General features: G+C 45.0%; 51 protein-coding genes, 9 tRNA genes and 1 other RNA gene (1 of these 61 only partly in view). 39 read left to right on the top strand and 22 right to left on the bottom strand.

What is annotated here, in order from left to right; all coding sequences use genetic code 11:
- Positions 1-6: 6 nt before the first annotated feature.
- The 5 genes from KXJ80_RS15705 (at position 7) to ffs (ending at position 5,076) form a co-directional block, all read left to right on the top strand.
- Positions 7-1,464, top strand: coding sequence for a YcjX family GTP-binding protein (locus tag KXJ80_RS15705; protein ID WP_218738354.1), 1,458 nt, complete (start codon positions 7-9; stop codon positions 1,462-1,464).
- On the top strand, positions 1,461-2,657 hold the full coding sequence (locus KXJ80_RS15700) for a TIGR01620 family protein (RefSeq protein WP_218738355.1): 1,197 nt from the start codon (positions 1,461-1,463) through the stop codon (positions 2,655-2,657). The genes KXJ80_RS15705 and KXJ80_RS15700 overlap by 4 nt, the downstream gene beginning before the upstream one ends.
- A 313-nt stretch (positions 2,658-2,970) precedes the next feature.
- Positions 2,971-4,164, top strand: coding sequence for a methionine gamma-lyase (megL, locus tag KXJ80_RS15695; protein ID WP_218738356.1), 1,194 nt, complete (start codon positions 2,971-2,973; stop codon positions 4,162-4,164).
- Positions 4,165-4,378: 214 nt separating this feature from the next.
- On the top strand, positions 4,379-4,744 hold the full coding sequence (locus tag KXJ80_RS15690) for a ComEA family DNA-binding protein (protein WP_037417240.1): 366 nt from the start codon (positions 4,379-4,381) through the stop codon (positions 4,742-4,744).
- Between the two features lie 234 nt (positions 4,745-4,978).
- Positions 4,979-5,076: signal recognition particle sRNA small type (gene ffs, locus KXJ80_RS15685), an RNA gene on the top strand.
- Positions 5,077-5,142: 66 nt separating this feature from the next.
- Here ffs and KXJ80_RS15680 read toward each other — a convergent pair.
- The 6 genes from KXJ80_RS15680 to dinG are packed head-to-tail and all read right to left on the bottom strand — an operon-like array spanning position 5,143 to position 10,588.
- Entirely contained in the window at positions 5,143-5,430 is a 288-nt protein-coding gene (locus KXJ80_RS15680; protein ID WP_037417243.1) for a late competence development ComFB family protein, read from the bottom strand.
- Positions 5,431-5,463: 33 nt separating this feature from the next.
- On the bottom strand, positions 5,464-6,366 hold the full coding sequence (locus KXJ80_RS15675; RefSeq protein WP_218738357.1) for a histone deacetylase family protein: 903 nt from the start codon (positions 6,364-6,366) through the stop codon (positions 5,464-5,466).
- 5 nt (positions 6,367-6,371) lie between these two features.
- Positions 6,372-7,064, bottom strand: coding sequence for a DUF2057 domain-containing protein (locus KXJ80_RS15670; protein WP_218738358.1), 693 nt, complete (start codon positions 7,062-7,064; stop codon positions 6,372-6,374).
- 9 nt (positions 7,065-7,073) lie between these two features.
- Positions 7,074-7,742, bottom strand: a complete 669-nt coding sequence (locus KXJ80_RS15665; RefSeq protein WP_170919380.1) for a primosomal replication protein — start codon at positions 7,740-7,742, stop codon at positions 7,074-7,076.
- On the bottom strand, positions 7,733-8,506 hold the full coding sequence (locus KXJ80_RS15660) for a sulfite exporter TauE/SafE family protein (protein WP_055646756.1): 774 nt from the start codon (positions 8,504-8,506) through the stop codon (positions 7,733-7,735). Before KXJ80_RS15660 ends, KXJ80_RS15665 begins: the two co-directional genes overlap by 10 nt.
- A gap of 9 nt (positions 8,507-8,515) precedes the next feature.
- Positions 8,516-10,588 carry an ATP-dependent DNA helicase DinG gene (gene dinG, locus KXJ80_RS15655; protein ID WP_037428137.1) on the bottom strand — a complete coding sequence of 691 codons (2,073 nt, stop codon included), beginning with the start codon at positions 10,586-10,588 and terminating at the stop codon, positions 8,516-8,518.
- A 128-nt stretch (positions 10,589-10,716) separates the two neighbouring features.
- Here dinG and KXJ80_RS15650 point away from each other — a divergent pair, with 128 nt between their 5' ends.
- The 9 genes from KXJ80_RS15650 (at position 10,717) to KXJ80_RS15610 (ending at position 23,169) form a co-directional block, all read left to right on the top strand.
- Positions 10,717-13,158, top strand: a complete 2,442-nt coding sequence (locus tag KXJ80_RS15650; protein WP_259474463.1) for a DNA polymerase II — start codon at positions 10,717-10,719, stop codon at positions 13,156-13,158.
- 220 nt (positions 13,159-13,378) lie between these two features.
- On the top strand, positions 13,379-14,587 hold the full coding sequence (locus tag KXJ80_RS15645; RefSeq protein ID WP_218738359.1) for a porin: 1,209 nt from the start codon (positions 13,379-13,381) through the stop codon (positions 14,585-14,587).
- A 281-nt stretch (positions 14,588-14,868) separates the two neighbouring features.
- Positions 14,869-17,700 carry a TonB-dependent receptor plug domain-containing protein gene (locus KXJ80_RS15640; protein ID WP_099457914.1) on the top strand — a complete coding sequence of 944 codons (2,832 nt, stop codon included), beginning with the start codon at positions 14,869-14,871 and terminating at the stop codon, positions 17,698-17,700.
- 511 nt (positions 17,701-18,211) lie between these two features.
- Positions 18,212-18,994, top strand: coding sequence for a DUF3450 domain-containing protein (locus KXJ80_RS15635; protein ID WP_218738360.1), 783 nt, complete (start codon positions 18,212-18,214; stop codon positions 18,992-18,994).
- Positions 18,994-20,349 carry a MotA/TolQ/ExbB proton channel family protein gene (locus KXJ80_RS15630; protein ID WP_037417269.1) on the top strand — a complete coding sequence of 452 codons (1,356 nt, stop codon included), beginning with the start codon at positions 18,994-18,996 and terminating at the stop codon, positions 20,347-20,349. Before KXJ80_RS15635 ends, KXJ80_RS15630 begins: the two co-directional genes overlap by 1 nt.
- Positions 20,349-20,876 (top strand): MotA/TolQ/ExbB proton channel family protein, encoded by a 528-nt coding sequence (locus KXJ80_RS15625; RefSeq protein ID WP_081990911.1) that lies wholly within the window; start codon positions 20,349-20,351, stop codon positions 20,874-20,876. The genes KXJ80_RS15630 and KXJ80_RS15625 overlap by 1 nt, the downstream gene beginning before the upstream one ends.
- 13 nt (positions 20,877-20,889) lie before the next feature.
- Positions 20,890-21,294: an ExbD/TolR family protein gene (locus KXJ80_RS15620; RefSeq protein ID WP_006081158.1), complete on the top strand. Its 405-nt coding sequence runs from the start codon at positions 20,890-20,892 to the stop codon at positions 21,292-21,294.
- Between the two features lies 1 nt (position 21,295).
- The gene (locus tag KXJ80_RS15615) at positions 21,296-21,919 is read left to right on the top strand and encodes an energy transducer TonB (protein ID WP_037417276.1); all 624 of its coding nucleotides are present in this window, start codon (positions 21,296-21,298) and stop codon (positions 21,917-21,919) included.
- Positions 21,920-21,921: 2 nt separating this feature from the next.
- Positions 21,922-23,169, top strand: coding sequence for a tetratricopeptide repeat protein (locus tag KXJ80_RS15610; RefSeq protein WP_037417278.1), 1,248 nt, complete (start codon positions 21,922-21,924; stop codon positions 23,167-23,169).
- A gap of 51 nt (positions 23,170-23,220) precedes the next feature.
- On the opposite strand, the gene KXJ80_RS15605 is transcribed toward KXJ80_RS15610, so the two are convergent.
- Positions 23,221-23,730 (bottom strand): diguanylate cyclase domain-containing protein, encoded by a 510-nt coding sequence (locus tag KXJ80_RS15605; RefSeq protein WP_037428125.1) that lies wholly within the window; start codon positions 23,728-23,730, stop codon positions 23,221-23,223.
- Positions 23,731-23,810: 80 nt separating this feature from the next.
- On the opposite strand from KXJ80_RS15605, the gene KXJ80_RS15600 reads away from it, so the two are divergent.
- The 6 genes from KXJ80_RS15600 (at position 23,811) to KXJ80_RS15575 (ending at position 28,001) form a co-directional block, all read left to right on the top strand.
- Complete coding sequence (locus KXJ80_RS15600; RefSeq protein WP_218738361.1) at positions 23,811-25,640, top strand: DUF885 domain-containing protein; 1,830 nt, start codon at positions 23,811-23,813, stop codon at positions 25,638-25,640.
- Positions 25,641-25,819: 179 nt separating this feature from the next.
- A complete protein-coding gene (locus tag KXJ80_RS15595; RefSeq protein WP_011623210.1) occupies positions 25,820-26,098 on the top strand; it encodes a peptidylprolyl isomerase in 279 nt (92 codons plus the stop codon).
- Positions 26,099-26,172: 74 nt separating this feature from the next.
- Positions 26,173-26,709: a GNAT family N-acetyltransferase gene (locus KXJ80_RS15590; RefSeq protein WP_218738362.1), complete on the top strand. Its 537-nt coding sequence runs from the start codon at positions 26,173-26,175 to the stop codon at positions 26,707-26,709.
- A gap of 70 nt (positions 26,710-26,779) precedes the next feature.
- Positions 26,780-27,010 carry an RNA-binding S4 domain-containing protein gene (locus KXJ80_RS15585; RefSeq protein ID WP_037417290.1) on the top strand — a complete coding sequence of 77 codons (231 nt, stop codon included), beginning with the start codon at positions 26,780-26,782 and terminating at the stop codon, positions 27,008-27,010.
- A gap of 22 nt (positions 27,011-27,032) precedes the next feature.
- Positions 27,033-27,419, top strand: a complete 387-nt coding sequence (locus tag KXJ80_RS15580; protein WP_037417296.1) for a ribonuclease E inhibitor RraB — start codon at positions 27,033-27,035, stop codon at positions 27,417-27,419.
- A gap of 195 nt (positions 27,420-27,614) precedes the next feature.
- On the top strand, positions 27,615-28,001 hold the full coding sequence (locus KXJ80_RS15575; protein WP_169546682.1) for a hypothetical protein: 387 nt from the start codon (positions 27,615-27,617) through the stop codon (positions 27,999-28,001).
- A gap of 93 nt (positions 28,002-28,094) precedes the next feature.
- On the opposite strand, the gene KXJ80_RS15570 is transcribed toward KXJ80_RS15575, so the two are convergent.
- Positions 28,095-28,919 (bottom strand): transporter substrate-binding domain-containing protein, encoded by an 825-nt coding sequence (locus KXJ80_RS15570; protein WP_037428116.1) that lies wholly within the window; start codon positions 28,917-28,919, stop codon positions 28,095-28,097.
- A 132-nt stretch (positions 28,920-29,051) separates the two neighbouring features.
- Here KXJ80_RS15570 and KXJ80_RS15565 point away from each other — a divergent pair, with 132 nt between their 5' ends.
- The 5 genes from KXJ80_RS15565 (at position 29,052) to KXJ80_RS15545 (ending at position 35,476) form a co-directional block, all read left to right on the top strand.
- Positions 29,052-30,110 carry a DUF2157 domain-containing protein gene (locus KXJ80_RS15565; RefSeq protein WP_218738363.1) on the top strand — a complete coding sequence of 353 codons (1,059 nt, stop codon included), beginning with the start codon at positions 29,052-29,054 and terminating at the stop codon, positions 30,108-30,110.
- Positions 30,103-31,227: a DUF4401 domain-containing protein gene (locus KXJ80_RS15560; RefSeq protein ID WP_259474462.1), complete on the top strand. Its 1,125-nt coding sequence runs from the start codon at positions 30,103-30,105 to the stop codon at positions 31,225-31,227. Before KXJ80_RS15565 ends, KXJ80_RS15560 begins: the two co-directional genes overlap by 8 nt.
- A complete protein-coding gene (locus KXJ80_RS15555) occupies positions 31,227-31,742 on the top strand; it encodes a GDYXXLXY domain-containing protein (protein ID WP_037417311.1) in 516 nt (171 codons plus the stop codon). Before KXJ80_RS15560 ends, KXJ80_RS15555 begins: the two co-directional genes overlap by 1 nt.
- Positions 31,743-31,978: 236 nt before the next feature.
- Positions 31,979-34,825 (top strand): ExeM/NucH family extracellular endonuclease, encoded by a 2,847-nt coding sequence (locus KXJ80_RS15550; RefSeq protein WP_218738365.1) that lies wholly within the window; start codon positions 31,979-31,981, stop codon positions 34,823-34,825.
- Positions 34,826-35,047: 222 nt separating this feature from the next.
- Positions 35,048-35,476, top strand: coding sequence for a DUF6678 family protein (locus tag KXJ80_RS15545; protein ID WP_218738366.1), 429 nt, complete (start codon positions 35,048-35,050; stop codon positions 35,474-35,476).
- 58 nt (positions 35,477-35,534) lie between these two features.
- Here KXJ80_RS15545 and atcC read toward each other — a convergent pair whose 3' ends face one another.
- The 7 genes from atcC to KXJ80_RS15510 form a co-directional block, all read right to left on the bottom strand.
- Positions 35,535-36,431 carry a cold adaptation protein AtcC gene (gene atcC, locus KXJ80_RS15540; RefSeq protein WP_218738367.1) on the bottom strand — a complete coding sequence of 299 codons (897 nt, stop codon included), beginning with the start codon at positions 36,429-36,431 and terminating at the stop codon, positions 35,535-35,537.
- A gap of 10 nt (positions 36,432-36,441) precedes the next feature.
- Positions 36,442-37,200: a cold adaptation protein AtcB gene (gene atcB, locus KXJ80_RS15535; RefSeq protein WP_037417354.1), complete on the bottom strand. Its 759-nt coding sequence runs from the start codon at positions 37,198-37,200 to the stop codon at positions 36,442-36,444.
- Complete coding sequence (atcA, locus tag KXJ80_RS15530) at positions 37,200-37,730, bottom strand: cold adaptation protein AtcA (protein ID WP_218738368.1); 531 nt, start codon at positions 37,728-37,730, stop codon at positions 37,200-37,202. The genes atcB and atcA overlap by 1 nt, the downstream gene beginning before the upstream one ends.
- A 92-nt stretch (positions 37,731-37,822) precedes the next feature.
- Positions 37,823-38,107 (bottom strand): cold adaptation protein ActJcold adaptation protein ActJ, encoded by a 285-nt coding sequence (gene atcJ, locus KXJ80_RS15525; protein WP_037417359.1) that lies wholly within the window; start codon positions 38,105-38,107, stop codon positions 37,823-37,825.
- 862 nt (positions 38,108-38,969) lie between these two features.
- A tRNA-Met gene (locus KXJ80_RS15520) sits at positions 38,970-39,046 on the bottom strand.
- A 47-nt stretch (positions 39,047-39,093) separates the two neighbouring features.
- Positions 39,094-39,170, bottom strand: a tRNA-Met gene (locus KXJ80_RS15515).
- A gap of 37 nt (positions 39,171-39,207) precedes the next feature.
- Positions 39,208-39,284 (bottom strand) — tRNA-Met (locus KXJ80_RS15510).
- Between the two features lie 257 nt (positions 39,285-39,541).
- Between KXJ80_RS15510 and rlmKL the strand changes: the two genes are divergently transcribed.
- The 5 genes from rlmKL (at position 39,542) to rmf (ending at position 46,058) form a co-directional block, all read left to right on the top strand.
- Positions 39,542-41,677, top strand: a complete 2,136-nt coding sequence (rlmKL, locus tag KXJ80_RS15505; protein WP_037417364.1) for a bifunctional 23S rRNA (guanine(2069)-N(7))-methyltransferase RlmK/23S rRNA (guanine(2445)-N(2))-methyltransferase RlmL — start codon at positions 39,542-39,544, stop codon at positions 41,675-41,677.
- Entirely contained in the window at positions 41,664-41,909 is a 246-nt protein-coding gene (locus KXJ80_RS15500) for a glutaredoxin family protein (RefSeq protein ID WP_218738369.1), read from the top strand. The genes rlmKL and KXJ80_RS15500 overlap by 14 nt, the downstream gene beginning before the upstream one ends.
- Position 41,910: 1 nt before the next feature.
- A complete protein-coding gene (locus tag KXJ80_RS15495) occupies positions 41,911-43,833 on the top strand; it encodes an ABC transporter ATP-binding protein (RefSeq protein WP_037417369.1) in 1,923 nt (640 codons plus the stop codon).
- A 28-nt stretch (positions 43,834-43,861) separates the two neighbouring features.
- Positions 43,862-45,694 carry a DUF3466 family protein gene (locus tag KXJ80_RS15490; protein ID WP_218738370.1) on the top strand — a complete coding sequence of 611 codons (1,833 nt, stop codon included), beginning with the start codon at positions 43,862-43,864 and terminating at the stop codon, positions 45,692-45,694.
- Between the two features lie 187 nt (positions 45,695-45,881).
- Entirely contained in the window at positions 45,882-46,058 is a 177-nt protein-coding gene (rmf, locus tag KXJ80_RS15485) for a ribosome modulation factor (protein WP_011071969.1), read from the top strand.
- 110 nt (positions 46,059-46,168) lie between these two features.
- Here rmf and fabA read toward each other — a convergent pair whose 3' ends face one another.
- A complete protein-coding gene (gene fabA / locus KXJ80_RS15480) occupies positions 46,169-46,684 on the bottom strand; it encodes a bifunctional 3-hydroxydecanoyl-ACP dehydratase/trans-2-decenoyl-ACP isomerase (protein ID WP_011071970.1) in 516 nt (171 codons plus the stop codon).
- A 73-nt stretch (positions 46,685-46,757) separates the two neighbouring features.
- A complete protein-coding gene (locus KXJ80_RS15475; protein ID WP_037417378.1) occupies positions 46,758-48,491 on the bottom strand; it encodes an AAA family ATPase in 1,734 nt (577 codons plus the stop codon).
- Positions 48,492-48,712: 221 nt separating this feature from the next.
- On the opposite strand from KXJ80_RS15475, the gene KXJ80_RS15470 reads away from it, so the two are divergent.
- From KXJ80_RS15470 to KXJ80_RS15430, 9 genes are all read left to right on the top strand, one after another.
- Positions 48,713-48,803 (top strand) — tRNA-Ser (locus KXJ80_RS15470).
- A gap of 473 nt (positions 48,804-49,276) precedes the next feature.
- Positions 49,277-49,367, top strand: a tRNA-Ser gene (locus tag KXJ80_RS15465).
- Between the two features lie 422 nt (positions 49,368-49,789).
- Positions 49,790-50,434 carry a UvrY/SirA/GacA family response regulator transcription factor gene (uvrY, locus tag KXJ80_RS15460; RefSeq protein ID WP_011622328.1) on the top strand — a complete coding sequence of 215 codons (645 nt, stop codon included), beginning with the start codon at positions 49,790-49,792 and terminating at the stop codon, positions 50,432-50,434.
- 109 nt (positions 50,435-50,543) lie between these two features.
- Positions 50,544-52,373 carry an excinuclease ABC subunit UvrC gene (uvrC, locus tag KXJ80_RS15455; RefSeq protein WP_218738371.1) on the top strand — a complete coding sequence of 610 codons (1,830 nt, stop codon included), beginning with the start codon at positions 50,544-50,546 and terminating at the stop codon, positions 52,371-52,373.
- A 47-nt stretch (positions 52,374-52,420) separates the two neighbouring features.
- Positions 52,421-52,969 (top strand): CDP-diacylglycerol--glycerol-3-phosphate 3-phosphatidyltransferase, encoded by a 549-nt coding sequence (gene pgsA / locus KXJ80_RS15450; RefSeq protein ID WP_037417386.1) that lies wholly within the window; start codon positions 52,421-52,423, stop codon positions 52,967-52,969.
- A 143-nt stretch (positions 52,970-53,112) separates the two neighbouring features.
- Positions 53,113-53,188 (top strand) — tRNA-Gly (locus KXJ80_RS15445).
- 21 nt (positions 53,189-53,209) lie between these two features.
- A tRNA-Cys gene (locus KXJ80_RS15440) sits at positions 53,210-53,283 on the top strand.
- A 49-nt stretch (positions 53,284-53,332) separates the two neighbouring features.
- Positions 53,333-53,419 (top strand) — tRNA-Leu (locus KXJ80_RS15435).
- 129 nt (positions 53,420-53,548) lie between these two features.
- Positions 53,549-53,635: transfer RNA gene (locus KXJ80_RS15430), tRNA-Leu, on the top strand.
- A 305-nt stretch (positions 53,636-53,940) separates the two neighbouring features.
- Here the strand turns inward: KXJ80_RS15430 and KXJ80_RS15425 are convergent.
- The 5 genes from KXJ80_RS15425 to KXJ80_RS15405 form a co-directional block, all read right to left on the bottom strand.
- Complete coding sequence (locus KXJ80_RS15425) at positions 53,941-54,216, bottom strand: HU family DNA-binding protein (RefSeq protein ID WP_218738372.1); 276 nt, start codon at positions 54,214-54,216, stop codon at positions 53,941-53,943.
- Positions 54,217-54,603: 387 nt separating this feature from the next.
- Entirely contained in the window at positions 54,604-55,512 is a 909-nt protein-coding gene (locus KXJ80_RS15420; RefSeq protein ID WP_218738373.1) for an ABC transporter ATP-binding protein, read from the bottom strand.
- On the bottom strand, positions 55,509-56,339 hold the full coding sequence (locus KXJ80_RS15415; protein ID WP_218738374.1) for an ABC transporter permease subunit: 831 nt from the start codon (positions 56,337-56,339) through the stop codon (positions 55,509-55,511). The genes KXJ80_RS15420 and KXJ80_RS15415 overlap by 4 nt, the downstream gene beginning before the upstream one ends.
- Before the next feature lie 87 nt (positions 56,340-56,426).
- A complete protein-coding gene (locus KXJ80_RS15410) occupies positions 56,427-57,092 on the bottom strand; it encodes a YceH family protein (protein ID WP_069454749.1) in 666 nt (221 codons plus the stop codon).
- A 166-nt stretch (positions 57,093-57,258) separates the two neighbouring features.
- Positions 57,259-57,671 carry the 3' end of a CvfB family protein gene (locus KXJ80_RS15405; protein ID WP_037425700.1) on the bottom strand. It continues 427 nt past the right edge of the window, so 413 of the gene's 840 nt are visible here — the last part of the coding sequence; its start codon lies off the right edge, out of view; the stop codon is at positions 57,259-57,261.

The following is a 57,671-nucleotide window of genomic DNA, read 5'->3' as shown; positions in this document are numbered from 1 at the left end:
ATCCTTATGGGAATGCTTGATGTATCGCTCCACAAAATCACGCAAAAGAGCCAATCCCTCCTCCATCGAACGGCCGATAGGCATTTGCGCCTTGCGGTAACAGGGTTATCGGGAGCGGGAAAAACGGCCTTTATTACAGGGTTAGTCAATCAATTACTTAATAGCGGCGCTGCATCATCTGCATCGCATTCTCGCCAACATGGTTTGCCTCTTTGGCAGGTGAGCCGTGAACAACGTTTGCTTGGGGTTAAGCGAGCGATGCAGCCGGATCTTGAAATCGCGAGTTTTGATTATCAGGGCGCTATGTTAGCGCTGACTTCGAATCCTCCTACTTGGCCTGAATCGACTCGCACCATTTCAGAGTTGCGTCTAGCGATTAAATATCGGCCGCAAAAGGGATTACTCGCCAAGTTTGCCGATACCGCAACGCTATATTTAGATATTGTGGATTATCCAGGGGAGTGGCTTTTAGATTTACCTATGCTGCGCCAAAACTATATTGAGTGGTGTACTGCCCAGCAGCAACGGCTTGCGGTTTTGAAGAGTTCACCTTTATATGCTGGTTTTGAAACATCGTTAAATGCACTCAATTTAGCGGCGATGGCCGATGAAGCGGAACTGAAACGACTTGCCGATCAATATCAGCAGTTATTACAGGATTTAGTGCATGTGCAGGGGTATTACCAAGCGCAACCGGGGCGTATGTTATTACCCAGTGAGTGGCAAGGTGCACCGCTGCTGGCGTTTTTCCCGCTGTTATCTGTGACTGATGCTCAGTGGAGCAACCTTAAACAAAGTGAGAAGCACAGCGCTTTTCATGTGCTGGAAAAGCGCTATCAAGAGTATGTCGCTAAGGTTGTTAAACCTTTTTATAAACAACATTTCGCAGGGTTTGATCGTCAGGTGGTGCTCGTTGATTGCTTCAGTGCGTTAAATCGTGGCAAATCACAATTTGAAGATATGGGCGCGGCGCTAAATGCCATTATGGAGAGTTTTCAATACGGACAATCCAGTTATTTACGTCGGCTTTTTGCGCCGCGGATTGACCGTTTGCTCTTTGCCGCCAGTAAGGTTGACCATGTCACGCGGGATCAACAAAGTCATGTGTTGTCGCTGTTAACGGATATGCTCAAGCACAGTCAGCACTTTGCTAGTTTTGATGGTTGTAAAGTCGAAACCATGGCCATTAGTGCGATTAAGGCCACGCGCCACGGCATGGTGACCACTCAAGATGGGGATGTGGAAGTCGTGCAGGGCACAGGATTGAATGGCCAAGCCCTGACACTGTTTCCCGGCGAAGTGCCCACTCGCTTACCTGAGTCCACTTTTTGGCGCGAACAAGGCTTTAATTTTATCGGTTTTGCACCGCCGGATAACCGTAATCTTGTTCCATCTTCGGTGCATTTTGACCATATCCGTCTTGATCACCTTCTGCAGTATCTTGTAGGGGATAAACTGGAATGAGAAAAGACCCGTTACCACATTCAACTGAGTCGCAAATAAATGAGTCGGAGCTGTCTGTTGCTTCGATTACAACTCAAGCCCTTAAAAAGCAGCAAGTATTTGATGCTGAACAGGTCAAACTACAGTCTGCAACAGATGAGTTAAAAAGTGCGCAAATGTTTGCGCCACAAACCCCGATAAAGGCGATTGATGACGTTGTTGAAGAGACGTTAGCGGCCCAACCGCAGGTGTTAGATCTGGCATCGATACGCCCTAAATTACATCAATCTCGCCGCTGGTCTTGGTTGGCACGCTTATCACTAATGGCATTAATACTACTCACGCTAGTGCAAACAGGCCTTGGTTTGCGGGATGCTTGGGTTGCCAGTCCTTGGCTATTTAGTTTTTATGGTATGGTGCTTGGTTTAGTCGGGAGCTGGGCTATAGTCGGTGCCGTTAGCGAGTATCGAAAATTAAAACGCTTAAAACAGGTTGCCGATACCCAGGATACAGGTGCAAGGCTTGCCCTGAGTATGCAAATGGGTGAGGCCGATAGCTTTATCGATAATATTGTACGGTATTACCCCGATAGCCAAGGATTACAACGGCTGCGTCACTCGTTAAAAGATGAACATAACGATGCCGAAAAAGTGCTGTTATTTGAGGACTTAGTCCTAACGGAGCGAGATGAACTCGCCAAAAAAGTCGTGCGTCGATATGCGGCTGAATCAGCAGTGTTATTGGCTGCTAGCCCGCTTGCGGCATTGGATATGGCGATCATTCTTTGGCGTAATCATCGAATGCTACGTGATGTCGCTGCCTGTTATGGGATAGAGTTAGGCTATTGGAGCCGGATTAAACTCATTCGCAGCATAGTGATTAACATTATTTATGCGGGTACCAGTGAGTTAGTCACGGACTTAGGAACTCAATTGTTGTCGGTCGAGATGACCGGTAAATTATCCGCGCGGCTTGCCCAAGGATTAGGGGGCGGTTTGTTAACGGCGCGCCTAGGATATCAGGCCATGGCACTGTGTCGGCCTATCGGTTTTAGGGAAGAGCAGCGCCCCAAATTATCGAAAGTTCATCAAGAGTTGTTGATTGAGCTTAAGCAGTTTGCTGGTAAGTTATTGACCAAAGATGGGCGTGATGCGCTTAAGAGCCAATTAGAGGCTGCTGAGCTAAAAAACAGCTCAACGGCAAAAGACAAATAACATAGCCGAATGTACAAAACCGCGAGTGCACTTTAGGCTAAATGCTAATGCGCTAATGACTCTGTCATTAGCGCATTTTTTATCGCCGATGTTCTGCCCTAAACGCTGAATGTAACAACTTAGTTACAGTGGTTCTGTTGCTATTTTCACCGTTGCACTGGTTTCAACTGTTCAGCAGGGTATGTTAGTGCTTATTCGATAGGGCTAATGTTTTATTAACTTATCTATATGGACTAAAAACACAAGCAAATCATCATTCCTCGAACAATCAATCAAGAATCGAATGATGTAATGGCATAACAAGGAGTAAGCAATGCAAGATGAATCGAGCAAGATGTGGAAAGCGGCGACCCAAGCCATCCATGCAGGACATGAGCGAGAGGCCTTCGGTTCGTTAGTCACACCACTTTATCAAACTGCAACTTTTGTATTCGAATCGGCGCAGCAAGGTGGCGAGCGTTTTGCGGGTAACGAGCCCGGTTATATTTATACCCGTCTTGGTAATCCAACTGTGGCCGAACTTGAGCGTAAAATGGCGATTTTAGAAGGGGCTGAAGCGGCGGCGGCAACGGCGTCAGGTATGGGGGCGGTGTCGGCGGCGCTGCTCACTAATTTGCAGATGGATGATCATTTAGTGGCTTCTAATGCGGTATATGGGTGCACTTTTGCACTTATGACCAGCCAATTTGCCCGTTTTGGCATCGAAGTCACCTTAGTCGACTTTACCGATTTAGCGGCAATTGAGCGGGCAATCAAACCGAACACTAGGGTGATTTTTTGTGAAACGCCGGTCAATCCTCATCTGCAGGTGTTTGATCTTAGAGCTATTGCCGATATTGCGAAGCGGCATCAATTAGTTAGCATTGTCGATAATACTTTTATGACGCCGCTACTGCAGCAACCGATTGCACTAGGCATTGATTTAGTGGTTCACAGCGCGACTAAATATCTGAATGGTCACGGTGATGTGATTGCGGGCATCGTCTGTGGCAGCGAAGAGCAACTTCACAGAGTGAAGTATGAAATCCTAAAGGATATCGGTGCAGTGATCTCACCCCATGATGCTTGGCTTATTCTACGGGGACTTAAAACTCTCGATGTGCGCTTACAGCGCCATTGCGAGAGTGCCCAGCGGGTTGCTGAGTTTTTAGAGCAACACCCTGCGGTGACGCGAGTGTACTATCCAGGGCTTAAATCCCATTCGGGTCATCAATTTATTGGTCAGCAGATGCAGCGAGCAGGAGGGGTGATCGCCTTTGAATTAGCTGCGGATTTTACTCAGGCTATGGCGTTTGTTGGCAAGCTTAAATTATTTTCAATTGCGGTTAGTTTGGGCGATGCGGAATCCCTTATTCAGCATCCGGCTTCAATGACCCACTCTCCTTATTCTCCAGAGGCGCGGGCAGCTGCGGGCATTGGGGATAATCTGCTGAGAATTTCTGTCGGTTTGGAGGATTGCGACGATATTATTGCTGATTTAAGCCAGGCATTAGCAACGATTGTTTAGCTGGTTATGGATAATTTTTATAACAAGGATGCATTAACCGCATCCTTTTTCTTCATTGTTATCTGTAAATTCATTGCTCTAAAGTTACATATTTAAGCCAGAGGTAATATTTGTACTTTGGCGTTTGGAAATTCATAAAAGCTTCGTCTATGTTTGATTGGAGGCCACGGAAGTTGGACGAAAGGCCGAATATCAAGGAGAGAGAGGAAGCATTATGAAACTAAAACCTAGTTTACCTGCGATGGTATCTGCTATTGCATTTTCTGCCCTGTTAACCTTGCCAGTAATGGCAGCTGATCCGGTAAAAGAAGCGAGTAAGGTGCAAAACCAAGCGAAAACTGAGGCCAAAAATATGGCAAGCGATGCTAAACAAGCATTGCCAGACGCAGCTCAAGTCAACATCAATACCGCTTCAACTGAGCAATTACAACTGCTAAAGGGGATTGGTGCCGCTAAAGCGCAGGCAATCATCGATTATCGCACTCAAAATGGGCAATTTAAGACTATTGATGAGTTAGCAAATGTCTCAGGGATCGGTGCTAAGCTGATTGAGCAAAATCGTCATATGATTAAGCTGTAACGCCTTGGCATTGTCTTGAGTCATTTGCGTTAGCTTGACATCTTTTAGCGAATAAAAAGCCTGCTTTGCAGGCTTTTATCATTTTCAATACTTAGGTTTGCCTATAGATTGTCCATTTAAACCGGATATTTATCAAACGGGCGGATTAGCACTTGATCCCATAGAGGTCATAGGGGATAATCCGCGTCGTTCGGTGATGATCCTTTTGGTGATCCACTTGAAGTTATGGTGACCCTAGGGTCCCCCCGCAATGATAACTTGTGAACTCGGCCAGGCCCGGAAGGGAGCAACCGCAGCAAGCGACTCGTGTGCCGGGGTGTCGGCTCTAGGGGAACCTCCAAATTTCCCCATCCTGTTCTAAGATTCTTTATTTTAATCTGAATTCCTTATGGCGAGACTTAGCTGTTGGCTTCTTCCTGCTGCATTCTTTTTTGTAAATTCTGTTTTAAAAAGGCTCGCGATTTTTCGAGTGCAGCCTGTATTTCGCGTTTAAGTTCCTGCAATTCATCATAATCTTCAAAGAAATAAGTGTCGACTAAATGGCGGATATAACGCACGGGCAGTTGATTGAGTGTCACACAGCAGAGATCGGCTAAATAATCCTCCGGCAATTCATCCATCAGGCCTTCATCGGATAACATTTCCATTAAGAGAACTTCGTAATAGTTGCGGATTTCGAGTTGCATCGCTGTGCTCCATGATGATTTTTATTGAGTTTGCTACCACAAATGGTTGGCTGCAATAAAAAGTTGGCTATGTCTTTGGCTTAATTGTAGTTCGTCTCGGCTGTAGCCGCCGCCAATTACCGCAGCAACAGGAATATTTGCCGCTTTTGCCATGGAGAGCACAGTAACATCACGTTGATAGAGCCCTTGTTGGCTGATCTGTAAATGGCCTAAATCATCGTCCTGATGAATATCAACACCAGCGTCATACAGGATTAAATCTGGTTGATGGAGCCGAATAAGCAGCTCGAGAGTCTGTTCGACGGTTTCCTGATAGGCGCTATCATCAGCACCTTTCGTTAGTTCAATATCATAGTGCGACTGCTGTTTACGGCTGGGGAAATTCTCTGTGCAGTGGATGGAACAACTGATAATGCCTTGATGCCTTTGGCTGAGGGTAGCAGTGCCGTCTCCTTGGTGCACGTCACAATCAAAAATCAATACCTTATGCAGTTGCTGCTCGACGATAAGTTTGCGAGCGGCGATAATCAAGTCATTGAAAATACAGTAACCACTGCCAAAGTCATAATGAGCATGGTGATAACCGCCGGTTAAGTGAAGGGCGATACCCGTTTGTAGTGCCAAGCTTGCGGTTAAACTCGTTCCTGACACTGAATGCAAGGTTCGCTCGACCAAGGCTTGACTCCATGGAAAGCCGATGCGTCTTAAGGCCGTGTTGGCTAAGGTACCTTGAATAAATTGTTCGACATAATCTTGCTGATGCACCTGCATTACATCTTCAGCTGTCATCGGCGAGGGAGTATGAAATTGATCCGCAACAGCCAGTTGATTATCGAGCAGATACTGATAAAGACGTGCGTATTTGGTTGTGGGAAAGCGGTGATGGGCGGGTAACGCCAGCTTGGAGTAGCTGGCGTGATAAACCAATGGGATCATCTGGATTAGAGTTGTGAAATAGCCCAGCTCATAAACTCTTTACGTGTTTTCTCATCGGCTTGTAACCACCAGTATTGCAACATCTGCTGTGGATTTGCGCCAGCCGCTTTAGAAGTATCAACCGGAGCGGTTAATGAGGTTGCCTTAACTGCTGCCTGCGCCGAAGTGGGTGCTGGCGCGGCAACCACCGCTGCTGTGCCTGCTGCGCCTGTTACTGCGGCTGCTGTGCCTGACACATCTACCGCTTGGTTACCGCTAAAGAGACGAGAGACAAAGCCTTCTTCTTCAATATCGGTGTTTGCCACTTGGTAATTAACCTGACCTTTGTCGGAGCGGGTTAACACGACTTGGGGATTTTGGGCAAACACTTTAGGCTTTTTAACGACTTTGCCTTCAGCGGTTTGTAAATAGTATTGATGATCGCCATCAACCTCTAAGGTCACAATAAAAGGAGATGACTTAACAAAGGTTTGGCTGTCACTAAAATCGTCTTCCACCATTTCGTGGTAGCGAATGGCGATTTTGTGGGTGCCGGGCGCCAATTCTAAACTGCTTTTATGGTTGAATACGCTGGACTCGACTTTTTTGCCATCGAGGGCAAGGTATTCGAAGGACATAGGGATATTCAGATCTGCGGCAAAGGCTGAGGCAGAGCCGAGTAGCATTAGCAGGCTGCTGATTGGCAAAAGTGATTTCATTGTTGCTCCTTAACGATTATGGCTCTGATGCGGACGTTCGAATGCTTGAATGCGATCTTCGATATAACTGATGGCTTGCCTGCATTTTCCCAAACGACGATGCATCAAAAGGATGTCATTTTGCAAACGGATTTTGTCAGCACTATGACAGTTTTCAAGTTTTGACTCCATTTCTGCAATTTTTTGTTCAAATTTTTTCGCCCAATTCAGATGCTTATTCAGTTCGGCATAGATTTCGTGGCTATTTTGTAACACATTGCTGGCGATCCAAGCAAACCCGCTGGCTTGATGCGATTGGTTTTGTTGCTGGGCGAAACGTGCGCGCTTACTGGCACGTTGTTGATTTTTAGACTTTATATCGATTGAGGTCGTCAGTAGCGCCCGTTTAACCGCAGTAAAACGGTCTTGAATACGTTCACAGCTTAAGGCGATGGTTTGCGGCGCGAGTTTTAGGGCGATTTGCTTCTCTAACTGACCGATACTACTTCGAATTTGTTCAATGCAGGGCATCAACTGGGCGCCATTTTGAATAAACAGCGATTGATTAAAGCGTTCAATATCTAGTAGGAGTTTGCGTTGGCTCGGCGCAAGATGACTGTCGTGTTGCAGTACTTCTTGCTCTAATGTTTTTAGCTGATTTTTCAACGTGCTGATTAGCTGCGAAGTGTTCAAAACCATGCGCTCCACGCCAGATTAGCGGCAATTGACAGGACAATTAATATAAACAAAGGCCGAATAAAAGGCATACCAAATTTTATCGCACAGCGAGCGCCGATAAAGGAGCCGAGCATCATACATAACCCCATCCACAGGCCAATTTGCCAATGGACTTGCCCAAGAAAGCCAAAGATCGCCAGCGCCGTCAAATTGCTGGTAAAAGTCATGGCTCTAGCGAGCGCGCAACTATGCAAAAGAGGTAATTTATATAATGAACCTGAACTTACTGTCCAAAAGGCGCCAATGCCGGGGCCTGCAAAACCATCGTAGATGCCTAGTAATAAACCTTGCAGGCTTTGCTTGAGCTTGGATTGGGCTTTTGTCGGCGTCTGACAATCGGTATCCGAGATGGCATTAGGGCTCAGCAAGCTGTAAATTGCAATGCCAATAATGAGCAGTGGTAAGGCTTTTTCAAGCCACTGCGCGTTTAACAAATAAACTAATACACTGCCAAAAACCGCGCCAATAAAGGTGGCGATAAACGCCATATACCAAAAACTGGGTTTGAGCAGATGCTGGCGATAATAGGTCCAAGCCGCCATGGACGAGCCAAAACTGGCGGCAAATTTATTGGTACCTAAGGCTGTATGGGGTGGGATCCCTAGGGTGAGCAGGGCAGGGATGGAAAGCAATCCGCCACCACCGACCACGGCATCGATAAAACCTGCAATTAAGCCAATGACAGCCAACAGGGCCCAGTTACTGGGCTCGAGTAACAACTCCAAATCTTAATCCTACTCAATGACTCGTCTAAAGGGGGGCAGTGCGTCTAGCAAGGATTTGCCGTAACGTTTGGTCACTAATCGTCTATCTAGGATAGTGACTCGGCCATAATCCTGCTCTTTACGCAGTAATCTACCACAACTTTGGATAAGCTTTCGCGATGCATCTGGAATGGTGAGTTGCAGAAACGGATTTCCACCCTTTATTTTCACATATTCAGCATGGGCTTGCTCAACGGGCGAGGTTGGCACAGCAAAGGGTAGCTTAGTGACGATGAGGTTGGTGAGGTAATCTCCGGGTAAGTCCAAGCCTTCAGAAAAACTGCCGGTGCCAAACAAGATGCTCGGTTCACCTTTATCACATTTGGCCTTATGGGTCTCAAGCAATTGTTGGCGTGGTGCATTACCTTGGATCAGAATTTCCTGCGTGAGCTTGCCCTCGAGCAATTCGGCCACTTTTTCCATTTGCCAGTAAGAGGCAAACAGCACTAAGGTAGCCATTTCACCTTCAATTAGCTCGATAATCTGTTCGGCAAGTTCAGCAGTATAGGCATCATCCGTTGGCTCGGTTTTCATCTTAGGTAAGTAGAGAGTGGCATTATTCGGATAATCGAAAGGGGATTGCAGGGCAAGATAACGGCTGCCGTCCTTTAATGATAACCCTACCTGATGGGCAAAATGGTCAAAGTTATTCAGCGCCCGCAGCGTAGCGCTACATAGCACGACGCCAGCTGCCTTTTGCCACAGCATAGATTCGAGCATAAAACCGACTTCAATCGGCGAGGCGCTAAACAGATAATCGACCTGTTTGCCTGTAATTAACTCGATCCAACGGGCCATTGGGGCACCTTTAGTGGAATCTTCCTTGGCCATCATTTTCCAGAGCTTTTGCAGGTTCTCGAGTCGCTGCAACATAAAGCCCATTTCGGCCTGTAGCGCTTCAGCCTGGTGCTTAGGAATATCGCCATCTTTTATCGCCTCGGCCAGCAATAACTGCATTTTATTAAATTGCTTGAGAGCAAGATTGGAAGTGGTTGCGAGATTCTCGGCAGGGATTTTTAACGCATCGGGTAATTTGCCGTGTTCGAACCGATAGCGACTCTCTGGATTGGCAAACTGCTTGGTCTGGGTATCACAATAGTGGGCGACTTGATTGAGCTGAGCGATTAAGTCGCCAATATGATCCTGCATCGCCTGTGCTGGGGCGATGATATTGTTGCTCTTTATCTGATTTTGTAACTTGGCGCTGGTCTTACCGACTTTTTCAAGCCAGTCGGCGGCGCCTCTAAGCGTTGCCTGTGCGCTAGAAAAGTCCCGTGCGACAATTGGTAAGTGGTGGGCTTCGTCAATGACGTAAAATACGTCTTCGGGATCGGGCAAAATCACCCCGCCGCCTAGCTCTAAGTCGGCAAACAGCAAACTGTGGTTGGCGATCAGTACATCCCAAGTATCCACATCCTCACGGGCCTTGTGAAACGGGCAATTACGATGGCTGGCGAGTTGCCGATGACAACTGTGTTTATCGCAGGCGATTTGTTGCCAGAGATGGTCCGGTATCGGTGTCGATAGCGTATCTATTTCACCGTTCCAGCGGCCTTCATTAAAGTCGCTGAGCAGCTCTTGCAGCATGGCAATTTGGCTGTTATCTGGCTTTGTTTGCCACATGGCCATTTGGGTACTGTTATCATCGCCGATCAGCATGGCAAGTTTGGATAAACAGACATACCGCTGGCGCCCTTTAACCAGACCGAAGCGAAAGTTTAGCCCTGATTGTTCAAGAAAAAACGGTAAGTCTTTGTGCAGCAACTGCTCCTGCAGCGCAACGGTTGCTGTGGCGATACAGACTTTTTTCTTACTCGCGAGCGCAAGCGGTATCGTGCCCAAAATATAAGACAATGATTTACCAATCCCCGTACCCGCTTCGACCACTATGATGCGTCTATCTTTGTCATAGTCGCCAGCCAGGGTCTTAGAGATTTCTGCCACCATAAAATTTTGCTCGCGGCGTGGCCTAAAATTAGGCAAAGCGGCGGCAATATCTTTATAGATAGCGCGGATCTGGTTTTTTACGTTGTCAGGTAACATGCGGCACTACTTTATCGAATTAATGCTGTACATAATAACAGTGATTGCATAGCCTAAGAAACTTTTCTGCCATTTTATGGCAATTTTATTCTGTGTCCCGAGAATCAATAAACAGCGAGAGCCTTAGAGTGAAACCGCAGTCGAATCCCCCCGAGAGTCTTGCACATGACACTGCTGCGCCTGTGAGTGTACAGGGACGCGTCCTCTCGCGCCATGCTATTACACGCGGTGCAACGCTTGTGTTGCAGTATTATCTCGCCACTGTTTCTGGCCCTGTGCTGGTGGAGTTACCTGGCTCTGAGTACATTTGTTTTTGCCATCAAAGCGATATGGCGGCATTACAGTTACAAACGCCGGGGCTGGCGCTACGCTTTGTGCCGCTAATGCTTAAAAGTTTTAAAAGACAATCCGTGGCTGCGATTTATGCTCAATCGACAAATGTATTTCGTCACTTGCAGCGGATAGCGACAGATGCGGGTATTCCTTTATTTGAGTCGGATATTCGTCCCGAGCAGCGTTTTTTAATCGAGCGTTTTGTGGCACTCGATGTGGCATTTTTAGGGCATCAAGTAAGCCATGTGGGTTTACAAGACCGCTTGCCCGTCTTTAGCGCCATACGGGCCAAAGCCGTTGCGCCGCAGCCGGAAATAAAATTGCGTTCAATCTCGCTTGATTTTGAATGCAGCTTTGACGGATTACTCTATTCCGTGGCTCTTTATGGGCGCGATGCGCAATCTCAGCCCTATGAAAAAGTCATTATGGTGGGCGAGCCGCAACCTGATGCTGCAATCTACATCGAATGGGTGAACGATGAAGCGGCGCTTATCCATCGTCTCATCGCTTGGTTTACTGAGTTTGATCCCGATGTGATCATTGGTTGGTCGGTGGTGACCTTTGATTTGGCCCTGTTATATCGGCGTGCTTTACTGCACCGGATCCCGCTGCGTATCGGTCGAGGTGGCGCGCTCCTTGAGTGGAAGGTGGAGAATAAATTTCGGCCAGAAACCTTAAGTTTGCCTGGGCGAGTGGTGCTCGATGGTATCGATTGGTTAAAGGCGGCCTTTTATCAATTCGAGCGCTTCTCCTTGGAGTTTGTCGCCCAAGCGTTGCTGGGCGAAGGCAAAGCGATTCATGATGTAGAAAATCGAGCGCAAGAGATTGATGCGCTATTTGCCGAAAATAAACAAGGTCTTGCACATTATAATCTGACCGATAGTCGCTTAGTGTGGGATATTTTTGAGCATACTCAGTTGTGGGATTTTGCCCTCGCTCGCGCCGAGTTAACGGGATTAGAACTAGGGCGGGTAGGCGCCTCGGTCGCCGCATTCAACCATTTGTATCTACCGCATTTACATAGAACGGGTTTCGTCGCGCCCGCAGAGCCTGCAAGTCAAGGGATTGAAAGCCCTGGCGGTTATGTAATGGATTCAGTCCCTGGTTTTTATCAACATATTTTAGTGTTTGACTTTAAAAGTCTTTATCCATCGATAATTCGTACTTTTTTGATCGATCCGAAAGGGCTCATTGAAGGTCTGGATAACGAGGAACATATTTTGGACGAGTCTGAAATCGTTCCCGGTTTTTTAGGGGCTCGTTTTAGTCGGCATCAACCGATCCTGCCAAAACTCATCCAAAATCTCTCAGAACAACGCGAAAAAGCCAAGCGGGAGGCAAATGCGCCTTTATCGCAAGCAATTAAAATCATTATGAATTCGCTCTATGGGGTTTTAGGCTCTCAAGGCTGCGTGTTCCATGATGCGAAACTGGCAAGCTCCATCACCATGCGCGGTCATCAGATTATGAAACAGACTCGCGCTTGGATAGAGGAAATGGGTTATCAAGTTATTTATGGGGACACGGATTCCACCTTTGTTTATTTGGGCTCTGATCCTGATCTCGGTGATATTAATGCCTTAGGTAAGCAGATTGCCGCGCGAATTAATCAGCAATGGCAGAGTAAAATCGTAAAGGAGTTTCAGCTAGAAAGCTTCCTTGAGCTACAGTTTGAGCGCCATTACGAACAGTTTTTTATGCCGACCTTGAGGGGATCGGAGGAGGGTAGTAAGAAGCGTTATGTTGGTGCTTGGCGCAATAGGAATGGAGGGCTGGAAATCACTTTTAAGGGGATGGAGCAGGTGCGAAGTGATTGGAGCCCCTTAGCGCGTAAGGTTCAAGCTGAACTTTATGAGCGAATGTTCAATCAGCGAGATATCAGCGGTTATCTCGCTGGTGTCATAAGCGAACTGCAGACAGGAAAGCGGGATGCTGAATTAGTGTTTAGTAAACGAATGCGCCGAAATCTTGAAGAGTACACCGCAAAATCTTCCCCCCATGTCAAAGTCGCACGTCAGCTATGTGAGTTAACAGGAAAGGTATCCTATGGCAAGAGAGGAGCTCAGATTGATTATGTCATCACTGTAAATGGTCCTGAACCTGTTTCACATAGATCGTCTATAATTGATTATCAATACTACGTTGATAAGCAAATTTGTCCCATTGCAGAGCCTATTTTTTCAATAATGAAATTGAATTACACAGACATTGTCTCTAAACAGTTGCTGTTAATTTAATGTTTATGTTGTTTTATTTGTGTTTGCTTAACGAGTATTTATAGTGTTTTAACCTGTTTTATAGCGGTTAATCAGTCAGTTTTTGTGATATTTATCTACAGAATACTTAGGTTTCCCTTGGAGTGTTTATTGAAAGTTTGCTACTCTCAGTGGGAAATTGTAAGGAAATATAACAACGGAATGACGTTGATAAAACATAAACGAAAAGGTTAAGCACCAAATGAACAAAACGATAGTCGCCACTGCGTTAGCAGCACTCTTTCTTGCGCCAACTGTATCTGCAATCGAAATCTACAAAGATGACAAAAATGCAGTCGAGATAGGGGGGTTTATTGATGCGCGTGTAATCAACACTCAAGGTGAAACTGAGGTTGTAAATGGTGCTTCTCGAATTAATTTTGGTTTCAGCCGTGAGTTAACCCATGGCTGGAATGCGTTTGCTAAGTTGGAATGGGGCGTTAACCCTGTTGGTAACAGCGATATTGTCTATAACAACCGCTTTGAATCCGTTCAGGATGAGTTTTTTTACAATCGGTTAGGTTACGCTGGTATCAGTCACGATATATACGGAACGATCACTATTGGTAAACAATGGGGTGCTTGGTATGACGTGGTTTATAACACCAACTACGGTTTTGTATGGGACGGAAACGCTGCCGGTGTGTACACCTTTAATAAAGACGATGGCGCAGTAAATGGCGTAGGTCGTGGCGATAAAACGGTACAATACCGCAACTCATTTGGTGACTTCAGTTTTGCGGTACAATCTCAGTTAAAAAACAATAGCTTTTACACCTGTGATATTGAAAATATCACAGAAGAAGCCTGTGAAGCAGAATGGAATGCAGGTAAAAAAGAAGCACAACAGGTTACCTATGATTACACCTATGGTGGTTCTGTCACTTACAAAGCCACAGATAAACTTAGTCTGATGGCGGGTGTAAACCGCGGTGAGTTTGATATTGCCTACGGTAATGGTGATCAAAAAACGGCTGTTGATTTAATCTATGGCGTGGGCGCTACTTGGGGTGACTTTGACAAGAATGGTTTATATGTTGCTGCCAACGTTCATAAAGAAGAGAACCATGATACCGATAACATTGGTCGCTTGATTAAAGATGCCTACGGCGTTGAAACTTTAGTTTCATATAAGTTTGACAATGGGTTACGTCCATTTGTTTCCTATAACATTCTGGATGCTGGTAAAGACTATGTTATCCAACCAAACTTTAACGCCGATCCTAACGATGTGTTTAAGCGCCAGTTTGTAGTTGTAGGCTTACACTTTGTTTGGGACCCAAGCACAGTTCTTTATGTTGAAGCACGTAAAGACTACAGCGACTTTACCAGCGCAGATCAAGCCCAAGAAGCCAGAATGTCATTGTCAGAAGATGATGGCATCGCTATTGGTATTCGCTACACTCTTTAAAATCATAACATCGCCTTAAACGGCTTTAGTTTAACAAAAACGCCAGTCAGTAATGACTGGCGTTTTTTGCTTTTAGATTTCAAAGCATACGAATCTCGCTTTCAAAATGAGCATATTGTCACCAGCTGGTTTTATTTGTTTATTTTTTGTTGATTAAAGGTTTTATATGTGATTTTATTGTTTCTGCCGAGTACAGCGTGTTTTCGACGTACTTTTGTTTGAAACTGCTTATTAAATAAGCGGATTATAATAAAGACATAATATGTCCAGGGAGATAGACAATGCATAAGAATAACTTATTAGCCAAATCTGTGCGTTTTGCATTGATTGGTGGTGTGGCAGCAACCGCGCTAAACGTGCCATTAGTAATGGCTGCTGATGAAGCTGGTGCTGATAAAAAAGTAGAACGTATTGAAGTTACTGGTTCACGTATCAAGCGTACTGATATGGAAGCGGCAAGTCCTGTTCTTGTGATGAATAGAGATGAGCTTGAAGCTACTGGTATGATCAGTATTGGTGATATCCTGCAAACGATCCCTGCAGCTGGTTCAGCATTAAACACTGCTTTTAACAATGGTGGTGATGGTTCTACTAACATGGACCTGCGTAACCTTGGCGCACAACGTCTATTGGTATTAGTTAATGGTAAGCGCTGGATATCTTCTTTAGGTTCAACCGTAGACTTAAACACCATTCCTACATCAGCAATTGAACGTATCGAAGTGCTTAAAGATGGTGCTTCAGCCGTTTACGGTTCTGATGCTATTGCTGGTGTAGTTAACATTATTACTCGCAAAAACTTTGAAGGTGTTGAAGTTTCTGTCTATGGTGGACAAAACGCTAAATATGACGATGGTCGCCAATATACTGCTGACTTTACTGCGGGTTCAGTTTCTGAAAAAGGCGGGCTATTGTTCAATATGAGTCATGTGACTCAGCAACCTATTTGGGCTGGAGATCGTGATATTTCGGATACTGGTTACAGTTCAACGGCTGATAATACGCGTCTGCAAATCAAAGGTTCGCAACTAAATCAAGCAAACCAAGATGCATTAGCCGCACTTGCAACACCAAATCCTAAAACAGGTATTTACAATCTTATGGTGAAGGAAGGGACAGGCACTAACGTTGGACCGGACCAATTCCGTCCTCGTACTGGTGCTGATGTTTATAACTATGCACCTGATAACTATTTGTCTACTCCACAGAACCGTAACTCTTTTTATGTTCAAGGTTTTTATGATATTTCAGACAACTTAAGAGTTGTTTCTGACTTTATGATGACCAATCGTAAGTCATCTCAAGAATTAGCACCTATGCCTCTGACATTAGGCGCTTCATTTGGTGAAGCAGCTAGTCGTGTAGATATTGGCGCCAATAATATCTATAACCCATTCGGCGAAACACTGTATGGTGATAATGCTCGTGCTGTTGCAAATGGCAAGCCATCAGATTATGTACCCTATGCATTACAACGTCGTATGATTGAGGCGGGTTCTCGTCAATATAATCAAAACGATACAACTTACCGCGCTATGCTTGGTTTAGAAGGTAATATTGATGATAACTGGACATGGAGTGCAAGCTACATCTACGGTCAAAATAACCAAGATGTATTAACTACTGGTTTACTTAATTTAACTCGTATTAACCAAGCTCTAGGCGATAACTGTAATGCAAGCAATGGCTGCGTAGCACTAAATCTGTTTGGTGGGCCAGGCACTGTAACCCAGGATATGGTTGATTATATTACTTTTGACAGTGTTAGCCGTTCAGGTTTAACGATGAAAGATTATACCTTTAACATCTCTGGTGATCTATTTGATTTACCCGCTGGTGCTGTTGGTTTAGCTTTAGGTCTTGAGCGCCGTGAAGAATCTGGTTTTGATACGCCAGATCCATTAACTGTAACTGGTGAGTCTTCAGGTAACCAACGCGATGCAACTTCAGGTGGCTTCCGTTTGGATGAAGCTTATGTTGAGTTAGCGATTCCTGTATTAGAAAGTTTATTAATTACCCCAGCTGTAAGGGTTTCTGACCACGATGCTTATGGTAACAACACAACTGGTAAAGTGGGGGCAGAATTCCGTCCAATGGATGATCTGTTGCTCCGTGGTACTTGGGCTCAAGGCTACCGTGCTCCTTCTATCTCTGATTTGTATGCGGGTAATGCTGATTCATATCCAACTTGGACAGATCCTTGTAATACAAGAGATGACAAAGGTAATGTGATTAATATTTCTACATTGCCCGGATGTGCTGGTGTGCCTGATGGCTATCGACAAGCCAATACTCAAATTCGTATTTCGCAAGTTTCATCGCCCGATCTTAAACCAGAAACTTCTGAGTCGTTTACCTATGGTGCGGTTTATAACCCATCTTGGTTAGAGGGTGCAGAAGTTACTTTAGACTACTATAAGATAAAAGTTGAAGATGCAATTGGCCGTTATGGTCATGTTAATATTGCTAGAGAGTGCGCAAGGGGTACTAAACCCGAATCTTGTAACTATATCGATCGTGATAGCTTAGGTAATATCGTTGACTTACGTAACTTCCTACAAAATGCTGGTGAATACAATGTAGAAGGTATTGACTTCTTTACGGCGTATCGTTTCCCTGAAACCTCGTTTGGTTCATTTAAGGCATCTTTAGATGTCGCATATGTAATGAAAAACGAATTTAATGGAACTGACCGCGTCGGTGTTCAGACTGGTGATGGTGGGTTCCCTGAGTTCAAGTCAAACTTAATGGTTGATTGGGCAATGGGTGATTGGGATGCACATTGGAAAGTACGTTTTGTAGGTCCATTAAATAACGATTATTACACTGGTTTAACCGATTCTCCAGAAGATAAGGAATATTATCAAGATCTTAAGGATGCTGGTTATAGAGAAACAATGGAAGCCTATATGGTTCATAACGTCTCTGTCGGTTATAACATTGATGCTTACAATACTAAGGTGTCTCTAGGTATTAACAACTTGTTTGCTAAGAAGCCACAAGCTGAAGGCCCAACTAATAACGAAGCCATTTCTACAAACAACTTCTCTGTTACAGAGTATGATGTGAATATGGATCGCTTTATTTATTTACGTGCGACCACCAAGTTCTAATCATAAATCAACTTAGTTGTATCAGAGCCGAACACTGCAAAGTGTTCGGCTTTTTATTACGAAAGATCCTTTGCAGTTGCTAGTTGAATATGTACAGCTTTTTCCGTTATCTATGATTCTCACTCTGACTATCAATGTGTTGAAATTTAGCTTGAATAGGTTGGGCGGCTTCTGACACATCTTATTGCATTAACAGATGTTAATGACGAATTCACGGCTCTCTTATCAACCAAATTTATGTGTTTGCTCAAAAAAACATCTTCTGTAAAAAAATTCATAACTAAGACTTCTTTACACTCGTTTTTACATGTTCTGAATGTTGACACAGGTCAACATTTTGTGAAATGATGCCAGCGGGTCTATGCCTGTAAGGGCATAGGAAAGGGAAGAAAAAACTAAGAATCACAAGAGAAAGATGAGCTTACGGTAAGCATTTCCTAAAGTAAGTCTTGCTTAAAGTGATGTTGCTGGTAAGTTAACTTTTTTATTCACTTCAAATTGGTTGGGAACTATGTCCAAGGTAAGCAATAGAACAAAAATCGCTACTGCACTTGTTGGCGTGCTGGCATTAGCGAGCAGCAACTTAGTAGTTGCAGATCCTCTTACCGACGTGCAGAAAGCGGATAGTATGATCCATGCTGATGCTGCTGCGTCGCAAAAGAACGTTGATAAGTATTTCGATCAAGCACAAGACATGCTTTTTGAGTATGGTTCAGTTGCTGATGAGCGTGAGTCACTGAAGTCCTATAACGATTACGTTGCCAGCTTGGTTGCTGATCAACAAAAAACAATGGACGCCATTCAAAATGACATTAATGGCGTAGATAAACTGCGTCAGGGCGTTGTGCCTCTAATGTTTAAAATGGTTGAGTCTTTAGAACAATTCGTTCAATTAGACTTGCCATTCAACTCTGAAGTCCGTGCTAACCGTGTTAAAGAGTTAAAAACACTTTTAAACACAGCAGAAGTGACTTTAGCTGAAAAATACCGTTTGATCCTGGATGCGTACAGCATCGAGCGTGAGTATGGTAGTGCTGTTGCAGTTAACCAAGGTAAATTGACCTTAGATGGTAAAGAAGTATTAGTAGACTTCTTTAACTTGGGTCGTGTTGCTCTGTATGCACAAAGCTTAGATCAAAAGACTGGCTGGATGTACAACCCAGAAACTAAGGGTTGGGATAAGTTAGATGACAGCTATCTGCGTGAACTGACGAAAGGTATCCGCATTGCCCGTAAACAAGGCGCTCTAGATCTATTCGCATTACCAATTCCTGCTGCGGAGACTGCACAATAATGAAGAAGTTAATTACTACAGCTGTATTAGCTGCAAGTTTTTCTTTAACTGCTGGTATGGCTAGCGCTGCTGATGCACCTAAGACCATCGACCAATTATTGCAGCAAGTTAAAGTTGATCGCGCTGCTGAAGGCAAAGTTAACAGCAAGCGTGAGCAAGAGTTCCAAGCTGAGCGCGGCGATAAAGCGGCTTTATTGAAGCGTGAAAAAGACGCTTTGGCGGCTGAAAAACAACGCGGTAAAGATTTAAACCAAGCCTTCTTAGATAATGAGCGCAAAATCGCCCAGTTAGAAGAAGATCTGAAAACTGCTCAAGGTGACTTGGGTGAGATGTTCGGTGTGGTTAAAGGTGAAGCGGGTGATTTCGCTGGTAAATTAGCGAGTTCAAACGTCAGTGCTCAATATCCTAATCGTGACAAATTTGTTGCTGATTTAGGTGCACGTAAGCAGTTACCAAAAATTGAAGAGTTAGAGCAATTCTGGCAAGAACAGTTATTCGAAATGGTACAAGCTGGTAAGGTTGTTAAATTCGAAGGTTCTGTGACAGCGATTGATGGTAGTGTAAAAAATACCACTATCCACCGTATCGGTGCTTATAACCTAACGGCTGATGGCAAATATGTTGTTTACAATCCTGAATTGGGTCTGATTCAAGAGTTATCACAACAGCCAGAAGGTTACCAAGTCAGTGCTGTTGGTAAATGGGAACAAACCGCTTCTGGTTCTGCACCATTCTACATCGACCCTGCTCGTGGTGTTCTGTTAAACATCTTCACTAACAAAGCAAGTATGGAAGACCGTATTGAATCTGGTGGTACAATCGGCTATATCATTATGATTTTGTTAGCGTTAGGTCTGTTGATCTCTATTGAACGTTTAGTGACCATGACTATCATCGGCGCCCGTGTGAACAGCCAACGTAAGAATGTTGATAAACCAGGTAACAACGCTCTTGGCCGTATCCTGAAAGTGTATCAAGAAAACAAAGATGTTGATGTTGAAACGTTAGAGTTGAAACTTGATGAAGCGATTCTGAAAGAAACGCCTGCACTAGAATCTCGTATTTCAATCATTAAAGTACTGGCTGCTATCGCACCAATGATGGGTCTATTGGGTACAGTAACCGGTATGATTGCAACTTTCCAAAGTATCCAATTGTTTGGTACTGGCGATCCAAAACTGATGGCTGGTGGTATTTCAATGGCGCTGGTAACAACGGTTCAAGGTCTGGTTGCGGCTCTGCCTCTAATGTTAATGCATGCTATTGTCGTTGCACGTAGCAAAGCCATTGTACAAGTTTTAGAAGAGCAAAGTGCGGGTATCATCGCAGCACATGCTGAGAAGAGGGCTGACTAATGATGATTCACCTGATGGACATATGGGATTCCGTCAGGGGCTTCATGGCCTCCGGAGGCGACGTCCTCTGGTTAGTTGCGTTTGTGCTGTTCTTAATGTGGGTATTGATGCTTGAACGTTACTGGTATCTAAATTGGATATCACCAAAGCAACATAAAGCAATCATAGCTGCATGGGATGCTAGAGAGGAAACTACCTCTTGGTATGCACACCGTATCCGTGAAGCTTGGCTGTCCCAAGCGAAGCAAGATTTGAATGCACGTATGCTGATCATTAAAACCTTAGTAGCGATTTGTCCTATGATAGGTTTATTAGGTACTGTTACCGGTATGATTTCAGTGTTCGATGTGATGGCAGTTCAGGGGACGAGTAATGCTCGTTTAATGGCGGCTGGTATTTCAATGGCAACAATGCCCACTATGGCGGGAATGGTTGCCGCATTATCGGGAGTATTCTTCAGTACTCGCCTTGATGCCAAAATGAAAATCAGCTTAGAAAAGCTAAAAGACAGCATGCCGCACCACTAGAGAGAGATTGAACATGGCACGTAAAAAGCATTCCAGTATAGACGAGGAAGCGCAAATTGATATGACACCGATGCTCGACATCGTGTTCATCATGCTGATCTTCTTCATTGTAACAACGTCATTCGTGAAGCCATCTGGTTTGGATTATAACAAACCAAAAGCATCACAAGCGACTTCAAAGCCTTCGGCTAACATCTTCATTGGCGTCAGCAAAACTGGCGTTATCATGATGGAAAACCGTCAGGTTGATATCGAACGTGTAACAGCAAACGTTGAGCGTATGTTAGCTGAAGCGCCTGAAGCAGCAGTGCTTATTCAGGCTGATAAAGACGCAATGCACGGCTTAGTTGTTAAAGTTCTAGACCAAGTCAAAGCGGCTGGTATAGATAAGATTTCGGTATCTGCGGGGAACGATTAATATGCTAAGAGCACTAGTATCAATCATTATTGGTGCTGCTGTGACTTTTGGTCTGTTCGCTTTTATGGCGTTCTTGGTCGGTGGTGGGGCGCAACGCGCTGAAACATCGGCCGAGACCCCTGTAATTGAAATCACCATGGATAGACAGGATGCAAAAGCACAGAATAAGCCAAGGGTAGTGCCTAAACCGCCACCACCACCAGCACAGCCTGAGAAACCTCAAACTGCGCCACCAGATACTTCATCAAATATTGATACGTCTATGTCGTTCAATATGGGAGGCGTTGAAGCTGGTGGTCACAGTGCCGGTGGTTTTAAATTGGGTAATATGATGACTCGTGACGGCGATGCAACACCAATCGTTCGTATCGAGCCACAATATCCAATCGCAGCCGCTCGTGATGGTAAAGAAGGTTGGGTGCAATTGCGCTTTACAATTAATGAGTTAGGTGGTGTTGATGACGTTGAAGTTATTCAAGCAGAACCTAAACGTTTATTTGATAAAGAAGCAATACGAGCACTGAAAAAGTGGAAGTACAAACCAAAGATTGTTGATGGTAAGCCACTTAAACAACCTGGTATGACAGTACAACTTGACTTCACTTTAGACAAAGGAGGCAATTAATAATGCGTAATGCTAATAAAATCGCAGTTGCGTTATTACTTTCCCTTTGTGGTGGTGCGTTATCAGTTTCTTCTGCTATTGCAGCTGAAAAGTGTGAAGTTGATAAACGTCAATCTAAAGCGGTAGGTGAGAGTGCTGCGAAAAAGGTCCAGAAGTCCTTTGAAGCTTATACGAATGGTCAAGTTGACGAAGCGATTGCCATTCTGTTAGAAGCAAACCCAAAGAATGATTTCGATAAAGCCTATGTCGCGCGTATGCTAGGTAACTTCTATGCCGAAAAAGGCAAGATGGATACCGCGATCAAGTACCTAAAACAAGCTGTTGAAGCTGATATTTTAGGTGGTACCGATCACGCTGCAACATTGCGCCTTTATGCTGATTTGTTGTTACAAGAGAAAAAGTTTAAGGAAGCGATTCCATACTATTACAAATGGATGGATTTCACCTGTAAGACTGATTCTCAGATGTACCGTCGCATTGGTATTGCACATACAGAACTTAAGCAGTGGGATAAAGTAATTGAAGTGGCTGATAAAGGCCTTTCACTTGCTGAGTCACCTGATAAAGGTCTGTATCAGATGAAGTTAACGTCTTACTTTAATCAGAAGCAATATAAGAAAGCCGTTGGTGTGTTAGAAGTCATGGTACCGTTATTTCCGGATGACGGCAGATTATGGGTTCAGCTCGCACAATTTTATCTAATGGTCGAAGACTATGATAAAGCGCTAGCGACTTATGACTTGGCATATCGTAATGGTTTCTTAGAAACTGGAGCTAACATTACTCGTTTAGCTCAGCTGATGGCTCAGAAGGGGGCGCCATACCAAGCAGCGAAAGTTTTTGAGAAGCATATGAAGTCGGGCTTAATCACACAAGATGCTAAATCTTATGAGATTTTGGCTGGTTTTTACCAAAATGCGAAAGAGTTTAAAGAAGCCGCTGACTTTTATGGTAAAGCTGCTGCAATCAGCAATGATGGTAAGCTATATCTGAAGCAAGGTCGTTTACTGAGCTTGGGTGAGAAATATAATGAAGCGATTCCAGTGCTTGAAAAAGCAATCTCTTTAGGTATTGAACATCCCGGTGAAGCAAACTTCGAGCTGGCTTTAGCTCATCTTAGTTTGAAACAGTATAAGTCTGCTTATAATCGTGCTGTATTAGCTGCGAAAGATAAGAAGACAGAGAAGAGTGCAAACAGCTATATCTCTTACATCAAAGAGAAAGCTCGTATGCATAACGTCGAACTGTAATTCATCTAATTTGCTAGGTAGATCTAAAAAGCCCCGAAAGGGGCTTTTTGTTTATTGAAGCTTTACTAATGCCTGGGATTGCTGTTGTTTACGTTCAAGCTCTTGTGAAAGTTTGGAAACATTATTGAATATAGATTCAATTTTTTGTTCTTGAGTCGGTAAGCAAAGGCAAGCTGCGAGTTTGTAGTCAATTTTTAGCTTATGAGTTTTGCCAAACTCTTGATTAAATTCTTGAATATGATCTGCTATGCGATTAAGAACAACTTCGGTACCAGCTTCATCAATATTGAATAATCCTAAGGCAAAATGATTGTGGTCTAATCTAGCAATTAAATCTGTTGCTCTTAGCAGTGCTTCTTGTACTTGTTTAGTAAAAAATTCGAGTAAATGCGGTTGTTTAACGGTTTCATGAATGTGAGGGCACAGATACAATAGCGCCAAGCTTTGCTGTTCTCGTATATGCCTATGCCATTCTCGGTTAAAGACTTCCATGAAATAAGTTTGGTTGTAAACCCCTGTTTCTGGATCTCTAAAACCTGAGTTACGAAATGAGTAGATCATAGAATAATCCCGTAAGTAGACTTTTCAGTAAGTATAGGAAGAGTCTGGCTATCTCGGACGTAAAAGGAGAAATATAAAAAATGAAATTAAGTGTAGTTGCGGGAACGATAGCCTTAGTGCTAACACTACAGGGATGTTCAAAGCCTGAAACAACAGTTGTTACACAGGAAGGGGCAACGCAGACCCCAGCGACTCAAGCAGAAAACCAAACGGCTGAGTCGCGTTATGTTGCACTCGTCGATGGCTATTTTAAAGACTACTTGAAGCTCGAGCCTATTTACGCCACTTTTGTGGGTGTTAACGACTACAATGCGCAGTTTGGTGGTGATTTAACTGAAGAGTATCTTAAGGCTCGACACGATCTAAATACCCGCTATCTAGCACAAGTTAAGGCTATTGATGTTGAGCTATTACCAGCGGATCTGCAATTAAGTTATTCGTTGTTTGTTTATGATCGTGAAATAGCGTTAGTTGATGAAACCTATCCGTCACGCTTTATGCCTATCAGCCAGTTTTACAGTACTGTTATAACTATGGTGCAGCTAGGAAGTGGTGAAAGTGCTCAGCCTTTTAATACCGTTCAAGATTACCGCAATTGGGAACAGCGTGTGAATGGTTTCATTCAGTGGATCCTGCTTGCTCAACAGCGTATGGATGAGGGGATTGCAAGTAAGGTTGTACTTCCTCGAGTGCTGGTTGAGCGTATTATTCCACAGCTAGATGCTATGCTGACGACCGATGCCAGCCAAAGTATTTTCTATTCACCGATTAATCACTTCCCAGAAGGTTTTTCAGAGCAAGACAAAGCTGAGTTAACAGCAAGTTATCAGGCGATGATTAAAGAGCGTTTAGTGCCTGCATTAGCGGGGCTGCGCGATTACTTTAAGCAGACTTATTTGCCTAAGTCCCGTGCAACGGATGGTTGGTCTGGTCTACCAAATGGTAAAGCTTGGTATCAGCATTTAGCCAATTCTCATACCACCACAACCATGCCAGTGGATGAAATTCACCAAATTGGTCTGAATGAGGTCGCACGAATCCTTTCTGAGATGGACAAAGTCCGTGAGCAAGTGGGTTTTAAAGGTGACTTAAAAGCCTTTTTTGCCTCTTTATCGTCTGAGCCACAATACTTCTATGGCGATCGCCAAGGCTTAATCGATGGTTATATGGTATTGAAAGATAAGATTAACCAAGTATTGCCACAGTATTTTAATGTAATGCCAAAGGCCGACTATGTGGTTAAACCGGTTGAAAGCTTTAGAGAGCAATCGGCTGCGGGCGCATCCTATGAATCACCAGCTGTAGATGGGAGCCGTCCAGGGGTGTTTTATATCAACACCTACAACTTGAAAGCTCAGCCGAAATGGGGCATGACGACACTGTCACTGCATGAAGCGGCACCTGGTCACCATTTCCAAATCGCCATTAAGCAAGAGTTAACGGGTGTACCTGAGTTTCAACGCTTCAGCGGTTATACTGCGTTTGAAGAGGGCTGGGCGCTGTATGCTGAATACTTAGGCATCGAAATGGGGCTCTTTGGCGACCCTTATCAGTACTTTGGTAAGCTTTCAGACGAAATGCTGCGTGCGATGCGTTTGGTGGTGGATACGGGATTACATGCCAAAGGCTGGAGTCGCGAACAAGCGATTCAATACATGAAGGACAATTCGCCCATGGCCGAGTCGGATATTATTGCCGAGGTTGAACGTTATATGGCAATTCCTGGCCAAGCATTGTCTTATAAAGTGGGTCAACTAAAAATTCTTGCCCTACGTGAGCGTGCTGAAAAAGCCCTAGGTGATAAGTTTGATCTTAAAGCTTTCCATGATCAGATTCTGACTTCTGGCTCACTACCTATGGCGGTGATGGAGCAGAAGATCGACCGTTGGATAGCGGCGACTAAGGCTTAACACAGAGGCGATTATGCTGCGCCGTTATCGATAACAAAATTAATGACGGCGCGGTTTAAGACTTTTTAATTAAACAGAATGTTTTTATACTCAACATTCACATCCCGTTTTCAGTCATAAAAACGGGAACCATATGATATTTGGGGCAAATGTCTCAGGATTATTCAGGGAGTTTTATCATGGTTCAGGCTACAGCAAGACATTTGTTAGTGAGCAGCGAAGAGCAGTGCCAAGCACTTAAACAACAGATCCTCGATGGTGCCGATTTTGCGCAAATCGCCCGTGCCCATTCTTCATGCCCATCGGGTGCACAAGGTGGTGAATTAGGTTCATTCGGCCCAGGCATGATGGTGCGTGAGTTTGATGAGGTCGTATTTAGTGCGCCATTAAACGTGGTTCAAGGTCCAGTTAAAACCCAGTTTGGTTACCACTTACTCGAAGTCACCAGCCGCGGTTAATCGTCTTCTTGCCGAGACAATGGCAGCGTTTGGCTGCCATTTTTTTTAGTTCGTCCATCCATTGGGGAGCCGCTATGCTTGAACTCTATACCGACAGACTAAGACTTCGCAGTTTACAAGAGCAGGATTGGCCACACTTCTTGGCATTACATCAAGATCCTGACATCAATCGCTACGTGCGTATTCCTGAAGCTCCCGAAGTGATCCGGCAAAAGTTTGAGCAGCGCTCAGTCACCTGGGACTATACCTCTGGCAATTGGCTTACGCTGGCGATCGAAACGCTGGATACCAGTGAGTTTATCGGTTTAACCGGTCTTCATTGCCAAAGTGTGGAGGAACAACGTGCAGAGGTCGGTTATTTGCTGGCGCACGCGGGACAAGGCAAAGGCTATGCCACTGAGAGTTTGCAAGCTGTCATCGATTGGGCATGTTTGAGCTTATCAATACATAAATTCGTCGGATACTGCGCCAAAGACAATATAGGTTCGGCACGAGTGATGGAAAAATGTGGTTTTCAACTCGAAGGCGTATTTAGGCAGCATTTTAAGATAGGCGATGAGTGGCTAGATGAATGCGCCTATGGCCTGCTCGCCGATGAAAGGCAAAGATAAGTTAAATTATCTGCATCGCAATGGACATGCTGCTATAATGCCGCAGGTTTATTTTTTGAGGCGTATTTAAGTGACGCAAATTAATCAGTTAGTTTTGCATCCCGGCGAAGATTTTATTGAATTGTACAAAGTATTAAAGGTACAAGGTATGTCGAATGCCGGTGGCGAAGCGAAGCATGTTATTGATGAAGGTTTGGTTACCGTCAATGGCGAAGTAGAAACCCGCAAACGTAAAAAAGTCGTTGCGGGTGATATTGTCAGTTTTAACGGTGAATCGGTTCAAATCATTGCGGCTGAATAAGCCTGATACTGTGGAGTAGGATATGCAATTTCCAGACGACGATAATGGCAAAATGCTGGCCGCAATGGCTGAAGCCGGAATTGACCTTACTAAAGCCCTCGATGTTGATTTCTTTTTAGTTTTTGATGATCAGCGTGATGCTGAAACTGCACTTGAAGAATTAGCCAATTCGGATCTCGAAGGTGAAGTTGAGCTGAATTTGAATGATGAGCTAGGCAAGTGGGAAATCATCGTATGCATCAACATGGTGCCAGACTACGATGACTTGGTTGAGCAAGAAACCATTCTCAATGATTTTGCGGCCGAGTTTGGCGGCATGACCGATGGTTGGGGTGTGATGCAACACCAAGACGGCGATGATGAGTTTATGGACGATGATCACGTTCATGATGAGCATTGTCATCACTGATTTATGCCATATTATCAATGATAAAGGAGCCATAAGGCTCCTTTATTTTTGTCTTTCAATAATATTCCTGCGACTCGATTTAAATCCATCTCATACCCATTACGAAATGTAACTAGGCTTAAGCTGGTCTTACAGTTAATGCAATCAGATGCACTATTCTCAATTCTTGAAAAGCATCAGAGGAGGGGAAATATTATGCAGTTAAGTATATTGGTGGCGGCGTTATTGAGCTTGATGATTTGTATTTATTACCTATCGCAAGGAAGATTACAGATTATAGCCATGCTTCAGGGAGCCAATATTGCTCAATTGAATAAGCAAGTGTTACTTAGTTTATTCTATTGCCAAATGGGCTTTTTCATCACAACGAGCCTCTGCTTATTTGCTTGCGCGCTAGGTGTCGTTCCTCGTATGTATGCCTACAGTTTATTACTATTTATCGGTTTAAATTACGGTATTTTTGCTATTTGGCATTGTCATATAGCCAAACTTGGTCCACCCGAGAAGAGGTTTGGTTTATATATCATGGCATTGAGCCTGTTGTTGGTATCATTATTTACGTTGTTGGGAGCATTGCACTAATCCGTTTTATCAATATCGAGTTCGCACGAGGGCTCGAGATTAAATATTGCCTTTTAGGCACCATAGTGCTCACTAAATTGCTGTCAATACATCTTAGTGTGTGATTTGTCCTGCACTATTGTGTTCGCTGGCGAGCTCTAATCCATATTGGCGCACGAGCTCTGTGAGTTTGCCGTTTTGCTGCAATTGCTGTAACCAAAGGTTGAGTTTATCTGGGTGTAGTTTCGAATGTGGATTGATTAACACGCCATGATAATAATGTTGATCCCATTGATTTGATACATAGAGTTGTTGATCTTGCGGATTTGAAGCGAGGTAAAAATTGAGGTAGGAAATGGTCACTGGGGCAATTTCTGCGCGCTTTCGAAGTACGGTTTCAATGGATGCTTTATTGCTGTTTACAAAAACGACCTTGTAGTTTTTTTCTAGCACTGCAGGATCGGTTTCGAAGTTGGCAAAGCGATAGTGGTAGCCTTTAACTAATGCTAGCGTTCGCTCTTTGAACAGAGCAAAAAACTGAGGATCTTTTACTTTTTCCTTCAGGGCGATAAAGACTTCGCCATCATGGATATGTAGGGGGATAAATGCTGTATTAAGTTTTTCCCACCCCCAGCGTGGATTTTCAAACATGATCATATCGAATCTTCCAGCTGCATAGGCTTTATATCTATGCTCTATGCTGGTGGAGACAAATTCAAAGCTGATTTCTTGCTGAATTTGGTTGAGGGCGTTGATGAGATCAAGCGTTAAGCCTGTATAACGGCCATCGCTCTGTAAATTGACATAGGGAGCAAATTGATAGCCCCCAACACGAATAACGGGTTTTGTCTGAGCGGGAGAAAGGGGACCTGCAGTTGCAACACTGAATAAATTCAACACTAGGCCTAATAGTAAATTCAGTAATACAGCTAGTCGCATAAGTTATCCTGTTTATCGTGAAGTCTTAAGCTTATCTTTAACAGAGACAAGTTAATACAATTAATTATTGCACTTAAGTTGGTTAAATGCGTATTTTGTGTGAGTCAGTATCAAAAATAAGGAAGTTTCATATTGCGCAATCTTACTTCTCAAGTTTATGAGTGGCTGGAGCAAGGACATATTACTCGGGCGCACGCAAATGAGTTGTTTCGCAGCGTATTGGTGTCGCCCAACTCTCTCAGTTGGCAGCGGTTATTATCCCTTTTGCTTCAGTGGGCGGGGGCGTTAAGCCTAGTGACGGGGATTATTTTCTTTTTTGCTTACAATTGGCAGTCCCTAGACAGAATAAGCAAATTTGCCCTGATTGAAGCCGCGCTATTGATTAGCCTTGTGTGCTTTGTTTGGCTGTATTACCGCAGCATGTTGAGGCAAGTTGATGCCCATCATCATCTTTTTGGTGCCACGCTTGCAAACGTGGCACTGTTAGTGGTGAGTATGTTAATTGGTGGACTTTTAGCCTTGGTGGGCCAGACCTATCAAACGGGAGCGGATCCTTGGCAGCTATTTGCGTTGTGGGCATTAGCCATTATCCCCTTAGCTTGGGTGGCAGGTTTTGATGGCTTATGGTTGTTATTACTCGGGTTAGTTAATTTAAGCCTTGGACTCTTTGCTGATACCGCGTCCTACCTTTTGGATGAACAGATTTGGTTATTTGTCTTTGCGGCAATTAATCTGACTATCTATTATGTTTTTGTTTTTATGGGAAAAAGCCAGAGCAATCGCTGGCATGCACCACTTATGCAGTATGCGAGTTCACTTGTGGCCATGGGCTGTTTTACCTTATTGCTCTGTTGGATGATTTTTGAACCCAGTGATTCTAAGCCACTACTTGTAGGTGTGTGGGCTGGTTACTTTATTCATTTGTTGCTGGGATTCTGGTGGTTCAGGCACAGATTATTACAGATTTATCCGTTGGCTTTGGGCGGTTTTAGTTTGATTGCTGTGGGTGCTGCGCTATTAACCGAACTGCTGTTTAAGAATAGCGATCCTATAGGCGGCTTTTTATTGATTGGGCTTTATATTATTTTGGCAAGTACCGGCTTGAGTACTGTGTTAATACGATTACAACGGCAATTTAGCGCCGAAATGACGCCAATATCCCTCGTAGGAGAGGAGCTGAGTCATGAATAACCCCCTCACTGATTCGACTCAAGATCCTAGTGCTTCAGCGGCGCAAACGCTTTGGAATAGTTTGTATGCAAAGGGCGTAGTGAACGCACCAGAACTGCCCCAATCCCATGAAACACCTCGGTATATTGCGTTGATGCAAGCCTTTGCAGCTTGGATTGCCGCCTGGTTTTTATTGGGCTTTATGGCGTCACTTTTCGATAGTGTGTGGGGGCGATTCGAAGGGGGAGCCGCTCTGTTTATCGGTTGTATCTATTTAGGCTTAGGACTCGCCTTGTATTGGGGCGGGCGCCAACAGCACTTTTTACAGCAATTTGCCTTTGCCTCATGTTTAAGCGGTACGCTTGCCCTTGCTTGGGGACTGTTTGATTTGCTCGGCGATACCTTTAATCTTGTTTGGTATCTGAGTATGGCCGCTTTGTTTCTGTTGCTTTGGGGCATGATAAAACACAAGGTTGCTCAATGGGTATTTGCATTCTGTTTATTAGCCTGTTTGACGGGGCTGTTGGCTGAGTGGCATTTACTCAACTTAACACCGACTTTGCTGGTGTCGTTACTGAGTGTGGTGCTATTAAATATCCATCGCACAGGATATCACTATCAGCGGGCGAGGATGTTGGTCTATGGTGCTGCTTCACTTTTGCTCTCCATTCAACTAATACATGTCTTCAGTATGGATAGGATCTTTAAGGCGTTATTTATATCCGGTTGGCAGTCGGGAATGGCAGTTAGTCATTTACTCGTAGTATTTACTCTTTGTGGTTTCCTACTCGTTAGTCTGTTTAACCAATGGCAAATCTCACTCACCGCCCCCAGTGGGTTGTTTGCGTTTTTAGGCCTAGTGCTGATTACTGCACTGTCTTTACCCATGCAGGGTTTATCGACAGCTGTGTGGTTCATCTTGTTGGGGCACTATGCAAATGAGTCTTGGTTGAGGGGAATGGGTATTGCTTCAGGGTTGGTTTTTGCTGGTGGTTATTATTATTCATTAGAGACAACGCTGATGCTTAAGTCGCTGTATTTGATGGGATTAGGATTGTTACTGCTTGCCGCGAGATTAGTGATGTGGCGTTACTTTCCTATCTCAGACGCACAAGCTGAGTTAGAGGAGCATGTGTAATGGGGACGGCGATGTTGTATTTAGCGAACAGCCACCGAAGAGTCCTATTATTGGTTGTTGTTACTGTGGTGGCCTTGCTGACGATGGTGAATTGGCGAATCGCCCAGTTTGAGCAGTTATTGCAAGATGGCAAAGTGGTGCGTTTTGCCTTAGCGCCAGTGGATCCTCGCTCGATTATGCAGGGGGATTATATGGCCTTGGAATATGCCATTGCACAGGAGGTACGCGCCGCGTTGCCTGAGGGGATGACGCAGGGGCAACTACTGTTGACTCTCGATTCGCAAAAAGTGGCGCACTTTGTCGGTATTTACCGTGACCAGCCCAAAGCCGCCGATCAACTCACGGTAGATTTTCGCCTGCGCAATCATAGGGTAAAGCTGGCCTCAAATAGTTTTTTCTTTGAAGAGGGCCAAGCTGACCACTTCAGCCAAGCCAAATACGGTGAGTTTAGAGTCAGCGAACGGGGAGAGTTGTTGTTGGTGACGCTGCTCGATGAGCAGCTGCAACCGCTATAACGGGAAACCGTAATGGATGTTAACAAGATGGTGAGTTAGGCTCGCCATCTTCGCTATTTTTCCTAGTACAATCCGCTAAATCGTCGCCTAAATATCCACCTTAAGTTGCAACTTAAGTGCAACTAATTTGTAACCTTGATTCCCTATAGTATCGTCAGTTTTCGAAGCTGAATGCTTCGTAAAATGGTCAATCATAAACTCAAATATCAATATAAAAGATACTTTTAGGGGTCATTATGTTTAATAACAAAACGCTGTTGGCGTTAGCCATCAGTAGCATCTGTGGCGTTGCTCATGCAGCCGATAATCTAATTATTTCTGAATATGTTGAAGGCAGCGGCAATAACAAAGCCATTGAGCTGTACAACCCAACCGCCAACAGCATCGACTTAAGCCAGTATCAGTTGCGCTTCTATTTTAATGGCAGCACAAATGTGGGCACGACTATCGCCCTGAACGGCACCTTAGGCGCAGGTGCGACTTATGTTGTCGCTGATAACGACGCATCGGCCTATATTCTGGCGGTGACGAATCAACAAAGCAGCGCGAGTTTTTTCAATGGTGATGATGCCATTGTGCTGACCTATCAAGACCAAGTGATTGATAGCTTAGGCCAAGTGGGCGTCGATCCTGGCAGTGAATGGGGCAGTGGCGATTTATCGACCCAGGACAACACGCTACGCCGCAATCCCGATCAGTTAATCGCCGATCCTATTATTGATGATGCTGTCACCTTTAATACATGGTTAGGTTTTGCCAAAGACGATATCTCGGATTTGGGTAAGTTTAGCGCGGGCACACCAACCGATCCTGTTGAGCCGCCACCGAGTTCATTAGCCTGTGGTGAAGCCTCAACGCCTATCCATGCTCTGCAAGGTTCGACCAATGTCAGTCCGTTAAATGGACAAACCTTAGTGGTAGAAGCCATTGTGGTGAGTAACCAAGAAGCAGGCCTAAAGGGCATCTTCGTGCAAATGGCCGACAACGAAGCCGATAACGATCCACAAACCTCGGAAGGGGTGTTTGTTTATACCGGTAATGCGCCTACGGGTTACGTGGCGGGCGACCGTGTACGCTTAAAGGCTAAAGTCACTGAATATCAAGGCTTAACGGAACTGACGACCGTTGCCGATCATAAACTTTGCGTTGCAGGACAAGCTTTGCCGAGTGCCGCGGTAGTAACTTTACCCGTCAACTCAAGCGATGATTTTGAGCCCTTTGAAGGCATGCGCGTACGCTTTAGCCAAGATCTGGTCGTGAACGAAGTCTACAATTTGGGCCGCTATGGTGAAATTTCACTCGGTAGCAGCCGTCACTTTATTGGGACACAAGTCGCTGCGCCAGGTGCCGATGCTTTAGCCGTCACGGCGGCCAATCTCAAAGATAGTATTTTACTCGACGATGGCTTAACGGCGCAGAACCCTGATCCGGTTATTTTCCCTGCGCCAGGTTTAAGCGCATCGAACACTGTGCGTGTGGGTGATAAAGCCACGAGCCTTACTGGTGTTATGCACTATGGCTTTAATCTTTATCGCATTATGCCGACTGAGCCCGTTAATTTTGTAGCGGAAAATCCTCGTCCACAATTACCAGTGCTTGCCGAAGGCGGCAACCTGAAAGTCGCCAGCTTTAACGTACTGAACTACTTTAATGGCGATGGACAGGGCAGTGGTTTCCCCACTGCGCGTGGTGCCAATACCCTGAGTGAGTTTGAGCGTCAAAAAGCGAAGATTGTCAGCGCTATGGTGGGGATCAGTGCCGATGTGTTTGGTCTGATGGAAATCGAGAACGATGGCTTTGGCGCCAACTCGGCGATTGCCGATCTCGTGGCGGGCCTCAATGCCGCCGTGGGTGAAAATCGCTATGCTTATGTTATTCCAAAGGTCAATGGCAGCAGCTTAAGTGCGATAGGTACGGATGCGATTACCGTCGGTTTAATTTATCGCAGTGACAAAGTGAGCCCTCAGGGGGATGCGCGTATTTTATCAAGCGCTAACTCTCCCTTAGATGACGCCGCGCAGCCGCTGTTCGACGACAGCAAAAATCGCCCTATGTTGACTCAAGCCTTCGCGCTAAACGGCAGTGAGGAAAGCGTGGTGGTTGCTGTTAATCACTTGAAATCTAAAGGCAGTGAGTGTGCTGGCGATCCAGATATGAACGATGGTCAAGGCAACTGCAATATTACCCGTAGTCGTGCAGCAACGGCGGCAGGGCAGTGGATTGCCGCGCAGTATCCTGAGCAAGGTGTACTGCTGATTGGTGACTTAAACTCCTACGCCAAGGAAGACCCGCTGATGGCATTGGCTAACGCTGGCTTTAGTGAGTTGTTCGCCAAACTTGAAAAAGCTAATCCTTATTCCTATGTATTCTCGGGTGAATCGGGACAGTTAGACCATGCGCTCGCGAATGCTGCGTTAGTGGATAAAGTCCTAGATGTGACTGAGTGGCATATCAATACCGACGAACCACGTGTGTTAGATTACAACGAAGAGTTTAAGACCCCTGCGCAGGTGCAAGACTTGTACGCTAGTGATGCTTATCGATCATCTGACCATGATCCTGTGGTGATTTCACTCCTGCTCGAAGCGGAAAACGTAGCTCCTGAAGCCAGCTTCACTCAGGTAGTGAATGGTGCGAGTGTGCAACTGACTTCAACCTCCATTGATAGCGACGGCCAAATTGTCTCTATTGAGTGGGACTTTGGCGATAATAGTCAAGGTATTGGAGAGGCGGTATCACACACTTATGCGCAAAGTGGTGATTATCTAGTGACGTTAACCGTAACGGACAATGACGGCTTAAGCCATAGCAGCTCGCAAATGGTGTCAGTGGTGGTTGAAAATGTGAAGAAACCACCCGTTGCCCAAATTCAGCGCATCAATCTATGGCTGGTCGATATGTTTATTTCGACTAGCTATGACACCGATGGGGTTATTAAGCAGCATAAGTGGAAGTTTGATAATGGCACCCGCGCCAATGGTCCTGTAGTACTGCGTCTGGCGCGCCGCGGAGAGCATACCGTCGAATTAACCGTTAAAGACAATGATAAATTAACGGATACGACAACACTGACATACCGTTAAGCGTTAGCCTCTTTCTTTAAATATCAAAAGCCTGCTGTTGCAGGCTTTTTACTTTGATTCACTTACTTAATTCATCACTTACTTAATTGACTATATTAACTGGCTATATTAACGGACTATAGCGTGCTTGAAATTCAAGCTAAGTCGCTGTAAGTACATCCTCGCTTAAGCTAAGATGACGCCACTTATGGATTTTTACTCACAGGGAGCACACTCATCGCAATGAATGCAGACACCTTGGCGTACCTCAATCAGTATCAATTAACCTCAGTGATGAACCTTACTAAATGGCGTAAGCTTGAGCAGGCGCTTCACGAGTCGTCGGACTTTGTGCCCCATGTGCGCTACAAGTTGCTGGAAGATGTTGAGCCAAACCCTGGTTTTACGCCAGTGTGGTGGGACGAGTTACTCGCTATTTGCGAGAGGATTGAGTGGCTTGAAATTGATCCGCTGAAAAGAGAGCACCGCGGCAGATTGCTGCCGGAAAAGACCACGGATTTTACAGATTATATTGAGGCGCAACTGCATAAGTATCGGCTCTCCTACAGTAAAGAAGCTCAAGGGATCAGGATTTGGGGCTATCTACGCCCCGATGCAACCATGCCTGTATTTGTTATTGCGGCTGGTGGCGAGACGATAAAGGAAGCGTAAGCAAATTCAGACGACAGATAAAAAACAGGGCGCTAATTGATTAGCGCCCCGCTAAGGATTACAGCACGATATAAAGCGGCCAGCCGAGTAGGCCGACGAGTCCTTCTTTATGCTCGAATCTTTCTAAACGCTCAGGTGAGGCGTCATTGAGCAGCAGCTCACGGTAGCTTTTTGCAAAATGCAGTGTCCGCAGCAATGCTGGCGCAAAGTTTTTCCCCAAATCTTTACCGATAGTCTCTGCCAGCTCTGCGGGGAGTTCCGCCAAGGCTTTTTGAGTTTGCTGCTCGATATACTCAAGGCTAAACCATTCGTCCTGCAAGCTGATTTTGGCAATGCGCTTTTTCAAATCTTGTCTGACTTTGGCATTATCAAACAACATCCGATACAACACTGCTTCGGCCAATACGCTCTCTAGATTTAAGAAATCCAAAGGATCGTAGCTGGTTTGGGCATAAAACTGCGCCATTAGCGCCGCAATCGATTGCTGACGTTGGTGCTCGGCCAATGCGTCCTGGTAGGCCTCATAGCCCAGCCACTCTTCGGCGTCAGGTGGCGTAGAGACTTGTTCCAGCAGGAATTTATCCACGTCACCATAGAGCGACTTACCATTCACCAGCTTATGTTTGCTGACGACGCTGAGCATGCTCCAACCCTTTTGGAAGCATTTGACCACGCCGTCGCTGGTGAGCAATAAACGCAATGCCTGTTGTTGATCTTTATTCGATAGTTCCATTAACCCGAGACTAACGACGCCAATCACATCGTGCGCCGCTTGTTCCAGTAAGTGCATCTTGTACTTGTTGTAGAACTTATCTGCCAATTTGAGGCTCATCAAAATGGCTTTAGATTTGATTTGTGCGAGCTGCTCACCGCTAAGGGTGTTGTCTGCTTGGCCTTTGGCCAACACCTTACTCAGGTATGGGCCTTGGTCTAAATCACGCAGTACCAGTTGCATCTAGGGATCCTTAATCTAAAAAGCTAAACATATCATCCACTTCTGCGTATTCATCCGTGACTTGGTTTTTCTCTTTGGCTTGGATAACTAATTCATTAACGAATTTGTTAATGATCATTTCCCAGCCAGAGCTTTCGTTACGCAGCAGGTTTTTAATGGCTTTTTCTACATCGGGTGCCAGCTCATGGATTAATGCCATCAGACTACGTGGGTCATCTAGGCTTAAGCTATGGGCTTCTTCGCTGGCGACGCGGTTGTCATAGCCGACGGTATCAGTATCTTCTTCATCGTCATAATAATCGTTGAAGTGGTCTTCATCGTCGTGGCGTTCGCCCAGCATCATCTCGATAAAAGGGATAGACAGATAGAAGAGGCCGGCGGGATCTTCGGCAATGCACTCTAAAATAGCGGTTTGTTTTTCTTCGCTATCTTGAATACGAATTAAATAAGTTAAAAAATCAAAGGTATGCTGAATGAGTTCTTCGGCATTGTTTTTGATTTTTTCCTCCCAATACAAAGGTTGCTGACAGACGATGTCGCGAATTTGCTCAGGTGTCATCAGCTCCGACATAATTGACGGGCAGGAGATATCGTGGTGACTGTTGATTTGCGTCAGTGTCACAATATCCATTTTTTCAATGACTTCGACTAATTGCTCATCGTTCATTGTGGTGGCGATGAGTTCGAAACGTTTACTGGCCTGTTTTGGCTCGACATCGGCGAGCTCTTTAATCTCGGCAACGGTTATCTCAATGAGACTGGTGTTCATTAGCGGTCCTCATCATCGTACTGATCGTAATAGCCATCTTCCTCTTCGCCGTCATCATCGTCGTCATCGGAATAGTCGGCGTAATCACTGTCTTCGTCTTCAAAATCATCAGCGCTGCGTTTAGGGGCTGGCGTACTTTTGCCTTGGTTTTCCAATAAGTACAGTACTGCGCAGCTTTCAATCAGTAAATCCTCTGAGTAAGCACGCACCGCTAGCACTAATGGCAAATCGGCATTGTTAAAGCCGATTGTGACCTTAAACTCATCCCACTCAGGTTGCGTTGCCGTATTGATCCAATGGGCCCATTTGAACTTGGCATCACTTGGAAATTTGACTCGGCCATACAGTGCAACCGGCAAATACTCGGGTACCGACTCGAGCATTTTAGGATCGGCTTGTAATACTTTTTTGATTTGACTGGTAAATTGTTCCAGTGCCTTGGGGGTATCCGGGTCATCATAGGACTCGATATTGTCGTAGGCATTGGTCTTAAGCTCATTAATGCGTGAGATATTCAGTTTTTTGGCCATGGGCTTGTCTCGAAATAAAGCGCAGAAATAATTTATTCGGCGTAGAAAGTGCGGATTTAACCGCTCGTTAATTCGGCGCTAAAAATAAAATATTAAGGGTAGAACTGATCCCATAATTCACGCATTGCGCCATTGGGGTCGGTCACTATCACATTGTTGAAATCTCGGATAAACGCATTTCTAAGCTTCGGATCGGACAAGACTTCATACGCTTTTTTGACGCGTTCAAGTTGCTGTGACGCTTGCTCTTTTTCGTCATCAGAGGCACCTAACAACTTATCAGGATGATACTTGTTTGAGAGCCGACGATAGGCTTTTTTAATGTCGTCTTCTTTGGCGCTAGGTTTGATACCAAGCACACTAAAGTGGTTAATCATATTTGTACCTGCAGGCGATGGATTGGTATCGCAAGATAAAGCTTGAGTGCTGATTATCTGCCAATTTGTGGAATTATGATTAGTCAGCGACGGATCATAGCAGAAATGCGTGTTGGGCGGCAAACGACTATGGCGGCATTTAGAGCGAAAAATGAATACTAAACTGGGGTTTGTGAAGATCGGCAACCGCAAAGGCAATCGGCAATAAGTGGCTAAGACGAAGTTGGTACAAATATCAGCTAACACTGCAATTTTTCTGCGAGTTAATGCCTCCGTTTTTATCAGTCATTTCAGGATGTAACTAAAGTAATTCGATAAACGATTCGAGTAAATCAAGCCAAACTCAGTACGATAAATATCGGACACAAAAAAACCAGCTTATGCTGGCCTAATCGTTATCATTGTTAAATTGGTTGCGGGAGCTGGATTTGAACCAACGACCTTCGCCTGTTGTTTATAAAGGGTTGAGCCCGACAAGCTAGCATGGTGAAACTCAGTACGATAAATTTCGGACACAAAAAAAACAGCTGATGCTGGTATGGTCGTTATCATTGTTAAATTGGTTGCGGGAGCTGGATTTGAACCGACGATCTTCGCCTGTTGTTTATAAAGGGTTGAGCCCGACAAGCTAGCATGGTGAAACTCAGGTGACGAGGAATTTCGGACACAAAAAAACCAGCTGATGCTGGTCTGGTCGTTATCATTGTTAAATTGGTTGCGGGAGCTGGATTTGAACCAACGACCTTCGCCTGTTGTTTATAAAGGGCTGAGCCCGACAAGCTAGCATGGTGAAACTCAGTACGATAAATTTCGGACACAAAAAAACCAGCTGATGCTGGTCTGGTCGTTATCATTGTTAAATTGGTTGCGGGAGCTGGATTTGAACCAACGACCTTCGGGTTATGAGCCCGACGAGCTACCATGCTGCTCCATCCCGCGTCCGATTAACGCTGTTGATCACTGTTTTAATTCTGTCATCTTAGAATTGGTTGCGGGAGCCGGATTTGAACCGACGACCTTCGGGTTATGAGCCCGACGAGCTACCATGCTGCTCCATCCCGCGTCCGATATCTATCTGTATTACTTATGTTTGCTTTAAATGGTTGCGGGAGCTGGATTTGAACCAACGACCTTCGGGTTATGAGCCCGACGAGCTACCATGCTGCTCCATCCCGCGTCCGTCTTCAAAGCGGGGCAGACTATAACGGCAGCGCTGTGGCATTGCAAGGAGGAATTCTAAAAAAGCGGACGAATGCTTAAATATAAAGCGTAGTGCGGGGAATTTACCCAGTATTGACCTTGATATCGGATTTTAATGGGTTAAATGTGGATTAACTACCTGACTAAATCGAGTTTTGGCTAATAACTGTTTATCTTTTATGTGGCTTCGCAGGTATAATGTCGGTTTGATTTTGACTGCGTATTGATTATCCCATGCTTAATTTTTTTGCTGCCGCCCCTAAGGGCTTTGAATATAGCTTAGCCCAAGAACTGACAGAATTTGGTGCGACCGAGATTAAAGAAAGTGTAGCCGGTGTCTATTTTACCGCGCCTCTGGCTTTAGCCTATCGCATTACCCTGTGGACGCGTTTAGCCAGCCGTATTGTACTGGTAATCTATAAGGGCCCCTGTGAGTCGGCGGAGCAATTATATAATGCAGCCTACTGCATTGATTGGTCAGCACATTTCTCTAATCGCAACACCTTTAGTATCGATTTCCATGGCACGGGTGGTTTTATTAACAATACCCAGTTTGGCGCGCTAAAGATTAAAGATGCGATTGTTGACCGTTTCCGTGATGATGGTGATGCCCGTCCAAACGTCGCCCGTATCGATGCCGACATTAAAGTTGATGCCCATTTTCGCAATGGGGTCATTACCATTGCGATGAATTTTTCTGGCCCATCACTGCACCAACGTGGTTACCGTTCAACCACAGGTGAAGCGCCTTTAAAAGAAAATCTCGCGGCGAATATGCTGGTTCGTAGTGGCTGGAAAGCCGCGCCGACTACCTTACTCGATCCCTTCTGCGGTAGCGGTACAGTGTTGATTGAAGCGGCTTTGATGGCCGCCGATATTGCTCCAGGTTTACAACGCAGCCGTTTTGGTTTCGAACATTGGCGTCGTCACGATAAGGCCACTTGGCACGAAATTGTCGAAGAAGCTAAAGCGCGTGCATCGTTAGGAGTAAAGCGCTGCGAAGTCAAGTTCTATGGCTCGGATATCGACTCACGCTTAGTGGCGTTAGCAAAACGTAACGCGCAAAATGCAGGCGTACTTGAATTAATTGAGTTTAAGGTGGCAAATGCCCTTAATGTGGAGCCGCCAGCGGCTGAAGGTTACCTCATCACCAACCCTCCTTACGGCGAGCGTTTAGGCAGTGTGTCTGAGCTGTTGCAGCTGTACTATCAATTAGGCGATAAATTCAAAAAAGAATTTGGTGGCTGGAAAGTGGCCATGCTGTGTAGCGATATCGAGCTTATCTCGGCATTGAAACTCAAAGCCGATAAACAGATGAAGATGTTTAACGGTGCGTTAGAGTGCGCTTTTAACTTATACACGCTTCACGCGCAGAGTACTCGCCGCGATACGCCAGTGTTGCCAGAGGGTGTCGATATTGCCGATATCGCGCCTGCTTTTGCTAACCGTATAAAGAAAAACGCTAAGCAATTTGAGAAGTGGGCCCAAAAAGAGGGGATTGATAGTTATCGCCTCTATGATGCTGACATTCCTGAATATAACGTCGCAGTTGATAAGTATCTTGATTATGTTGTGGTACAAGAATACATGGCACCAGCCAGTATTCCTGAGGCCGTCACTAAACGTCGTTTAAGTGATGTGCTGCTGGCTTTGCCTGCGGCCATTGGCGTTAATCCACACAAAATCATTATGAAGACCCGCGAGCGTCAAAAGGGCACTAACCAATATCAAAAGTTGGATGAACGTAAGTTAGAGCTTACCACCACTGAATATGGCGCTAAATTTAAGCTAAACCTGACGGGTTATTTAGATACTGGGCTGTTCCTCGATCATCGATTAACTCGCCGTTTAGTGGGGCAAAAATCTAAGGGCCGCCGGGTACTGAATTTGTTCTCTTACACAGGTTCTGCCTCAGTGCATGCTGCATTAGGCGGCGCAAAGTCGGTCACGACGGTTGATATGTCAAACACATACCTTGCTTGGGCGAAAGAGAACTTTGCCCTTAATAATTTGTCTGGCAAGCAATATGAATTTGTTCAGGCTGACTGTTTGCAGTGGATCCGCGATTGTAACGAACAATACGATTTAATTTTTATCGATCCGCCTACCTTCTCCAACTCCAAGCGCATGGAAGATTCTTTCGATGTGCAACGTGATCATGTGAATTTACTCGGTATGCTAATCAAGCTGTTAAGTCCAAACGGTGAATTGGTGTTCTCCAACAATAAGCGCAAGTTTAAGATGGACACTGAAACTTTAACCAAAATGAAAATTAAGGTGCAAAACATCGACGACATGACGTTGCCGCTGGATTACAAACGTAATCCTCATATCCATAACACCTGGTTAATTACCCATGCAGATAAATAATACATTGCAGGCAAGCTATGTGTTGTATCACACCGAAGGTTGCCATTTATGCGAACTGGCGGCGGCATTATTAAATGCCGCAGAGGTGCCTTTTACGGCCATCGATATTTGCGATGATGAAACCCTAGCAGAGCGTTATGGCGTGTCGATTCCTGTGGTTAAAGCCCTGGACGAGCGTTATTTAAGTTGGCCCTTTGATGCCACGCAATTACAAGAATTTTTAGGAGCTTAGTTTGAGTCTGGTTCGTATCAATAATGGCTCGTTAGCCTATGGTTATACCCCGCTATTACAGCATGCTGATTTTACTATTGAGCGCGGCGAGCGGGTTTGTATTGTTGGCCGTAACGGTGCAGGCAAGTCGAGTTTATTAAAGATTTTATCCGGCGATGTGCTGCTCGATGAAGGTGAATTTAACATCGATGGTAGCGTCACGGTCAGTCGGTTACAGCAAGATCCACCTAAAGCTGAGCAGGGTACGGTTTACGCTTACATTGCAGCAGGTTTAAAAGAAGTAGGTGAAGCTCTAGAGCAATACCATCAATTATCCCACGATGTCGCTTTTGCTGAGCCTGAGCAAATGGAGCGCATGCTCAATCAAATGCAAAAGTTGCAGGAGACGTTAGACCACCATAATGGTTGGCAACTTGACTCGCGGATCAATCAAAATTGTGAGCTTTTGGGGTTAGATCCCGATAAATCTTTAAGTGAATTATCTGGGGGTTGGCAACGTAAAGTGGCACTTGCCCGTGCGTTAGTCAGCGCGCCAGATTTATTGCTACTCGATGAGCCAACCAACCACCTCGATATTGATACTATTGAGTGGCTAGAAAAATTCCTGCTGGATTTCCAAGGCGCCATCGTGTTTATCAGCCACGACAGGGGCTTTATTGCCCGCATGGCCACACGGATTGTGGATTTAGATCGCGGTGTCGTGACGTCATGGCCCGGTAATTATCAAGCCTATCTTGATGGTAAACAAGAATGGCTGCGGGTCGAGGCTGAGAAAAACGCATTATTTGATAAGCGCTTAGCCGAAGAAGAAGTCTGGATCCGCCAAGGTGTTAAGGCGCGTCGCACCCGTAACGAAGGCCGTGTGCGTGCGTTAAAAGCCTTGCGTCAAGAACGCAGTGAGCGCTTGAATCGTCAGGGTAATGCCAAAATGGCGGTGGCAGATACTGAGCGTTCTGGTAAATTGGTCTTTGATGTGAAGGACTTAAACTATAATTTACCTGATAAAAATCTGGTCAAAAACTTCAATACCACAGTGATGCGTGGTGATCGTATTGCGCTTATCGGCCCCAACGGCTGTGGTAAATCGACCTTAATTAAATTATTGATTGAGAAGTTACAACCTCAATCGGGTGAAGTGAAAGTCGGTACTAAGCTCGAAATCGCCTACTTCGACCAATACCGTGAAGCACTGGATCCTGAGCAAACTGTTGAAGATAACGTGGGTGAGGGTAAAAAGACCATCACTATCAATGGTCAAGATCGCCATATTTTAAGTTATTTGCAGGATTTCTTGTTCTCACCAATGCGTGCCAGAACGCCGGTAAAGGCGCTATCAGGCGGAGAGAAAAACCGTTTATTACTGGCGAAGTTACTCATTCGTCCCGCAAACCTTATCATTCTGGACGAACCAACAAACGATCTTGATATTGAGACCCTAGAATTGCTAGAGTCGCTGCTGACTGAATATGAAGGCACGTTGTTGCTGGTCAGCCATGACCGGGCGTTTATCGATAATACCGTGACCAGCAGTTGGTGGTATGCCGGTAATGGTCACTGGACTGAGTATGTTGGCGGTTACCAAGATGCTATCGATCAAGGTGCAAAGTTTTATTCTGAGGAACCTAGTCAAGCAAACACGGTCGAAGCTCCTGCGACGGCAAAAAACGCTGAGGTTAAAGTGGCTGAGCCTGCCAAAGCCGCAAAAAAACTGTCCTATAAATTACAGCGTGAGTTAGAGGCAATGCCAGAGTTGATGGAGAAATTAGAGGCCGAAATCCTCGATTTACAAACCACAGTGGCAAGCCCAGATTTTTATAGTCAGACGCAGGATAAAATCAATCAGGTATTGAGCTTGTTAGCGGATAAAGAAAAGCAATTGGAAGTTTGCTTCGAGCGATGGGAAGAGCTTGAGTCACTGAAGTAAACCAATAATAAAAATGGGAATTGAATTAATGAAGTTAAAGTTGGATAAAGCCCTGTCCTTGGTTGCCTTAGGTGTCCTTGGCGTATTGCACAGTGCCCATGCTGCACCAGTCTATGAAATTGTTAACATTGATAATTATGATCTACCACTTGCAGATACCCTCCAAGGTACGCGTAATGGTTACGCTTTAGGTGTTAATGGCAACGATGAACTGATCGGTATCGCCAAAGGCAAGAAAAAACTCAGTACATCCGATGTTGAGGGTGGTGTGATTGATGTTGAAGATGGTATTGCCTCAGAGGAAACTATCACCTATTCAATTACAGCGGCCATTATTGCGAATAACTTTGCCTTTATCGCTGCGCAAAATGGTGCCACTGGTGCGTGGAAGCCAACCTTTGACAGCATCAATGGTACCACGCCACCAAGTGATTCTTCGGTTGTGAATTCAGTTGATACTTTTTACTACGGCATCAATGATGCGGGTGTGAAAGTTGGCAGCATGACTGCCCCTGAAAAGAAGACAGAAAATACTGCAACCACAGATAATGCAACCGACTATTGGTATTATCGCGATTATGAGTACCGTGGTGTTGCCAAAGTGGGTGACACCGAGATCCCATTACCACCTCCTTATACTCAATATGTTAAGGATGATAAGACTGTAGAGCTCGGTGGTTGGTCTGCGGCAACGGCAGTTAACAATAATAACTTAGTGGTGGGTTATGCTAGCACTAATATCAGCAAGTATGGTGGTGATCGGGTTGCTTACTGTTTAGGTACTGATAACACTTTGCCATTAGATGTGTGTATTCAGCGTGAGCAATATCCTAATACTCAAGGCACGCGTAACATCCAGTACCAAACCCGTGCTTATGTTTGGCAACTAGATAATGGCATTGCTACTGGCACTGAGTTACCGCTAGGATTAACTCCCGCCAGTGACAATACATTGACATTTACTGCACAGGCATTAGGCGTGAATAACGACGGTGTGGTGGCTGGTCGCTCACATGTTTACCGTAACGGTAATACCGATAGATTACGTCAAGATGCGGCCTATTGGACCAAAGATGCAGAGGGTAAATATCAATACCATTGGATCCCAATGGGAGACTCAATTTTGAGCTCTATTGCCTACGATGTAAACGACAATGGAATTGTTGTGGGAAGTTATCGTAGTTATATCCAAGGTTACCAACGCGATAAATTCTTCTATTTTGATATTAATACCCCAGATGTGCCTTATGTGACGCCTAATGATTTTGCTGCGACAACCACAGATCTATCTAGCAAAGCGAAGGATATCAATAACAAAGGTCAAGTCGTTGGTTATATTGAAACCACCTATGATAAAGAAAAGCCACGCCCTAAGGCTGGCTTCCTGTATGAGAAATCAACGGGTGAATTCAATAACCTCAATAATTTGCTGACCTGTGAATCTAAAGGTTTTGAAAAGGGGGCTGATGGTAATTGGGCTCGCCACAAGGTTGAAGTTAAGGATGGAACAGGCAAGGTATTAAGCTATAACAGTGATATTCTCATTGTCGAAGCTGCCAGTGTAAATGAAGAGGGTACTATTGTTGGTACTGCATTCATTCGCAAGCCTTCATACCAACTCGATAAAGATGGCAACATTATCGTTGGTGAAAATGGCCTACCTCTGTTTGAACTCAGCGGTAATGGTGACCCTGTGACAGCTTATATTCCACGTATGGTTGTGCTTAAACCTACCACTAACGGTGAAGCATGTACCGTGGATGAAAGCACTGATACGGGGAATTATGAACGTAAAGGCGCAGCATCTTTCGCGTGGTTATTAGCCTTACCCTTAGTTTGGTTACGTCGTCGGGTTCGCTAGTTTTTAAGCTTGAATTCAGACTAAAGAAATCGAGGCAAAATGCCTCGATTTTTTTTAATCATGATCTCAATAGTTTAATAAATAGTCGATAAAATGAACGATTTTTTGATTGATCTAGGCGCTGAAAAGCACTATCTCTATGGATGAAGCTGTTGCTTCTATTTCACGTAGAACAGAGGACGCTTGCATGAAAAGACAAAAACGAGATCGTTTAGACAGAGCTTTTTCCAAAGGATTCCAAGCAGGTATTGGGGGCCGCTCTAAAGAGCTTTGTCCTTATGCAAATCTTGATTCGCGGTCACAGTGGTTAGGTGGTTGGCGTGAAGGTGTGGATGGCCGAGTTAATGGGCTATTTAATAAATAATGGCGTTTTGCTCATTAATTAAATAGCCCAGAACAAACAGAGTAATGCAGCATAATTGCCCTCAGATGAGGGCATTTTTGTCTCTATTGAATATTGCCGGGTAAAGCAGGTTAGAAGGTCGAAGTATCGCTAAATACACCGACTTTAAGGTCGGTTGCACTGTAAATTTGACGTCCATCTACTTCAAGGATGGCATCTGCAATACCCATTACTAATTTACGGTGGATGGTACGTTTGATATTGAGCTTATAAGTGACCTTTTTCGCGCCGGGTAATACTTGACCTGTAAACTTCACTTCACCCACACCTAAAGCGCGACCTTTGCCTTCAGCACCTTCCCAGCCTAGGTAAAAACCAACCAGTTGCCACATGGCATCTAAGCCTAAGCAACCCGGCATAACTGGGTCAGTGATAAAGTGGCAGTCAAAAAACCATAATTCTGGCTTAATGTCGAGTTCGGCAACAATTTCACCTTTTCCAAACTCACCACCGTTGTCATTGATGGTGATGATCCTGTCGATCATCAGCATGTTGTCTACGGGGAGGCGAGGGGAGTTTGGACCAAATAATTTCCCATGGCCACAGGCGATAAGTTCTTCTTTGTTGAAACTGTTTGCTTTATTCATTGTTTTACTACTCCAGCAATAAGAGCGCCAAGATTAGCGAACACGTGTAAGCTAAACAACTCCGATCAGCTAATTAATGTCGAAAAAATCCTAGTTTTGCGAGTAATCTCGTCATTAAGCCTATTTCTTCTTCACCGTTACCAGCTAGCTTGTCTAATCGTTGTTGCACTAGACCATATAAGGATTCTGCTGGGAAGTCATTATCTTCATCGGCAACGCCAGCGGGCATCTGCATCAATAGCTCGACCGCTTCATCCATATGTTCAATGGCATAAATATGGAACAAGCCTTTGCCTACAGCTGTAATCACTTTGGGGTGTAGATTAAGCTGTAATATATTTGACTTGGGCATAATTACACCTTGCTCACCGGTTAAGCCTCGGCGTTCACAAAGATTAAAAAAGCCTTCTATTTTTTCATTAATGCCGCCGATGGCTTGTACATTACCAAATTGATCCAATGCACCTGTTATGGCTAACGATTGAATAATCGGCTGTTCGGCAATGGCCGACATCAAGCAGCAATATTCTGCAAGCGAGGCGCTATCGCCATCGATCTCCTGATAGGATTGCTCAAATACAATATTGGCATTTAGGTGCAATGGCGCATCGCGACCAAAGATACGATATAAACAGGCTGAAAGGATCATCATACCCTTTGCATGGATATTACCGCCCAGCTCTGACTTTCTTTCAATATCTGCAACTTCACCGTCACCATAGTGTACCGTAGCGGTGATCCGAGCTGGTTCACCATAGCAGTGATCAATCGCATCGATAACAGTAAGACCATTAATTTGTCCTACCATAGCGCCCGTAGTTGGCAGATTTATGAAATTGTCATCAAAACTTTGGCTTGAAAATTCTTCAGAGCTGTTATGGCGATAATTGGCTTGCGATAGCGCACGTTCAATGCTGGCTGCATTAATTGTTGATTTACCGCGATAGACTTTTGCTTGCGCCATTAACTGCGCCAAATCTAGCATTGAGAGACTTAAGCGACGTTGATGCTCAGTTAATCTAGCACTGTGTCGAAAGAGTGGGGCAAGACTGGATTGTTCTAATGTGACATCGACACTTTGTGCCACCGTTTGTAGCCAACTGGCATATTGCGCTTCTTTAAAACGGGTCAAATCCAGTTCACCCGCCAGTTCTGCCAACAGGTTAAAGTGGCGTTGAAATTGCCAATCTTCAGACCTAATTTGGCTATAGATTAAACCCGCGCCAATTAAAATAATTTTACAATTTAATGGGATTGGGCTTAGGTTGTGACTGATTTGATACTCTTTCTGTGTCAGGATTTGCAGCAGCAAATCCCATAAGCCTTCTCGTTTCCACAGGGATTCAGCGCAGATAAATACATAATGGCATTCGGCCAATGCACCCGCTTGATATTTACTGCTATTACCTGATTGCACCATACGGCCAAGTAGGTCTGAACGGCGGATATTGCCACTCAGATAGCGATAACTGACATGCTTTTCAGCAATTGAGCCTTGGTTGTCCTGCGGCGCTTCATATTGCCAATGGAATTGAATGGTTTTGTCTTCGGGGCGCTTTGCCACCAGATAAGCTGCCGGCAATGGCTCAAGCGTTTCCATTAATGCTTTGATCATTAATAGTCTATCGATGCCAGGAAAGTCTGCGAGATACAGTTGTTGATCGGCAATGGCGTTATGTAACTTAAAGGCATCCAATACGCGCTCTTGACCTAAAAGCAACGCTTTATATCCTGTTGGCAATTGCGACAGGACGGGAAGATTAAATTCAGGGGCGAGTGAGGATGAAGGTATCAAGAGTGAATTCATATAAGCATTTACCGTGAAAAGTTACCGCGATTTTACCATACCGAGAGGGCAAGTCTCTTACTGTATAGGTGTTTTTATGCTGCTTTACCCAGATATTGCTGAAAATATGTTTGCTATTCGCCTGAAAATTCATCCGTCTGAACATAAGATGAGCATTTGAGACAATATTCAAAAATTGCTGTTTACAAGCACCGATGATGCTTATATTATTTGCGGCGTTCGGAGGGGTGGCAGAGTGGTTTAATGCACCGGTCTTGAAAACCGGCGTGGGTTTATAGCCCACCCAGGGTTCAAATCCCTGCTCCTCCGCCATATTTCACGGAAAGGCTATCAGCAATGATGGCCTTTTTGTTTATGTTATGTCAGTCAAAAAGGCCGCTAAACAATTAGCGGCCTTTTTGCATCTGGTTCCATGGTATGAGATGTTTGATTACATTGCCAAAAGGCGTATCTGCGATTGTCTTGATAATCATTATGTTCTGATATGAAGAAGTTGATTTTTAAGGTTTGGATTAACCTTCTCCTACGATCCCATTTATACTTCATCTTTTTCATAGGAAGCCGCCACCTTAAAAAAGTGCTCGCGATTCTTTAATCTATTCAAAAGTGACTTAGGTAATGTTGTTGTCATGCCGGTTTTTAGTGAGCAGAAATAGCAACAGATCAAAAATCGCCCTGAAAGCGATGATTTCATCGCCAGCTGGATATCAAATCGCCAATCAATTCAAATAATAATAAATTTAAGTTTACAGCTTTGGGCGAGATGTATATTATCTCGCTCGTTCGGAGGGGTGGCAGAGTGGTTTAATGCACCGGTCTTGAAAACCGGCGTGGGTTTATAGCCCACCCAGGGTTCAAATCCCTGCTCCTCCGCCATATTTCACGGAAAAGCCATCAGCAATGATGGCTTTTTTGTTTATGCAATTTGAACCCGGGTTCCTCGTGCTAAGCGCTGCTCCAGCACAATAGTCGGCTAAAAAGCCGCTAAGCAATTAGCGGCTTTTTGCATTTACACGACTTCATTTTCGATGAGCGTTTTAAACCTGCTATATTTTGCGTCAGCTTATCAATTAGCCCAATCCTGAGCTCCACTCATACTTTCATCATACCAAGCTCTTAATTTCAAACTGCATTAATTAGCAAGTTGTTTCTTTAAATATCATCTAGTTAACAATATTCATTTTATGCTTTGCGAAATGCCATTGTTGGGCTAAATTACCCTGATAACCTATATTCCGGTTGCGGTATTCTGATTTGGCTAAACTCTCTTAGTCAGCATTGGTTAAAGGTGGATAAAGTTGATATCGATATATTTAGTTGACGATCATGAGCTGGTGAGAACTGGGATCCGCCGTATCTTAGAAGATGAGCGGGGGATCAAAGTTGTGGGTGAAGCGCCCGATGGTGAGACCGCGGTACAGTGGGCGAGACAAAATGAAGCCGACGTCATCTTAATGGACATGAATATGCCAGGTATGGGCGGACTCGAAGCGACGCGTAAGATTTTACGTTATCAACCCCATGCTAAGATTATTGTGCTAACAGTGCATACTGAAGATCCGTTCCCCAGTAAAGTGATGCAGGCGGGCGCGTCTGGTTATTTAACCAAAGGTGCGACGCCACCTGAAGTATTGCAAGCGATACGTCAGGTTTCCCGTGGGCAGCGCTATTTATCTCCTGAAATTGCCCAACAAATGGCATTGAGCCAATTCAATCCGGCCGATGAGAATCCGTTTAAAGCCTTGTCTGAGCGTGAGCTGCAAATTATGTTGATGATCACCAATGGTGAAAAGGTCAATGATATTTCTGAGCAGCTCAACTTAAGCCCCAAAACCGTTAACAGTTACCGTTACCGCTTGTTTGCGAAGCTTGGGATCAGTGGTGATGTGGAGCTGACTCGTTTAGCGATCCGCTATAAAATGTTAGATGCTGGCCATTTCTAATGGCCGCTTGTGTCAATGGTTCTAGCATTAATTAAGTGTTAGCTGTGAGTTTGAAAACGATTTATCAAGCAGTTTTGAAGATGGTAAGTAAAAGAGTGGGTGTGTAACGATGTCGACAGGTTTTAACGCCCAGAGTTTTTTACGTACAGTCACCTCTTCGGCGGGTGTTTATCGCATGTATGACGTCAAAGGTGACGTCATCTATGTGGGTAAAGCCAAAGATCTTAAAAAGCGCTTATCTTCCTATTTCCGTAAAAACCTTGGCAATGTGAAAACTCAGGCGCTGGTGTCCCATATCCATCATATCGATGTGACGCTGACCCACAGCGAGACAGATGCGCTGCTGCTTGAGAATGACTATATCAAGCAGTACATGCCCAAATACAATGTGTTACTGCGGGACGATAAGTCATACCCTTATATTTTCTTGAGCCAACACGAGCATCCACGCCTCGCATACCATCGCGGGCCGCAGCGGGAGAAGGGCCATTATTTTGGGCCTTATCCGAATGGCGGAGCGGTGCGCGAAAGTTTGCACTTGATGCAAAAGCTGTTTCCTATCCGCCAATGTGATGATCTCTATTATAAATCCCGCACTCGGCCCTGCCTGCAATACCAGTTATCCCGTTGTAGTGCGCCTTGCGTCGGCAAGGTCAGTAATGCGGAGTATGATGAGCAGGTTAAACTTGCCAGTTTGTTCCTAAAGGGAAAAGATAAACAAGTTATCAGTGAACTCGTGGCTAAGATGGAAGAGGCCGCTGAGCAGCAAGCCTATGAGCAAGCCGCGCGCTTTCGCGATCAAATTATGGCGCTGCGCCGGGTAGCTGAGCAGCAAGAAGTCTCGGGTAATACCGGCGATATGGATGTTATCGGCGTACACTATGCCTCGGGCATTGCCTGTTTTCACTTGCTATTTATCCGCGAAGGTAAAATTTTTGGTAGCCGCAGCTATTATCCAACGGTGCCCGCGCAAACGGATATCGAAGAAGTCTTACGCTCCTTCCTGCTACAGTTTTATTTAAATGCCGATATTCAACGCACTATTCCTAAGGAGGTGGTGATAAGCCATCACTTTGAAGAATTGCATGAGTTAGAGGCGGCCGTCTCTGAGGCGTTGAATAAAAAATTCAGCATTAAAACCAATGTGCGCGCCGACAGGGCGAGTTTTTTGCGCCTTGCGCTGACCAATGCCACCAATGCGGTGATGACGCGCCTGTCCCATAAAAACACTGTTGAACAGCGTTTTGTCTTGTTGGAAGAAATCCTCGAACTTAGTGCGCCGATTCAGCGAATGGAGTGTTTCGATATCAGTCATACCATGGGCGAGAGCACTGTCGCCTCCTGCGTGGTGTTTAATCGTGAAGGGCCGCATAAAGCCGAATATCGTCGTTATAATATTGAAGGTATTACGCCAGGCGATGATTATGCCGCGATGAAACAAGCCATTAGTCGTCGATTTGATAAAATTGATGCCAGCGGCAAAATCCCTGACATTTTATTTATCGACGGTGGTCTAGGGCAGCTGCGTATTGCGCAGCAAATTGTCGATGAGAAATTTGTCAATTTAGATAAAGCGCCGCAACTGATTGGGGTGGCTAAGGGGGAGAGCCGTAAACCTGGGCTGGAAACCTTAATCTTTGGCGACACTGAAACGAGCTTTTCCCTTGAGGATGACTCACCCGCATTGCACCTTATTCAACATATTCGCGATGAATCGCACCGCTTTGCCATCACTGGGCATCGTAATCGCCGTCAGAAAACCCGTAACACCTCAACGCTTGAATCCATTCCGGGCATAGGCCCTAAACGCCGTAAAGCGTTACTCCAACATTTGGGCGGTTTGCAGGAAGTGAAGGGTGCGAGTGTGGCCGAGTTAGCGAAAGTGCCTGGGATCAGCATAGAAATGGCACAAACCATTCATGATGCATTGCGAGGGTGATAAAATTAAGGCAAGATTGGCGCTGCTTTTGACTAACTGGTTTGATCATGCCGTTTAACTTACCCATAGCATTAACTCTTTTTAGGCTTTTTTTACTGCCCATTTTTGTGGTGTTGTTTTATTTACCTTACAGCTGGACGCCTTTTGTTGCCGCATTTGTGTTTTGGTTGGCGGCGTTAACGGATGCATTAGACGGTTATGCGGCGCGTAAACTCAAGCAACTGACCCGTTTTGGCGCCTTCCTCGATCCCGTCGCTGATAAACTGATGGTGATCACCGCGCTCGTATTATTAGTTGACCAATACGCTGATATTTGGCTCACACTGCCAGCACTGTTTATGATTGGCCGTGAAATTGTGATTTCAGCCCTGCGGGAGTGGATGGCTGAATTAGGTAAACGCGGCACGGTTGCAGTTTCTTGGATCGGCAAATATAAAACGGCGGCGCAGATGGTGGCGATTATTGGCCTGATCTGGCAATACAATCCACTCATGATCACCGCGGCATTTGTGCTCTTATATATCGCTGCCGTATTAACGTTCTGGTCAATGATGAGTTACATTTTAGCCGCCTGGAAAGATTTAACGGCTGAATAGCACAATAAAAGATCAAAGAGATTATTTAGTGCGCAAGCAGTAAGTTATCGATAAAACAGCGGTTGACACTGCATCGTAAATAGGTAGAATGCCTCCCCGTAGACGAGAGACGAAGTGAAAACAAAATCTTAACTCTGCGTGATGCGACATTAGCTCAGTTGGTAGAGCGATACCTTGCCAAGGTATAGGTCATCGGTTCGAACCCGATATGTCGCTCCAATCTAAAATGATTGGAAAGATGGCGCGATGGCAGAATGGCTATGCTGCGGATTGCAAATCCGTCGATCTCGGTTCGACTCCGGGTCGCGCCTCCATAATATAAGATATTAATGGCACGATTCCCGTCGTTAATATAAAGAGTTTGCCCGAGTGGTGGAATCGGTAGACACAAGGGATTTAAAATCCCTCGCTGGTAACAGCGTGCCAGTTCAAGTCTGGCCTCGGGTACCATTATATAATGGTGACAGCTCAAAGCGAGCTGAAGCGTTAAACTTCGTTACCTATGCATTGAAATATAAGTAGAAGAGCGAAGCAAAGAGTTAACAATATCAATAGCAGTGCTTACGATATTCAGAGTTTGCCCGAGTGGTGGAATCGGTAGACACAAGGGATTTAAAATCCCTCGCTGGTAACAGCGTGCCAGTTCAAGTCTGGCCTCGGGTACCATTATTCTTAGTGAATAGTAAATAAGCCTCGACATTAGTCGGGGCTTTTTTGCATTTGCAGCACTGATTTTTTCGTTTTGTTTTACCGCGACTTGTCTATTTTATTAGATAGAGCCTCTGGCACGCTGTCAGTAGCTGGTTTTAGGTTGACTTTGTTACTGCTCTCTAAGCTCTATAACATCAAACTCAGCTAGGGCAGGTTACGTTTTATCTCCCAAGCTCATTGTCAACGTAATATCGTTAATCTTGACCGATAAAAAAGCCCCGTGGTTTTCATGAGGCTCTTTTACACATCCACAATACTACTTACTCATTTATCGCTTGTTTTAGCGCTGTCGCGGCCTTAAAGCTCGGCTGGTTAAAGCCCGAAATCTCAATTGTCTCACCCGTCTGTGGATTACGGCCCGATTTAGGTAAATGATAACGTAACTCGAAGGTACCGAATTCCGGCAGGAAGACTTTCTCACCTTCGCTTAAGGCGATATGGATCTGTTGTAGGATCTGTTCGACAACCGGTTTAGTGCTGGCCTGGGACTGTTCAAGCGAAGTGGCGATACGTTGGATCAGTTGTGCTTTGTTCATTGAAACCTCTGAATTCAGCGAAAGAGCAGGAAAGGGGAGTTATAACAAGCTCGGGATCAGATTGAAAGTCTAGGTTTACCAAAGCGGCTTAACTGCTGCTTTATTGGTTAGCGATGACAACTCACCTTTTCTTTTGAAACGTAAATACGCCTCATATAAGCAGCGTTAGGGGCTAAGTTGGCCTAGTGGGTGGCGTTTAGCGCTAAGGTGGAAGTTAAAGGATAAAGCGTTTTAAAACTGATACTTACGACTATTCCACCTTTGATAGGGTGTAAGAAATGATATTGGTTTCGCTGTGTATAAACAACAAAGTGTCTACTGAGCGCCCTTGCGGGCGCTGTTAGAGGTGGAGTTAAACGTAGGAATAATAAGGGACTTGTCGCGGAGTTAAGAAAATAACGTTTCTTCCAATGTGCGTCCTTTAAGTAGCATCTTATATTGCCAATGCTGCTGCTTAAATAGGGCGAGTAGGGCGGTTTCAAACTCATAATGGCGATTTGCCGTGTCATCCAATTGGATAACAAACACATGGGCTTGTTTTGAAGTGATATTCACTACACCGGCTATTTGACCTACGGCTTGGATCAGCGCTTCATTGTCGCAGTTTTCCATGGTGAGGGTGAGATAATCACTGCCGCTATTGGATGAGCGCATTGAAATCGACTGGCCCAATTCACCTTTATCTAGATACAGCACTTGGTCACAGAGCTTTTCGAGTTCGTCCAAGTTATGTGAGCTGATCACAAAGGTTGTGGTGGGCGAGAGGCTTCTGACAAGTTCACGGATTTTTTTCGCATTAGCCGGATCGAGCCCTGCGGTTGGCTCGTCGAGTAATACCAACTTGGGAGCACCGATTAAGGCTTGGGCAATCGCCACACGTTTACTCATTCCATGGCTTAGACTCGGTGGCTTTTGCTGCGCCACCTCGGCTAAGTCCACTAAATTCAGCACTCGCTGTGCTTCTTGATTTGCCTGCTTGCTATCCATCCCTTGAAGACGCGCAAAGAAGCTTAACTGGCTAATAATGGTTAAATTGGGATCGAGCGTCGCATCCTGTGGCAGGGCGGCAATTTGCCCTAATAATGCTGGACTATTGGGCGCTTCTCCCAGAATACGAACCGAGCCTGCGCTTGGGGTGAGGTAACCACAGAGCAGGCTAAACAGTGTAGTTTTACCTGCACCGTTAGGGCCAACTAAGGCGATGGGCGCTCCCGATTCGAGGGTTAAGTTAACGTTATTGAGCGCTTTTTTACTGCCATAGTGTTTGGAAAGTCCTTGGCATTGAATGAGGATCATAGTTGACTCCTTTGGATATAAACGCGGCCAAGGAAAAGGGCGAATGCGGTTTGTAGTAGGGGAATTGGTGCGTAGGCAAAGCTATTGAGTCCATTGGTGTTGACCATGTTCGACAGTTGAGCGCCCGGCAATATCCATTGTAAACCTTCAAATAAGTGCGATTCATTACCCAATATCAGCAGTGCTATAGAGACGACCGTCCACAAAATAGTGGCCAGAACCATGGCTTGCCTTGCCGTGTTGGCATAGAGGGACAATAAAGTCATGACCGCGGTAAAGGGTACAATCACGATAACCAAGTTGATGCCGACCAAGGCTCCCGACGTTAATGCGGGTAATAACAAGCCGATATCGCGAGTAAGTGCCAGCGCTATGGTGGCAAGGATGGTCAATAAGATCAGTAGACCTTGGATCAAGATTTGCCCCAAAAAGCGGCCGAAGAGTAGGCTGTCTTTGCTGGTTCTTAGGGTATAGAAGCGCAATGTGCCGCGGGTTTTGTCTGAGGAGAACTGATCGGCGGCAATCAAAATACTGAACATGGGAAACAGATACAGCGCAAAGCACCAGAAGATAGCCATTTCCGCCACGGGCCAGTCAAACAGTACATTGAGTGCTTGGCTGCCTAAGAGACCGTCGATGAGATCTTTAATATTGGGCTGCATTAATAGGGTCGAAGCGCCTTGGATGGGGTAGAGCAATAGCATGCCCCACACTAATGCAAAGGCGATCAGGGCGATAATCCCGCGAACGTTAAATAGAAATTTTCGACATTCAAAGCCAGCGATCAAAAGCATGTTATTGAATGTACTGGGAGCATTTGGTGTCATTCGCTGTCTCGTCAGTGAGTGAGCGGACAAACTCTCACCTTAGTCATCATTAAGAGTGACTACTTGCGAAAGTCGTCCGCGGCGCGGTTAGGATAAAGAAGCGATAAGCGATTCTAACTTATCTTTAAGTTCTGCCACTTGCTCTTCAAGCTGCGTGACTCTGGCTTCCAGTTGTTGTCTATCCTGCTCGTTTAGCGGGTGGGCATCTGCATTTGTGGCATTGGTGAATGACGCGGCGCTAATCTGCTCTGCGCCTTGGGAAAACAGCTCAGTATAACGGCATTCACGCTTACCCGGCTCCCGTGGCAGTTGAGCCAGTACGGGTTTATCCCGCTCCATCAGCTGCTTAATGCAGGCTTCCACTTCGAGCACGTCTTTAAAATCATGCAGTCTGTTGCTACGGGTGCGTAACTCTCCAGGCGTTTGTGGGCCGCGAAGCAGCAGTAAACAGATAATGGCTACCGCCGCGCTGGAAAGTTGTAACTCGCTAAATTCGGTGTTGCAGAATCTGTGCTTATATTTGACGACTCGGCTACCAAAGCCGGATTGCTCGCTGATTAAGCGCTTTTTGTTCAATGAATCAAGGGCGGCTTGTACTTGCGCTTCAGTGAGTTCTAATACAGGTTCGCGGCTGGTTTTTTGATTACAGGCGAGGGTCAGTGCATTGAGTGAAAGAGGGTATTGCTCTGGGGTGGTGACTTCTTTTTCAAGTAGACAACCGATAACTCTGGCTTCGTGTAACGTGAGTTCCATATAAGCTCCAAAGAAAAAAGCATGACTTTGTTATAACAGAGCCATGCTTAAGATCCTAGCGCTTGTCGGTAAACTGAGTGTTTAGGCAGACTATTTGGACAAATAAACCACGAACCTTACTACAAGAGAGTGCTAAGTCCCGTGTGAGGTTGACTATTCAGCCCAATCAGTCAGCTTCAGTTAGGCGTAAACCATCATCGTCGATGCTTAACTTACTGGCTTTAAACAGGCCACCGATGCTCTTTTTAAAGGCTTTTTTACTCATACCGAGTTGTTCGTAAATCACTTCGGCATCGGTTTTATCCGTTAGGGGTAAGAATCCGCCCGCTTGCTTGAGTTTTACTAAGATAATGTGCGCATTTTTATCAAGCTCTTGCTTACTGCCTTGCTGCAATACCAAATCAATTTTGCCATCACGGCGCACTTGTTTGATAAAGCCTTTTAGTCTTTGACCAAAACGCAGTTTTTGGAACACTTCGTTTTGATAAATCACGCCCCAATGGGCATGGTTAATAATGGCTTTGTAGCCTAAATCTGTGGTGCCACCGATAAATAAGTCAACTTGTTGACCTACTTCAT

Origin of the sequence: Shewanella xiamenensis, assembly GCF_024971755.1 — a bacterium.
GTDB classification, from domain to species: domain Bacteria; phylum Pseudomonadota; class Gammaproteobacteria; order Enterobacterales; family Shewanellaceae; genus Shewanella; species Shewanella xiamenensis.
This window is presented reverse-complemented; position numbering and strand designations above follow the sequence as displayed.

Excerpts from the sequence above, each read along its gene's own strand:
- KXJ80_RS15705 (WP_218738354.1), top strand. The coding sequence starts at position 7 with ATGGGAATGCTTGATGTATCGCTCCACAAAATCACGCAAAAGAGCCAA.
- KXJ80_RS15700 (WP_218738355.1), top strand. The coding sequence starts at position 1,461 with ATGAGAAAAGACCCGTTACCACATTCAACTGAGTCGCAAATAAATGAG.
- megL (WP_218738356.1), top strand. The coding sequence starts at position 2,971 with ATGCAAGATGAATCGAGCAAGATGTGGAAAGCGGCGACCCAAGCCATC.
- KXJ80_RS15690 (WP_037417240.1), top strand. The coding sequence starts at position 4,379 with ATGAAACTAAAACCTAGTTTACCTGCGATGGTATCTGCTATTGCATTT.
- KXJ80_RS15680 (WP_037417243.1), bottom strand. The coding sequence starts at position 5,430 with ATGCAACTCGAAATCCGCAACTATTACGAAGTTCTCTTAATGGAAATG.
- KXJ80_RS15675 (WP_218738357.1), bottom strand. The coding sequence starts at position 6,366 with ATGATCCCATTGGTTTATCACGCCAGCTACTCCAAGCTGGCGTTACCC.
- KXJ80_RS15670 (WP_218738358.1), bottom strand. The coding sequence starts at position 7,064 with ATGAAATCACTTTTGCCAATCAGCAGCCTGCTAATGCTACTCGGCTCT.
- KXJ80_RS15665 (WP_170919380.1), bottom strand. The coding sequence starts at position 7,742 with ATGGTTTTGAACACTTCGCAGCTAATCAGCACGTTGAAAAATCAGCTA.
- dinG (WP_037428137.1), bottom strand. The coding sequence starts at position 10,588 with ATGTTACCTGACAACGTAAAAAACCAGATCCGCGCTATCTATAAAGAT.
- KXJ80_RS15645 (WP_218738359.1), top strand. The coding sequence starts at position 13,379 with ATGAACAAAACGATAGTCGCCACTGCGTTAGCAGCACTCTTTCTTGCG.
- KXJ80_RS15640 (WP_099457914.1), top strand. The coding sequence starts at position 14,869 with ATGCATAAGAATAACTTATTAGCCAAATCTGTGCGTTTTGCATTGATT.
- KXJ80_RS15635 (WP_218738360.1), top strand. The coding sequence starts at position 18,212 with ATGTCCAAGGTAAGCAATAGAACAAAAATCGCTACTGCACTTGTTGGC.
- KXJ80_RS15630 (WP_037417269.1), top strand. The coding sequence starts at position 18,994 with ATGAAGAAGTTAATTACTACAGCTGTATTAGCTGCAAGTTTTTCTTTA.
- KXJ80_RS15625 (WP_081990911.1), top strand. The coding sequence starts at position 20,349 with ATGATGATTCACCTGATGGACATATGGGATTCCGTCAGGGGCTTCATG.
- KXJ80_RS15620 (WP_006081158.1), top strand. The coding sequence starts at position 20,890 with ATGGCACGTAAAAAGCATTCCAGTATAGACGAGGAAGCGCAAATTGAT.
- KXJ80_RS15615 (WP_037417276.1), top strand. The coding sequence starts at position 21,296 with ATGCTAAGAGCACTAGTATCAATCATTATTGGTGCTGCTGTGACTTTT.
- KXJ80_RS15610 (WP_037417278.1), top strand. The coding sequence starts at position 21,922 with ATGCGTAATGCTAATAAAATCGCAGTTGCGTTATTACTTTCCCTTTGT.
- KXJ80_RS15605 (WP_037428125.1), bottom strand. The coding sequence starts at position 23,730 with ATGATCTACTCATTTCGTAACTCAGGTTTTAGAGATCCAGAAACAGGG.
- KXJ80_RS15600 (WP_218738361.1), top strand. The coding sequence starts at position 23,811 with ATGAAATTAAGTGTAGTTGCGGGAACGATAGCCTTAGTGCTAACACTA.
- KXJ80_RS15595 (WP_011623210.1), top strand. The coding sequence starts at position 25,820 with ATGGTTCAGGCTACAGCAAGACATTTGTTAGTGAGCAGCGAAGAGCAG.
- KXJ80_RS15590 (WP_218738362.1), top strand. The coding sequence starts at position 26,173 with ATGCTTGAACTCTATACCGACAGACTAAGACTTCGCAGTTTACAAGAG.
- KXJ80_RS15580 (WP_037417296.1), top strand. The coding sequence starts at position 27,033 with ATGCAATTTCCAGACGACGATAATGGCAAAATGCTGGCCGCAATGGCT.
- KXJ80_RS15575 (WP_169546682.1), top strand. The coding sequence starts at position 27,615 with ATGCAGTTAAGTATATTGGTGGCGGCGTTATTGAGCTTGATGATTTGT.
- KXJ80_RS15570 (WP_037428116.1), bottom strand. The coding sequence starts at position 28,919 with ATGCGACTAGCTGTATTACTGAATTTACTATTAGGCCTAGTGTTGAAT.
- KXJ80_RS15560 (WP_259474462.1), top strand. The coding sequence starts at position 30,103 with ATGAATAACCCCCTCACTGATTCGACTCAAGATCCTAGTGCTTCAGCG.
- KXJ80_RS15555 (WP_037417311.1), top strand. The coding sequence starts at position 31,227 with ATGGGGACGGCGATGTTGTATTTAGCGAACAGCCACCGAAGAGTCCTA.
- KXJ80_RS15550 (WP_218738365.1), top strand. The coding sequence starts at position 31,979 with ATGTTTAATAACAAAACGCTGTTGGCGTTAGCCATCAGTAGCATCTGT.
- KXJ80_RS15545 (WP_218738366.1), top strand. The coding sequence starts at position 35,048 with ATGAATGCAGACACCTTGGCGTACCTCAATCAGTATCAATTAACCTCA.
- atcC (WP_218738367.1), bottom strand. The coding sequence starts at position 36,431 with ATGCAACTGGTACTGCGTGATTTAGACCAAGGCCCATACCTGAGTAAG.
- atcB (WP_037417354.1), bottom strand. The coding sequence starts at position 37,200 with ATGAACACCAGTCTCATTGAGATAACCGTTGCCGAGATTAAAGAGCTC.
- atcA (WP_218738368.1), bottom strand. The coding sequence starts at position 37,730 with ATGGCCAAAAAACTGAATATCTCACGCATTAATGAGCTTAAGACCAAT.
- atcJ (WP_037417359.1), bottom strand. The coding sequence starts at position 38,107 with ATGATTAACCACTTTAGTGTGCTTGGTATCAAACCTAGCGCCAAAGAA.
- rlmKL (WP_037417364.1), top strand. The coding sequence starts at position 39,542 with ATGCTTAATTTTTTTGCTGCCGCCCCTAAGGGCTTTGAATATAGCTTA.
- KXJ80_RS15500 (WP_218738369.1), top strand. The coding sequence starts at position 41,664 with ATGCAGATAAATAATACATTGCAGGCAAGCTATGTGTTGTATCACACC.
- KXJ80_RS15490 (WP_218738370.1), top strand. The coding sequence starts at position 43,862 with ATGAAGTTAAAGTTGGATAAAGCCCTGTCCTTGGTTGCCTTAGGTGTC.
- rmf (WP_011071969.1), top strand. The coding sequence starts at position 45,882 with ATGAAAAGACAAAAACGAGATCGTTTAGACAGAGCTTTTTCCAAAGGA.
- fabA (WP_011071970.1), bottom strand. The coding sequence starts at position 46,684 with ATGAATAAAGCAAACAGTTTCAACAAAGAAGAACTTATCGCCTGTGGC.
- KXJ80_RS15475 (WP_037417378.1), bottom strand. The coding sequence starts at position 48,491 with ATGAATTCACTCTTGATACCTTCATCCTCACTCGCCCCTGAATTTAAT.
- uvrC (WP_218738371.1), top strand. The coding sequence starts at position 50,544 with ATGTCGACAGGTTTTAACGCCCAGAGTTTTTTACGTACAGTCACCTCT.
- pgsA (WP_037417386.1), top strand. The coding sequence starts at position 52,421 with ATGCCGTTTAACTTACCCATAGCATTAACTCTTTTTAGGCTTTTTTTA.
- KXJ80_RS15425 (WP_218738372.1), bottom strand. The coding sequence starts at position 54,216 with ATGAACAAAGCACAACTGATCCAACGTATCGCCACTTCGCTTGAACAG.
- KXJ80_RS15420 (WP_218738373.1), bottom strand. The coding sequence starts at position 55,512 with ATGATCCTCATTCAATGCCAAGGACTTTCCAAACACTATGGCAGTAAA.
- KXJ80_RS15415 (WP_218738374.1), bottom strand. The coding sequence starts at position 56,339 with ATGACACCAAATGCTCCCAGTACATTCAATAACATGCTTTTGATCGCT.
- KXJ80_RS15410 (WP_069454749.1), bottom strand. The coding sequence starts at position 57,092 with ATGGAACTCACGTTACACGAAGCCAGAGTTATCGGTTGTCTACTTGAA.